Raw genomic sequence first — 57383 nt, 5'->3', positions numbered from 1 at the left:
GAACGCTGGCGTGCCTGTTCAGATTGTGATTGAGGATGGCCTGGGCGACCGGATCGAAGTGCAGTTTCGTGAACTTGAGCGCAACGCGTCGATTGATGAGGCGCGCCTGCGTTTCGAGCCGCCAGAGGGCGTGGATGTGATCGAGGGGTCATGACGGACTGGACCCGTCCGCTGGCTGATCGCATGCGCCCGCAGACCGTCGCGGAATTCGTCGGCCAATCCCATTTGCTCGGCGCCGGGCGCCCGCTCGGTGAAGCCGTTGCCGCTGGACGGCTGCACTCCATGGTGCTCTGGGGCCCGCCAGGTACGGGCAAAACCACCCTGGCGCGAATGATGGCCGCCGCCGCGGATGCCGATTTTCTGACGCTCTCGGCGGTGATGTCCGGCGTGAAAGATATTCGGGAGGCGGCGGCCGCCGGGCGTAATAGCCGGGATCAGGGTCGCCAGACGCTGCTGTTTGTCGACGAGGTGCATCGCTTTAACAAGTCCCAGCAGGATGCCTTTTTGCCGTACATCGAGGACGGCACGCTCTTGTTTATCGGTGCCACCACTGAGAACCCGTCATTCGAGCTCAATAATGCCCTGCTGTCACGGGTTCGGGTGTACGTGCTGCGGGCGTTGGATGCCGAGGCCATTGGCGCGCTGCTCGATCGCGCCATGGCGAATTCGGAAAGGGGGCTCGGCAGTCGGCAACTGACGCTGAATGCCGAGCCCCGTGATGCGATCGCCCGACTGGCCGATGGCGATGCCCGCACGGCCCTCAGCTTGCTTGAGGTTGCTGCCGATCTGGCGGGTGATGCCGGTCTGATTGATCAAGCCGTGATCCGCGAAGCGGCAGCGGGGGGCCGGGCACGTTTTGACAAGGGTGGAGACGCCTTCTACGACCAGATCTCGGCGCTGCACAAATCTGTCCGGGGGTCTGCGCCGGACGCGGCCCTCTACTGGTTTGCCCGTATGCTGGAAGGGGGGTGCGATCCGCTCTACATCGCGCGGCGGGTGGTACGAATGGCCTCGGAGGATATTGGCAATGCCGATCCGCGTGGCCTGCAAGTTGCCATGGATGCCTGGCAGGCGCAGGAGCGCTTGGGCTCGCCCGAGGGGGAGTTGGCCGTTGCCCAGGCGATTGTGTATCTGGCTTCCGTCCCCAAGAGCAATGCCGTCTATCAGGCCTTCAACGCCGCGATGCAGGATGCCCGGGCCCATGGCTCCCTCGAGGTGCCAGTGCATTTGCGCAATGCACCGACAAAGCTCATGAAAGAGCTGGGTTACGGGCATGCGTATCGCTATGCCCACGACGAGCCAGACGGCTATGCCGCGGGTGAGACATATCTGCCGGATGCGCTGGCCGGCCAGCGGTATTACCAGCCCGTCGAGCGTGGTCTTGAGCAGCGAATCGCTGCGCGGCTCCGTGAGCTTGAGGCACGGGATCAAGCAGCGCATGGGAAGCCGTCCACCTGAGCCGGCGGGCGCTTCGATCCCGACCCCGCTTTCGCGTAAACTCACGGCCTTTCGTTAACGAGGTAGGTGGCATGCCGGTTCCGGGTGACTGGGTCGCGGTCGCAAGTGGAGGTGCCCTCGGGGCCACGCTGCGCTATGCAGCCACCCTGTCCGTGAATCGGCTGCTGCCCAGCGCCTTCCCCTGGGGGACGCTGACGGTGAACGTGGCGGGTAGTCTGCTGATGGGCGTGGCCTATGTGCTGCTCATCGAGCGCGGATTGTTGGCACCGGCCTGGCGTCATTTTTTGACGGTCGGTCTGCTGGGTGGGCTGACCACGTTCTCGGCATTCTCGCTGGATGCACTGACCCTGATGAGCCATGGCGCGATCTTGCGCGCCGCGGCCTATGTCCTGGCGAGCGTTGTGATCTGTATAGGGGCAGCGGCAGTGGGTGTGCTGCTGGCCCGCGGTTTTTAGGACGATGAACGGCCATGCTTGATCAAAAAACCCTGAGGCAGGACCCGGCCGCGGTTGCCGAGGCCCTCGCTCAGCGCGGGTACGCCTTTGATGCGCCAGCCTATGCCCGGCTGGAGACGCAGCGGCGTGACTTGCAGTCGCGGGCGGAATCGCTTCAGCACGAGCGCAATGCGCGCTCCCGGGCGATCGGGGAAGCCAAGGGCCGGGGTGAGGATATCGAGCCATTGCGCGCTGAAGTCGCACAGCTGGGCGATGATCTGAAAGCCGCCGAAGCCGAACTGCAAGCACTTCAGGCAACGCTTCGCGACCTGCACCTGGAATTGCCGAACCTGCCGCACCCCTCCGTGCCTGCTGGTGCAGACGAATCCGAGAATGTGGAACTGCGCCGCTGGGGGACCGTGCCGGACTTCGATTTTCGCGCGCGTGACCATGTCGAGCTGGGCGAGCGGTTGGGCGGACTGGATTTTGGTGCCGGCGCGAAGCTCTCCGGGGCGCGTTTTGTTGTCATGCAGGGTTCGATCGCGCGACTACACCGGGCGTTGGCGCAGTTCATGCTGGATGCTCACGTGGCCACGCACGGGTATACCGAGACGTATGTGCCTTACCTGGTGGGTGAGTCGGCGCTGATCGGGACGGGGCAGTTGCCCAAGTTTGCCGAGGACTTGTTCGCGGTCGCACATGACGAGCATCGGCTGCATCTGATCCCGACCGCGGAAGTGCCGCTCACCAACCTCGCGGCGGGAGAGATTCTTGAGCCTGAGCAACTCCCCGTTGGCTATGTCTGTCATAGTCCGTGTTTTCGCTCCGAGGCCGGATCGTATGGACGTGATACACGCGGCATGATTCGTCAGCACCAATTCGATAAGGTTGAGTTGGTGCAGCTTACCCGTCCAGATGATTCCTATGCGGCCCTCGAGCGTCTGACCGGGCATGCCGAGGCGATCCTCCAGCAACTCGATCTGCCCTATCGGGTGGTGACGCTGTGTGGCGGCGACATGGGCTTTGCCGCGGCCAAGACCTATGACATCGAAGTCTGGTTGCCAGGGCAGGACTGCTATCGGGAGATTTCCTCATGCAGCAACACCGAGGCGTTTCAGGCGCGACGAATGCAGGCACGCTGGCGCAACCCGGATACCGGACGCCCGGAGCCGCTGCACACCTTGAACGGCTCGGCACTGGCCGTTGGCCGCTGTCTGGTCGCTGTCCTGGAGAACAATCAGCAGGCCGACGGCAGCATTGCCGTGCCAGAGGTTCTGCAACCCTATATGGCCGGCCAGGCCTGGCTTGCGCCGAGCTGAGGCGGAGTTCTGAATGACAATGACTGGTGTGCACGCTGCTATGCAGGCCTGGCTCGAGCGAACCGTGCCAGACGACAGCGACCCCGAGGCAACGCTGGCCTACCGCTGGTTCGGTCACGTTCGGGCCGTGCTTGAGGCGGAATCGGACTATCTGGTGCTGATGCGCATCGAGACGGAGCCGGCTCAGCGAGCCCAGGGCGAGGCGAGCGCCGTGCTGGCGTGGCTCACGGATTGTTGTGATCGCCATGGGGTGACGCTGTTGGGCCAGGCCAATGCAGACGACGGCAGTGGGCTCAGTCAGCAGGCGCTAATGGCGTGGTACGCCCGCCATGGCTTCCAGGTGGATGATACCCACCAGGGCCAGCCGCTGGTGTGGTATCCGCATCGCCCAGTGAGCTAAGCCGGGCGCAAGGGCAGCGCTATCGCGGCGCTGCCTCGAGTGTGATCCGGCCGTCAGGGCCGAGCAGATGCCGCTGTAACCAGGTCAATGCCAGGCCATAGGCTGGCAGAAACAGCAGCAGCGAGATGATGATCTTCGAGGCGTAGTCCACCAGGGCGATCTCTGGCCAGTTGGCCGCCATAAACGGATCGGGGCTGGCATAAAAGGCCAGGCCAAAGAAAGCCAGCGTATCGGCGGCGTTGCCAAAGACTGTCGAGACCGCCGGTGCGATCCACCAGCGGTTATTACGGCGCAGCCGATCAAAGATATGGATGTCCAGCAGCTGGCCGAGGGCATAGGCCATAAAGCTTGCCATGGCAATTCGGCCAACGAAGGTATTGAAGCCAATCAGGGACTCTAAGCCCTGAAAGCTGCCTTGCTGAAAAAGGCTCCCCAGGCCATAGGAGACCAGCAGTGCAGGCGCCATGGCGAATAAGATAATCCGCCGGGCAGCCACTTTGCCGAAGGTGCGTACCGTGAGGTCGGTCGCCAGAAAAATGAATGGAAACGAGAACGCACCCCAGGTCGTATGCAAGCCCGCAATCGTAATCGGCAGCTGCACCAGATAATTGCTGGCGGCGATGATGCCGATATGCGCGAGCGCCAGAATGAGCAGCGCCTGACGGAATTGATGAGGGGTAACGGTTTTCATGGCGCCAGAGTATAGCAAGCCAGACACCGCTGTTGGCCCCTCAGTGGCCCGTCACCGCATGATGGCGCTGGCCTGGCCGCTGATTCTGTCGAATATCACCGTCCCGTTGCTCGGACTGGTGGATACCGCTGTCGTGGGGCATTTGCCGGATAGTCGTTATCTCGGCGGTGTGACACTCGGGGCGACGTTGTTCAGTTTCCTTTTCTGGGGGTTTGGCTTTCTGCGTATGGGCACCACGGGCTTGACCGCCCAGGCCCATGGTCGGGGCGACGTTAGCGCCGTCCTGCGCCTCCTCGGTCAGAGTTTGCTGCTTGCTTTGGGCATTGGGCTTGCGCTGATTGCGCTCCACCCATGGCTGATTGCCATCGGTCTTACGCTGCTGGATGGCAGCCCAGCGGTCACTGCAGAGGCCGAGATCTATGCCCGAATCCGAATGGCCAGCGCCCCCGCCGTGCTGGCGAACTATGCCCTGATTGGTTGGTTTCTCGGGCGCGGGTACAGCAAGGTCACGCTCGTGCTGATGGTGATCAACAACACCGTCAACATCCTGCTCGATCTGCTGTTTGTTGTGGGTCTCGGCATGGCCACTGACGGCGTCGCGTTGGCCAGTGTCATAGCCGACTATCTGACGCTTGCCACGGGGCTGGGCCTAGCGCTCTGGGCCTGGCGAGATTGGAGATGGCCCCGGGTGCGTGGGGTGTTGAACGATGCCGTCGGTTATCGGCGATTGTTGAGCGTGAACGGCGCGTTGTTTGTTCGCACGCTGTGTCTGCTGTTCGCCTTTGCTTTTTTTCATGCCCAGGGTGCCAGCCTCGGTGATACCACATTGGCTGCCAACGCGGTGTTGCTGCAATTCGTTTTGCTGGCGTCTTATGGTCTGGACGGGTTCGCTCACGCCACGGAGTCACTGGTGGGTCAACGCATCGGTGCCGCGGATGAGCCGGGTTTCAAGGCGGTGGTGCGGGCCGCGACCGAGTGGTCCATGCTGATGGCTGGTCTGGCGAGCCTAGTGTTTTTGCTCATCGGTGACGCGCTGATTGCCGTGTTGACCGACCTCTCGGCAGTCCGGGTGATGGCCGGGAGCTATCTCATCTGGGTGGTGGCCATGCCGCTGTTGGCTGCGGCGAGCTATCTGCTGGATGGCATCTTCATCGGGGCAACAAAACCGCGAGCGATGCGCGACACCATGATTTCCGCGCTTTTCCTGGTGTATCTGCCGGTATGGTGGCTAGCGCAGCCCCTGGGTAATCATGGGCTGTGGCTGGCGTTTATCGCCTTCACTGTGGCGCGTAGCGTGCTACTGGGTACGGTGTTTACCCGGGCCTGGCGTCGGGGCAGCTGGTTTACCGCAGAAGATCGCCGAGCGCGCCCAGCATGAGGTTGTTCTGCGCTTCGGTACCAATGCTGATGCGCAGGCAGTTCTCCAGCCGGGGTGTGGAGAAATGCCGCACCAGAATGCCGCGGTCCTTGAGGCCCTCGTACAGTCCGGCCGCGTCTTTGCGCGCGTCGACCGGCACCTGCGCCAGGCAAAAGTTTGCCTCGGTGTCGGGGATGGTAAACCCGCGGGTACGCAGGGCGGCACACACACGCTGACGTTCTGCGCGAACGGCTTGCCAGGTGCGCTTGGCCGCCGCCTGGTCCGCCAGTGCGGCGGCACCCAGGGTATCTGCCACCGCGTCAACGCTGTAGCTGTCACGGGTTTTGGTCGCGATTGGGGCGATCAGGCCGGGCGCGCCAATGCCGTAGCCAAGACGCAGGCCGGCCAGGGAGTAACCTTTCGACAGCGTCCGCAGGATCAGGAGGTTGTCGTGTCGGTTCACCAGTGAAAGCACGTCATGCCCCGGGTCCGCAAAGTCGACGTAGGCCTCGTCGACCAGCAGCACGCCATCGAGCTCACTGGCGAGCGCATCGATGCGCTCGGCCGATGTGAGGTGACCACTCGGGGCATTCGGGTTAACAAATAGGGTGAGCGGTACGCCGGCCGCGTTCATTCGGGCGCCAAAGTCATCTGGCATCGACCAGTCAGCGCCAAGCGGCTCGGCGTGTACCGGGCTGCCGTGGATGGCGGCGAGCACCGGATAGAGTGAATAGCTCGGCTCCGCAATCCCGATCGGCTGGGCTGGCTCGACAAAGGTCGTGATGGCCAGGCGCAATAGCTCATCGCCACCGTTGGTGGCAACCAGTTGGTCTGTGCTGAGCTTGTGCAGGCGAGCGGCCTCAGACAGAAATGTGGCTGCGCTCGGAGAGGGATAACGGCGCAATGCCTCAGGCTGGAGGGCGCCGAGCGCCACCATGACGGATTCGGCGGGCGGGTAGGGATTCTCGTTGGTATTCAACTTGATGATCCCACTATCCGCTGGCTGCTCGCCTGGCGTATAGCCTGTCATGGCCTGAATCGCGTCGCGTTCGTATTGCATGCTCGGATGATACCCCGCGGATGGCACGCTGTAACACCGCCGCGCATGCGTGGGGCTGAAAAACGGTGTCCGTGGGCGTACTATGTGGACCAATCTGGTCCACTTACTGATTTACGTCTGAGGAGCCCTGCCGTTGGCCGTCACCGCCCGCCGATCTCTGCCCCTCGCCGCACGTCTGGCCCTCGCGGCCCGACGGACCGGGGTCTGGCCAGTCATGATGGCCTTGGTCGCCTTGTTCGTGGCCTTGCCGGTGCTGACGGTACTGGCGCAGATTTTCATGCCGGCACCGGATATCTGGGGTCATCTGGCCAGCACGGTATTGCCGCGCTATCTCATTAACACCGCTGGCCTTGCCATTGGCGTGGGCGTAGGCGTGCTGGTGATTGGTGTTGGAACGGCCTGGCTGGTGGTGATGTGCCGCTTTCCGGGGCAGCGCATTTTTGAATGGGCTCTGCTGTTGCCGCTCGCCGTGCCGACCTACGTGATCGCCTATGCGTATACCGACTTTCTGCAGTTCTCTGGTCCATTGCAGAGCCTGTTGCGCGATTTCTTCGGCTGGGGGAGTGGCGATTACTGGTTTCCACCGGTTCGCTCGCTTGGCGGGGCAATAACGCTGCTCTCGCTTGTCCTTTATCCCTACGTCTATCTGCTCACGCGGGCGGCATTTCTCGAGCAGTCGGTGTGCGTGCTCGAGGTGGGCCGAACCCTCGGCCGCGGGCCCTGGAAGTTGTTCGGGACGATTGCGGTCCCGCTCGCGCGGCCGGCCATCGCTGGCGGCACGGCGTTGGCGCTGATGGAGACGCTCAACGAGTTTGGTGCGGTGCAGTTCTTCGCCGTGGATACCTTCACCACCGGGATTTATCGGACCTGGTTCGGGCTTGGCGAGCGAACCGCGGCCGCTCAGCTGGCGGGCGTACTGCTGCTGTTTGTGCTGCTGTTGCTCCTCCTCGAGCGCTTCTCACGGGGGCGGGCCCAGTTCTTTCATACCTCTAGCCGTTACCGTGAACTGCCGCGGTATGAACTGGGGCCTGGGCGGCGCTGGCTCGCCATGGCGGCGTGTGCGCTGCCGGTCGTGTTGGGTTTTGTGGTGCCGGCGCTGTTGCTACTGCAGATGAGCGTCACCGCAGGTGATCAGAAGCTGGGATGGGCGTTTGTACCCTACATCTTCAATAGCGTGACGCTGGCCGGTCTGGCAGCGCTGCTTGCGGTTGGTCTGGCCGTCCTGCTGTCTTACGGCGTTCGCCTGGCGCCTTCGCCATTGACTCAGGCCGCTGTGCGGGTCTCGGCAATGGGCTACGCGATTCCTGGCGCCGTGATAGCGGTTGGCATTCTGATCCCATTGGGGTGGGCTGATCAGCAGATTTATGGCCTATTAAAAGGCGAGTTTGGGTGGGATGTCGGATTAATCCTGACAGGATCAGGCATCGCTTTGGTGTATGCCTATCTGGTGCGTTTTCTCGCGGTTTCCTATAACGCGGTCCAGGCCAGTCTAACCAAGGTCACGCCGACCATGGATGCGGCCTCGCGCACGCTGGGGCGCACGCCGGGCGGCACGTTGCGCCGGGTGCATGCGCCGATCATGCGCGGCAGTCTCCTGGGTGCGGGCATTCTGGTGTTCGTGGATGTCATGAAGGAACTACCCGCGACCATCATCTTGCGACCATTCGACTTTACAACGCTTGCGGTGCGCTCCTACGAGCTCGCCTCGGACGAGCGGCTGAGTCAGTCCGCAACCGCTTCGCTGGCGATTGTGCTGGTGGGTATCCTTCCTGTGATTTTGCTGAGTCGGGCCATGCGGCGCTCGCGGCCGGGGTCGCAAGCCAGCTGAATCAAGCGGGGAAGACGAAGGCCTGGGTCGGGTCGAGGTGGATATTGATGGGTTCGAGCCGCTCGGGCAGAAAAACCCCGGGCATGTGGGCATGCATGTGGAATTCGTCATTGCCCTGATGGACGCACAGGTGGATGAAGCTGGCGCCTCCGAGCAGCCGCGACATCAGGACATGGCTGGTGCTGTGGTCACGCGCGCCTGAGCGCTTTTCGACCCGCAATGCCTCTGGGCGGATCAGCACCTGGGCGGGCGTGCCGTCCGCCAGGTGGCTTGCGTCGACTGGGCCGACCGGGGTCTCCACCCGGCCATCCGCCACCACGCCGAGCACTTCATTGACGTCGCCGAAAAAGCGCACCACGAAGGGATCTGTCGGGCGGCAGTAAATATCGGTGGGGTTGCCCTGCTGGACGATGCGTCCATCGCGCATGACGGCGATACGATCGGCCATGAAAAGCGCCTCTTCCGGGTCATGGGTTACCAGCAGGGTGGCGGTCCCGTTGCGCTTGAGCAGATGGAGCGTGTCATCTCGAATGCGGTCACGAAGCCGCGCATCAAGGCCTGAGAACGGTTCATCGAGCAGCATGATGCGGGGTGATGGCGCCAGTGCCCGGGCAAGGGCCACGCGCTGTTGCTGACCCCCGGAGAGGACATGCGGGAAGCTTTCAGCGAACGGCGCCAGGCCAAGCTGGGCGAGCAGTGCTCGAGCGCGTTGCTCCCGTTCCCTCGCCGAGAGTTTCGGCAAGCCAAACCCGACGTTATCCATCACGCTCAGATGCGGGAAAAGCACGGCATCCTGAAAGACCAGGCCGACCTGTCGCTGCTCGGGCGGGGTCCAGATGCTGCTCTCGGAATCGGACATGAGCGTATTGCCGATGCGCACGCGCCCGGCTTGCGGGCGCTCAAGGCCGGCGGCGAAGCGCAGCAGGGTGGTTTTGCCGCAGCCCGATGGACCAAGCAGGCAGAGCAGTTCCTCGGGCTCGACGCTGAGGTTGATGTCCTCCGCCGCCGTGACCGTTTCGAAATCGTGGCTAATGTCTTCCAGGCGCAACGCCTCGCCAGCGGGCGAGGGGCACGGTGCCTGGACGGCGGATACGCCGCCTGCCGGAAACCGGGAGACGAGACTGTCCTGATGAGCGCTCATCCTCAGAGTGTCGGCCATGGCCCGGCGTTATTGCAAGCGATTCTCATTGCCGGTTGACCCGTCAGTGGAGGTCAGGTTAAATGCTCCTAGATGCGAATGGTTCGCATCCGCATTAACTAAAACCATTGCAAGGAGACAATCATGTCCAGCAAGACTCGTGGCGCATCGCTAATGCTTGGCGTGGGCCTCATGGCGGGCGCCAGTGTCGCCGGCGCTCAGGCGTTGAATCTCTACACCGCACGCCACTACGACTCGGACGAGGCCCTTTACGAGGCATTCGAGGCGCAGACGGGCATTGAGGTGAATGTCCTGCAGGGCGATTCAGACCAGTTGATCGAACGGATTAGCCGGGAGGGTGAAGCCAGCCCCGCCGATGTTTTCATGACCGTCGATGCCGCCCGACTCCGGCGCGCAGAGGAAGCGGGCATCTTTACCGCCGTTGATTCGCGCACCCTCGAAGACCGTATTCCCGAGGCACTGCGCCATCCAGAACAGCTCTGGTTCGGCTTTAGTGAGCGGGTTCGCGTGATCTACTACGACACCGAGGTATACGACGAGCCACCGCTGTCGCGTTACGAAGACCTGTCAGCCGCGCGTTTTGATAATGAGGTCTGCATTCGCTCCTCGAGTAATGACTACAACCAGTCGCTGGTTGCCTCCTTGATTGCTGCCAATGGCCTGGAGGCTACTGAGATCTGGGCCGAGGGTTTGGTCGAGAACATGGCCCGCTCACCGCAGGGCGGCGACACGGACCAGATTCGGGCCGTCGCCGCCGGTGAATGCAGTCTGGGTGTCGGCAACCATTACTACTGGATCCGCCTGGCGACCTCCGATGATCCGGACGATCAGGCAGTCGCTGATCGCACGGCGATGATCTTCCCGAACCAGGATGGCCGGGGCACCCATCGGAATATCGGCGGTGCCGGTATGGTCTCGGGCGCACCGAACGCGGAGGCAGCGCGGCAATTCCTCGAGTTCCTGGCGTCCGATGAGGCGCAGTCGCTCTTTTCTGCGGGCAATAACGAATTTCCGGCAGTCCAGGGCGTCGAGCCCATCGAGCCGCTCCAGCCCTACGCTGACAGGCATCTTGATGACCTGAATGTCGCGGTGCTTGGTGAGAATAATGCGGATGCGGTTCGCCTAATGGATCGGGTAGGCTGGCGCTAGTCGGCCCGCTCTTTGTCCCGGCCAGGCCGCAGTGGGTCGAACCCCACTGCGGCCTGCTTGTCACAAAGGCAACGCCGTCTTTGTACACAGTGGTCGGGAGGCCATCGAATGACCATACCGGTATTGATTGTCGTCGCTGCCCTGGCAGCCATTGTCATCGCAGCATTCCGGGTATTCCGGGAATATGAGCGAGCCGTAGTGTTTTTGCTCGGGCGTTTCTGGAAAGTTAAAGGGCCTGGGCTCCGGTTAATTATTCCGCTGATCCAGCAGGCCGTTAAGGTCGACTTGCGTCTGGTGACGCTCGATGTCCCCTCGCAGGATGTGATCTCCCGCGATAACGTTACCGTGAAGGTCAATGCGGTGTTGTATTACCGCGTGGTTGACCCGGAGCGCGCCGTTATTCATGTCGAAGACTTCAGCGCGGCGACCAGTCAGCTTGCACAGACGACGCTGCGCTCGGTGCTGGGCAAGCACGATCTCGATGAGATGCTCTCCGAGCGGGACAAGCTCAACTCTGATATCCAGGAGATTCTCGACACCCAGACCGATGCCTGGGGTATCAAGGTGGCCAATGTTGAGATCAAGCACGTCGATCTGGATGAGTCGATGATCCGGGCGATTGCGCGACAGGCCGAGGCAGAGCGTAATCGACGCGCGAAGGTGATTCATGCCGAGGGTGAATACCAGGCCTCACAGCAGCTCTATGAGGCAGCGAACGTGCTCTCGGGCAATCCCCAGGCGATCCAGCTGCGTTATCTGCAAACGCTGAGTGATATTTCGGTGGACAACGCCTCGACCATCGTCTTCCCGGTGCCGATGGATCTTCTGAAGCACCTTAGTCCCCAGGCCCTTCAGACCGGTGGGGCACCCTTCCAGCCCCAGTCCCAGCCGCCGGCGACGGATGGGGACGAGGAGTAATCCGTATGCCGGTTCACGAGCCCAGGGCGACTGAGGTGGCAGAATTGCCCGCCGTCGTGGCGGGTTTTCTGGACGCGCTCTGGATGGAGCGAGGGCTGGCGGAGAATACGCTCGCAGCGTATCGCAGCGACCTGCAGGGCTTTGATGCCTGGCTGAAACGCCGCGGTCGCCACCACCTGCTTGAGGCTGGCCGGGCGGACGTCATGGGGTATCTGGCGGCACGGGTGGCAGGTGGTGCCAGCCGTCGGACCAGCGCCCGGTTGTTGTCGAGCCTCAGGCGTTTCTATCGCTATCAGATTCGTCAGGGCGCCATGACAGAGGATCCGACCGCACGGGTTGATGCGCCGAAACCGGACCGGCCGCTGCCCGGTGCCCTGACCGAATCGGATATTGACCGCCTGCTTGCTGCGCCGGACGAGCACACCCCCATGGGCCGTCGGGATCGCTGTATGCTCGAGGTGTTGTATGCGACCGGACTGCGGGTCTCAGAACTTGTGGACCTGCAACTCGACGAGGTCAATCTACGCCAGGGTGTGGTGCGGGTAACGGGCAAGGGAGGCCGAGAGCGTCTGGTGCCACTGGGAGAGCAGGCGCAGGATGCGCTCGCTGATTATCTGGAGCAGTTTCGCGGTGCGTTGAGTGCGCGCCCGAAGACGCGGGCGGTGTTTATTACGGCGCGTGGCACGGGCATGACACGCCAGGCCTTCTGGTATTTGATTCGGCGGCATGCGGTGTCTGCGGGCATCCAGCAGCCGCTGTCACCGCACACGCTTCGCCATTCGTTCGCTACGCACTTGCTCAACCATGGGGCGGATCTGCGTGTGGTGCAGATGCTGCTTGGCCACAGTGATCTGTCGACCACGCAAATTTACACACACGTCGCTCGGGCGCGGCTACAAACCCTTCACGCCGAGCATCATCCGCGCGGATAGGCGACAGCGGCGTTAGCGCTCAAGGTATTCCAGCTTGCCGGGTGCCCCATCCCACTGTTCGGCATCCGCCGGGGCGTCTTTCATCTCGGTGATGACAGGCCATTTCTGGGCCAGCTCGGCGTTGAGCTCAAGGAAGTGCGCCATCTCGCTTGGTAGGTCGTCCTCGGAGTAAATGGCCTCCGCCGGGCACTCTGGCTCACACAAGGTGCAGTCGATGCACTCATCGGGGTCGATGGCGAGGAAGTTCGGGCCTTCGTGGAAGCAGTCCACGGGGCAGACCTCGACGCAGTCCGTGTACTTGCACTTGATGCAGTTCTCGGTGACAACGTAGGTCATGGGGTCTCCGGCATTCGGTGGAAGATCGAAGTGTGAGATTAGGCGTGACGAGGCCCGTCATCAACCTACCGCTCATGGGGTTTCGCAAGTGCTCGTAGGCGATAGAGCAGTGCGTGCGCGTCTCGGGGCGTTAATGCATCTGGATCGAGGCCCTCAATCTCTTCAAGCACCGCGCGCTCTGGGCCGTCCATCGCTGGCTGGGGAGGTGGCTCGGCCGGCGGGGCCGCGAACAGCGGCAGCTGCGGCGGGCCGCCGTCGCCCTGTTCAAGCTCGGTCAGTTTCTGGCGCGCCGCCGTGAGGACCGCGTCGGGTACGCCAGCGAGTGCCGCCACTTGCAAGCCATAGCTTTGATTGGCAGCTCCTGGCTGGACGCGATGCAGAAAGACGATTCGCTCGCCGTGTTCAACGGCTTGCAGATGCACATTGGCCGCGCTCGGGTACTGCGCCGGCAGGGCGGTCATCTCGAAGTAATGCGTGGCAAAAAGCGTGAACGCACCGATCTGGCCACACAGGGCCTCGGCCGTTGCCCATGCCAGTGCCAGGCCATCAAATGTACTGGTGCCACGGCCGATTTCATCGAGCAAAACCAGGCTTGAAGGCGTGGCGTTGTGGAGGATGTTGGCCGTCTCGGTCATTTCGACCATGAACGTGGATCGACCGCCTGCGAGGTCATCCGAGGCGCCAATGCGGGTAAAGATACGATCGATGGGCCCGAACCGGGCCGCATCCGCTGGCACATGGCTGCCGATATGGGCCATGAGGGTCAGCAGCGCGATCTGGCGCATGTAGGTGGACTTGCCCCCCATGTTCGGGCCCGTGATCACCAGCATGCGCTGTTGCTCATTGAGCGCAATGTCATTGGGGACGAAGGGGGCGTCAAGGCTTTGCTCCACGACCGGGTGGCGCGCGGCGGTGAGTTCGATGCCGGGTTCGCTATCGAGAACCGGTGCGCGGTAACCCAGGGTGGCGGAGCGCTCGGCAAGCGTGGTGAGGGTGTCGAGCTCCGCCAGCGCTTCGGCGAGGGCCAGCCAGTCCTCGAGCGATTCGGCCAGTGCGGTGATCAGCGATTCGTACAGGGCCTTTTCCCGAGCCAGCGCGCGCTCTTTCGCAGAGAGCACCTTGTCTTCAAATTCCTTGAGCTCGGGCGTGATGTAACGCTCGGCCCCCTTTAATGTCTGGCGACGGATATAGCGCTCTGGAGCCTGATCGGCTTGGCCACGGCTAATTTCGATGTAATAGCCATGGACCCGGTTGTAGCTCACCTTGAGCGTGGACAGGCCGGTTGATTCGCGTTCACGTTGCTCAAGATCACGCAAAAAGCCATCCGCGTTACGGGAGAGGCCCCGCAGTTCATCGAGTTCAGCATCGTAGCCCTCCGCGATCACACCGCCATCGCGCAGGATGACTGGAGGCTGCTCGACGATGGCGCGTTGAAGCTGCGCGGCAACGGCTGGCCGGGGTGTCAGGGCGGCCGTCAGGGTTTGCAGCCGGGGATCGGTGAACGCGGCGAGGGCGCCATGGAGGTCGGGCAGGCAGGCCAGCGTATCGCGCAGACCGGTCAGGTCGCGGGGGCGGGCGGTCCGCATGCCGATGCGGGCGGCAATACGCTCGATGTCGGCACATCGCTGCAGGAGGTCGCGGGGCGCGTGAAGGCCGCCGGGCAGAAGCGCCCCAATCGCCGCCTGTCGGGCAAGCAGCTCGCCGTGATCGCGGAGTGGCCGGTTGATCCAGCGCCGGAGCAGTCGGCTGCCCATCCCCGTGACCGTGGTGTCGAGGACGGCTGCGAGGGTGTGCTCGCGGCCACCCGCCAGATTGTTTTCCAGTTCGAGGTTTCGACGACTGGCGGCGTCGATCATGATCGCCTCGTCGCTGCTCTCCACGCCCAGGTGGCGGATATGCGGTAGGGCGGCACGCTGAGTGTCACGGACGTACTGCAATAGCCCGCCCGCTGCCGCGATGGCTCGGGGCATGTCGGCGACGCCAAATCCATTGAGGTCACGGGTGCCGAAATGCTCGGTCAGCGTTCGTGTTGCGGCGTCATGCACGAAGTGCCAGGGCGGTCGGCGAGTGAGGCCGCGCCGAGCCGTCCAGGCAGCCGAATCCGGTAGGTCATCGGGTAGTAACAGTTCAGCGGGCGCCAGGCGCTCCAGTTCGGCAGCCAGCGCGGTTTCACCCGTGCCTTCAGTCACACTGAAACGCCCGGCCGCCAATTCCAGCGTGGCCAGTCCCCATTGTGCTGCCGAGCCGGCGACTGCTGTCAGAAGATTGCTGCGTCGCGCGTCGAGCAGCGCCTCATCCGTGAGCGTGCCGGGCGTGACGATCCGCACCACTTGCCGCTCAACCGGCCCTTTGCTGCTGGCGGGATCGCCGACCTGCTCGCAAATCGCGACGGATTCGCCGCGGGCAAGGAGACGTGCGAGATAGCCCTCATAGGCATGCGCGGGAATGCCGGCCATAGGGATCGGTGCGCCCGCCGATTCACCGCGCTGGGTCAGCGTAATATCGAGAAGCCCGGCTGCCCGGCGGGCATCGTCGTAGAAAAGCTCATAGAAATCACCCATGCGATAAAAAAGCAGAACATCCGGGTGTTCTGCCTTAATGCGCAGGAACTGACGCATCATGGGTGTGTGCGGAGCGTCTTCGGCCATGCGCGCTACTATACGGTGAGTCTCAGTGCGACGTCAGGGGTGAACGCGTCTAGCGGCCTGCGCCGCTGGCAAGCCAGGCTGCTACTTGCTGGGCCTCGGTTGGTCCGTCGCGGTGCCCGAACTGACCGGCCAGCTCGGCGGCCAGGGTCATGGCGTCGGCCGGCTCGCGGGCATCCAGGTAATCATGCTCGGTCAGCCAGTCGGCGAGGGCGTCGATTCGCGTTTTCTGCAGATTCGGGACATCACCCTTGCGCAGCTTGGCAATCAGCTGATCGGCCTGGCCTTCGCAGGTTTGCGCGACGCGGGCGATCCGCTCGGCCATCGCGACACTCTGTGTTTTGCTCTCCACAATGGCCTCTGGCCCAACGGGCCGGCCCAGGCCCTGGCGGGCGAGGGTCGCCCAGGTCCGAGCCATACGGATGCGGGCCGAGAGTGTCTCAGGCCAGGTGGCCTTCTCTCTCAGGTGTTGGGCAGCTGGACTCTGCAGCCACCGTTCAGCCGGCCCGAGCCGATCAATGCCCCAGTTCGCCAGCAAGTCGTACAGCACATCGAGGTGATCCTGAAACAGGTGAAAAAGATGAATCTCACCGGCATCCTGTAACGGGTTGATGGCGGGCACGCCCAGGCGCTCGGCGTATGCCTGGGGCGGTTCATCGCCCGGCTCGGGGATGGCTGGCCGCGCGGGTATCGGCGTGGAGGGTGCCGCGAACGGCTTCCCTTGCAAGTGTTGCTGAAGGTCGATTGTGTGGACGGGCGTCTTTGTCGTGGATTCCCAGAGCAGCGGGTCTTCTGGGCGTGCGGTCAGGTACAGGATCTGTCGGTCTTCCTCTGCCGCCAACTGCGCCAGGCTCTCTGCCGCGGCGCGGAACCGGGCGGGGTCGCTTGCATTGAGGGTCTCATCCAGTGCCAGCGGCAGCGGTGTGGTCTGACGCTCCTGATCTCGGGCCCAGGCAACTCGTGCGGCAAGCAGCAGCTGCATGCGTGTGCCCGAGGAGAGCTCATCGAGGGGGCGTAAGGCGCCGCTTCGCAGATCTCTGGCGGTTAGCTCATGGGCCTCGTTGACGGACAATGACCACTCATGGCGCGTGAATCGCTCGAAGCGCGCGCGGGCATCTTCAATCAGGGCGGGCTCATGTTGCTCACGATAGGCCGTCTCGACATCACTCAGTAACCAGTCGCCCAGGCATTGATACTGGTGGGCCTGTCGAGCATCCGCGAGTGTCTCGGTGAGCTGCTGCTCTCGGGTGATCGCCTCAGCGAGCGCCTCGTCACTGCCGGTTTGTGATAGCCGCGCCTCGATTTGGGCAATTTCTGCGTGTAACGGCTCAACGCGCTCCGCCTCCAGCCTGGCCTCGGCCAGGGCGGACGCGAGCACTTCCGTCTCATGGGCTCTGGCCTGTTCCAGGAGCGCCGGGTGAGCGTGAAGCTGCTGGGCTCGCTCCTGCTCTCGGGCCTCGAGCTCGGCTTGCTGCGCTTTAAGTGCTTGAAACTCGCTGTGCTGTGCCAGCTTGTGCTCGAGGCCCGCGCGATCGCCCGGGTTGAGTGCCAGCGCCTGGTAGAGCTTTGTCTGATAGGTCTGCTGATCTTCCAGCGTCTCCCGCACAGCGGATGCCCGCTCGGTTTCGGTCGCGCGCGTCCGCAGGATCGTCGCGGCTTCGTCAGATCGATTGACCAGATCCTCGAGCGTTGCCTGCAGGGCCTCGAGGTCGTCGCGCTCGACAGGCACCCATGCGCTCAGATGCCCGACAAATTGCTCACGCAGTTGCTCGGCCGCTTCTCTTGATTGCGTTTCTTCTGCCTGGGCGCCGGCTTGATCCGCTTTTGCCTGGTCCAGGCGCTGGCCAATGCGCAGCAGGCGGGGGATACCGCTGTTCTCGAGCGCGTCAGGTTCGATGCCTTGCTCGATTAAGAGTCGCTTGACGCGCTCGCTGGCTTGATCAGCCGCCGTCTTCAGGGCCGCGCCGCCCGCGTTGTCTGCCGCCGGCGATCGCCAGCGCGTCCACATCATGGCCAGCAACCCCCCAAGCAGCGCCAGGCCACCGCCAATGAGTGCGATCGGGCTGGGGCCAATCAGTCCGCCCAGCGTCGCAACACCACCGCCAATTACCGGCAGGACGCCCTGCAGCCAGGGCTTGACCGCATAGGGTGTGTTGGATCGGGTCTCATGGGCAGCGAGGGCCTGCGTGGCGATCTCGCGCTCGCGAATCGCCTCCTCGAGCGTGTCGATAAACCCAGGCGTGACGCGCACGTCGCCTGGTGCATGGGCGCCAAGTTCTGCGTAGGCCTCATCGGCAACCGCCTCGGCCCGCTGGCGGGCAAGGGTGGCCCGCTCGGCAGCCTGCTCCCGGTCACGCAGGTGCTGGAGCGCCAGGCGCAGGCTTTCCAGTTGGGCACGGGTCGGTTGCTGATCCGGGAGACCGGTTGCTTGAAGCGCCTGCTCGGTTTGGCCCAGCGTGCGCTCGGCCTGAGCCAGTGTTTGTTCAGACTCGGCCATCGCGCTCGACAGCGCATCCGCCCGCTCTAGCTCATCCCCTTTCATGGCGAGAATGGCGGTGGGGAATGCCTCGAGCTGGCGATCGATTTCAAGCCGCTGTTGGTGGAGGTCAGCGACAGCTAATGCCTGTTCGAGCCGATCGGCCCTGTCCCCGGCAGCCCGTGCCTGGTCAAGGGCGGCTCGGCGCTCTGGCAACCGGTGTCGCTCAGCCTCCAGCTGCCGGTAGGCGCTTTCCTGGGCGCGTCGCGCGCTTCGAGCTTCGTCCAGCTCACCGTGCAGGCGCTGGGGGAATTGGACGCGTCGAAGACCTGGGGTCTCTCGAACGGCGCCAAGGTCGATGCCGCCGGCCAGGGCCTGACGCAGCCGGCGGGAGAGCTCCTGCTGATCGGCTTCATTAGGCGTGAGGAGGCTTTGCGCGCTCAGCCAGTAACAGTGCAGTGCCTCGGGTGCTGGCAGCGGCGGTGGCTCGGCCGTCTGTCCATTCAGGCTCCAGTCCACCTGGGTGCCGGCGCGATCCGCACGCCAGTGATCATCCCCCTGGTCGAACTCAGCGGCAACGGCGATGGCCGACGCCTGGCGTGCACCAGCGGGTAACAGCACGCTGTGCAGCGCGCGGATGAGACTGCTCTTGCCGATGGCATTGTCACCGACAATAAAATTCACACCAGCCCGAAAATCCTCCACGGTCACCGCTGGCAGTCCGGGCAGCTGGTGGACTTCAAGTCGTGTCAGTTTCATTCCGTGTCGGCCTGCTGGTTGAGCATGGCCCGCAGTGCGTCCTGACCCGCCTGGCAGAGTTGACCGGCCACTTCAGTTGACCCCTCAGGGGGCGTGCCCAAGCGTCGCCACTGGCTGTTATCGGCGAGCGTCCTAACGTGGGTCACGGCGCTGTCGATGAGCGCTTGTCGTTCAGGGTCCTCCGCGGATCGCTCAAGGATCAGTAGACGTCGGGCCAGAAGCCCGGGATGGTCTTCTCTTTCTGCCAGCGTTGCCAGATCGATGCGGGGGCGCAGATCGACGGTTGTCGATTCCACAAAAGCGGCGATGTGCTCAGCCCCTGGCAGACCGGAGACCGCCTCACGACCGAGCGCTGCGGGCAGCTGGTCGGAGACAATGTCGCTGGTTCCGGTGTAGCGCAATCGCAATCCAACCGCTCTGGGTTGTGCAGGCGTCACGGTCAGTTCGCCCGCCAACCGCTCCAGGGCCTCGACCAGGCGACCATCAACGCCCGAGCGCTCGTCGACACCGGTCAAGTCAACGTCTAGCCGCTCCCAGCGGAGTGCGGCCAACAGGCAGTGCCGCCAGTCCGTCAGGCGGCCGTTTGCGATGGTGATCAGCCAGGGGCCACGGGGTCCAGTTTCACTGGCGTCCAGTGGTGAGGCGGTGCCGAGATAGCCGATCGGTTGGTCGAGTCCCAGGGTGTCGGGTTGATGAATGTGGCCCAGTAACCAGGCATCCAGGCCGGTGTCTTTTAAATCTGCTCCGGTCACCGGCGCGTAGCGGCTGCCAGCCTGGTCACGATCACAGTGCAGTAGTCCGAGCGTGAGTCGACTGTCTTGCCGGCCAGGAAAAGCGCTGAGCGGGTTAGCGTCATAGTGGATGGCCGGGAACGACCAGCCCCACAGATCCACCGATTCGCCGCCATCAGTCAATGTGATGGACTGCCAGTTGCCCCCCGCACCGATGAGCTCGAAGGCGGGAAGCTGCTCGGCAAGTGAGGGGAGCACTTCGCCATCGTGGTTGCCGCTAATACCAAGGACGCGGATGCCTGCGTCGCTCAGGCGCTGGATGCCAACTCGCAAGCGGGGCAACGCCTCGAAGAAATCATCATCGGATTCAACAATGTCGCCCGCCAGAAGGACGGCTGAGACGCGTTCCTGCAACGCGCAGTCAACGATTCGATCCCAGACGCCAGCGGGCGCTAGCTCCTGAAGGGGCAAACCGAGTGATTCGGGGAGTCGGGTGGGTAACCGGCCCAGGTGCAGATCACCAACCGCGAGCAATTTCATCGACATGAGGTTAATGCTCGGCTATCCGGGCGCCGTGCACAAGACAACGAAGCCTGTCATTCGACAGGCTTCGTCGCAGTTACGCTGATTGAGCGTTGGGCCTTACTGGCGGGTGTCGCGGGGAGGGCGCGCCCGAGTTGCGTGCTGTTCAGCGGGCTCACCCATGCGGTAGCTCCCCTGTGCCCGGCCGAGCGGCTGCTCGTAGAACGCGCTGAGCTGACGCTCGGTCAGGTCGGCCCGACGCCGCGCCGGCACGCCGATATCTTTCAGCAGGCGCTCGTCAAGGCCGCGCAGGTCTTGGCCGCGGGTATTGCGGCGCCGCGCACGCAACCACCGACTGATCGCCCGATGGAGGCCCATGGGCGGCATGGCCGGCATGTAAATCCCGGGTGCTTTCTGTCCGCGGCGATCAGTTAAATTCATTGTCTCGCCCTGTCGATGATTCTGAGCTGCCATGGCCGAAAGTCCTCCGTGATGGTTAGTGCCTGACATCAAATGACAGCTTAATGACGCTATCTGGTGATTATTATCAATATTTCGGTTTGTTCACACAATCGAAAAAGAATAAACTTTACAATCAATCTTGTTGAACGATATTGGACCAGGAGCCATGGCAAGCACGCATTCGCCGAACTCGCCTCAAGGGCTGCCGTTGCTGGATATTGAGGTCCTGCGGACTTTTGTGGCCATCGCCGAGACCGGGAGTTTTACTCGCGCGGCGCAGCAGGTTTTTCGTACACCTTCAGCGGTAAGCATGCAGATCAAGCGCCTTGAAGAGATGCTGGGGCGAGCCCTGTTTGTTCGCGAACCCCGTCAAGTGCATCTGACACCGGAAGGGGAAACAATGCTCGGTTATGCCCGCCAGCTCCTGGAGCTGAACGACGAGGCAGTCGGTCAGTTTCTCTCGCCCCAGGTCGGCGGTACGGTGCGGCTGGGGGCGCCGGATGATCTGGGTACGCGGGTGCTGCCCGGTGTGCTCTCGCAGTTCAGCCGGAACTATCCTGCGGTTCAGGTTAACGTGCGGGTGGGGCGCAGCCCAGATCTGATGCGTCGGCTCGATATCGGTGAACTGGATGTGGTGTTGATGATTGCCGAGGCCGGCCAGCGACCGCATGCGCGGGCGGAGGCGATTTACCGGGAACCGCTGGTGTGGGCTGGCCGTGAGGGCGGTGTCGCACTGCAACGGACCCCATTGCCTCTGGCCGTGGCCGATCGAGGCTGCGCCTGGCGGCAAATGGCCTTGTCGTCGCTGAACCGTTCGGGGCTGCGTTACCGAATCGCTTACACCTGCGAGCATACCGGTGCCCAGGAGGCCGCTGTGCTGCAGGACATTGCGATTACGCCTTTCCCTCGTAGCCTGGTGAAATCACCGATTCGGATGATTGAGGAAGAGGAAGGCGGGCTCAGCGCGCTCGGTGATTACGAGGTGTTGCTGTTGCGAATGCCCGCGCGCGGTGCCGCGGTTGAAGCGCTGGTGCAGCACATTATTGACCACTTTGCGGGTCAGACGACAGCTGCCGCCGCCGCGCCGGCGGAGAGCACTGCGTGACAGATGCACGGATTTCGGGTATATAAACGTTGATCCTCAATTTGAGTGACCTCACTTGTACGCACGTTCCATCGTTTCCATCGTTCTGCTGTGTTTGGCGATCCCCGTCGGTGCCGTTGATCTGGCGCCTTATGATGTCGTTGCGCCGCCTGCGGATATCCGCGGCGCCAGCCTGCAGATCGGTCATCGCAGTTTTCAGGGCGATGTGACGCTGGATGGTCAGAATACGCTGGGTAGTCGAGTCGATCGGCGCAACGCCAGTGTACGCCTCGGGCGCTCGGCACAGTTCGGTGAAACACCCGCTTATTTTTACGCGTCGCTGCCTTACGTTGCCCTTGAATTGGGCGGAGACCTCGACGACAAATCGGTGACCGGTGTTGATCTTGAGGCAGGCGAGGGCGTGGGTGATCTCGCACTTGCGGCTGCGATTTGGCCGTACGCCGACCGGGAAATTGGCCGTTTTGTCGGTGTGGCCGCTTATGCGGTCGTACCCACTGGCCGCTATGATGCCAGCCGCACCTTTGGCTTTAACCTCAACCCAGGGAACAACCGATTCGCGGGCGTCGTGCAGGCCGCGTTCCATCAGCGGCTCGGCAAGCGCTTCGACTGGAGCCTGGCGGCAGACGCCATGTTTTTTGAAGACAACGATCGGTTCATCGGCGCGCGGTTCGCACCCGGCACTTCGGAACCTGCTGAACCCGCACGGCTCGAGGTGAAACCGTATTTCAGCTATCAGATGGCGCTGGCCTGGCGGGCCCATCCCGCGATTTCTCTGGCCGTCAGCCTCTATGCAGATCGCGGTGGGGCGTCTCGGGTAGGCGGGGGCGACTGGAGTCGATCCATTAATCGCGAGCGCTACGGGCTCTGGGCGCTTGTGGCGCTGTCACCCCGGACCCGGATCAACTTAAGCTACAAAAGCACGGTTGATGACCGGTCAGACCTGCAGCTACAGGATAATGCGCAGGTCAGATTCGTCCGGTTTTTCTAACTCGCAATTCGAGCCTTTGGCCCTTAAGGACAGGGATTGGGCGCCTCGGCGTGGATCGCCTCAATGCCCTCGAGCAGTTCGTCGGTCAGGGTGACCTCGGCGCTGTCGATGTTGGCAGCAAGCTGTTCCATCGTCGTCGCACCGATGATGTTGCTCGTGACGAACGGCTGCGCGGTCACCCAGGCGATGGCCATCTGTGCGGGGTCGAGTCCATGCTCGCGTGCCAGATTGACGTACGCCGCTGTGGCACGAACGCCCGGGTCCTTGGTGTAGCGCGTAAACCGGTCGAACAGGGTAAGCCGCGCATCGGCGGGTTGCTCGCCACCCAGGTATTTCCCACTCAGAACGCCAAAGGCGAGCGGCGAATAAGGCAGCAGGCTGACCTGCTCGCGGTCTGAGACCTCAGCCAGACCAACCTCGTAGCTCCGGTTCAGCAGATTGTAGGGGTTCTGGACACTCACCACCCGCGGTAGACCGTGGCGCTCGGCCAACTCAAGGAACTTCATGGTGCCCCAGGCCGATTCGTTGGACAGACCTACATAGCGAATCTTGCCGGCGTCCACCATGGTCTGCAGTGACTCGAGCACCTCCAGCATGCCTGGGACGGGGTCAGCCTCATCTGCGTTCGGTTGGTAGCCGAGCTTGCCAAAGAAATTGCTGTTTCGCGCTGGCCAGTGAAGCTGATAAACATCAATGACATCGGTTTGCAGGCGCTGCAGGGACTCATTCACCGCGGTCTCGATGTTAGCTCGGCTGTAATCACCCTGACCGCCACGTACCGTGCCCAGACCCGGTCCCGCGATTTTGGTGGCCAGTACGACCTGGTCCCGACAGCCGCGCTCGGCGAGCCAGTTGCCGATCATGATGTCTGTGGCGCCCTGGGTTTCTGTCTCGGGAGGGACGGGGTACATCTCGGCGGTATCGATGAAGTTAATGCCGCGCTCCAGCGCGTAGTCGAGCTGTGCGAATGCCTCGTCCTGCGTGTTCTGTTTGCCCCAGGTCATGGTGCCCAGGCACAGGGCGCTGACATTGAGATCGGTGTTGCCGAGTTTTCGGTACTCCACGGAATGGCTCCTGCGGGCTTGGGCTAATTCAGGTGGGGATGCCCTGACATGTCAGAGGCAAAGACTGGTGGGCGGTGCTGGGATCGAACCAGCGACCCCTGCCGTGTGAAGGCAGTGCTCTCCCGCTGAGCTAACCGCCCAACCGAGGCGCAAGTCTAGAAACTCCCCCGTGGGGTGTCAACGCGGCGTCTGAATGGCGTTTGGCCGGGCGCGGCTGGCCGATCACCCTTGGCACTGGCTACACTAGGGCGTTTTTATTCACCGAAGGCTGTCATGACCGTTACCACTCGCTTTGCGCCTAGTCCCACTGGCTTCCTGCACATTGGTGGTGCCCGCACGGCGCTGTTTTGCTGGCTTTATGCCCGGCGTCACGGTGGACGCTTCGTATTGCGCATCGAGGACACCGATCTGGAGCGCTCTACCCCTGAGGCCATCAACGCCATTCTTGAGGGGTTGAGCTGGCTGGGCCTGGACTATGACGAGGGACCGCTCTATCAGACGCATCGTTTTGAGCGGTATCGGGCGGTTATTGACCGCATGCTCGAGGAGGGTACCGCCTACCGCTGTTACTGCTCGAAGGAGCGACTGGAAGGGCTGCGGGCTGATCAGCAGGCGCGCAAGGAAAAACCCCGCTACGACGGGCGCTGCCGGGAATTGACCGAACCACCAGCGGATGCTGAGGGCCAGCCGGTTATCCGTTTTCGCCAGCCCCATGAGGGGCATACGGTGGTCAATGATCGCGTCAAAGGGAAAGTGATTTTTGACAACGCCGAGCTGGATGACCTGATCATTGCCCGCGGGGATGGCACACCCACTTATAACTTCGTCGTGGTCGTGGATGATATGGACATGGAGATCACCCACGTGATCCGCGGGGATGATCATCTCAATAACAGCGCCCGGCAGAGCAATATCTTAAAAGCCTTGGCCGTCGAGCCGCCGGTCTATGCGCACGTGCCAATGATTCTGGACGAGGCGGGCAAGAAGCTGTCGAAGCGCACGGGTGCGGCCAGCGTGACGGACTACCGCGATGCCGGCTATCTACCGGAGGCCGTCATTAACTACTTGGTGCGCCTTGGCTGGGCCCATGGCGATCAGGAGGTCTTTACCCTTGATGAGATGATCGAGTACTTCGATATTGCGGATATTAACCACTCGGCCTCCAGTCTGAACCCCTCCAAGCTGGACTGGTTGAATCAGCACTACATGAAGACGCTGCCACCGGCGCACGTAGCCCGTCACCTTGCGGGGCATCTCGGCGCGCTGGGAATTGACCCCGGTGCTGAGGGTGCACCGGATATCGAGGCCATCGTCGAGGCCCAGGCAGAGCGGAGCAAGACCCTCGTGGAGATGGCCGAGAACAGCCGTTTTTTCTATGAGATGCCGGCGCGCTATGACGAAAAGGCCGCGCGGAAGCATCTCGCCGGGGCCGGTCCCATTCTCGAAGCCCTGGTCGGCGCGCTGGAGGCCCTGGAGCACTGGCGGGCCGAGGATATTCACCAGGCGGTGGTGGGCGTAGCCGAGGAGCACGAGCTCAAGATGGGTAAAGTGGCGCAACCCCTGCGTGTGGCCGTGTCGGGCGGGCCGGTGTCACCGCCCATCGATGCCACGCTGGTCCTGCTCGGGCGCCAGACGACGCTTGCGCGCATCAACCGCGCCGCGGAATGGGCGGCGGCTCAGGACGGCGCTTGACAGGGCAGGGTGCGGTTTCTAGACTGCGCCTCTTGCCGAAAAGGGGCCATAGCTCAGCTGGGAGAGCGCCTGCATGGCATGCAGGAGGTCGGCGGTTCGATCCCGCCTGGCTCCACCATCTGCTTATTGACGATAACCGGCGAACTGCCTATTATCCGGCGTCTGCCTAGCCAACGTCCCCATCGTCTAGCCGGCCTAGGACACCACCCTTTCAAGGTGGCGACACGGGTTCGAATCCCGTTGGGGACGCCATTTTCTCGCCTGCTTCACATTCCTGTCACATGCGCCGGGCAACAATCCGCTAAACGCATACAGGAGAACCATCATGGGCGCGGAAGCATCTGCACTGGCCGTTACGCTGCGCGGGGCCGAATTCCATCGCATAATCAGCGATGAGGGGCGCCTGAAAATGCTTACCAGCCTGCATGAGGCCGGTGAGCTGGATGCCGAAGAGCTGGCGGCCGCCCTAGCCCTGGAAATTACCGAGACGCGACGGTCCTTGGGAGAGCTTACGGCCTCCGGCCTGCTCGCTGAGCGCCGTGAGCGGTTTCGCATCCACTATCGATTGGCGGATGGCCTGCCGGCCTGGGTGACCATCGCCCTCGGCGCCGCGCGGCACTAAACCCCGGGCAACCCGGCAAGCGCCATGGACTGCTCTGCGGCGCTCGTCTCTTCTTCCTTCAGATGGCCGGCGAGGTAGTCGGTGTAGGCTTGCATGTCAAAGTGGCCGTGGCCGCAGAGATTGAACAGCAGCGCCTTTGACTCACCGGATTCCCGGCAGGCAATGGCCTCATCCATTGTCGCCTTAACGGCATGGTTCGCCTCGGGCGCTGGGATAATTCCCTCTGCCCGGGCAAATGCCAGTCCGGCGGCAAAGCACTCGAGCTGCCCGTAGGATCGCGGCTGAATATAGCCCAAGTCGGTCAGGTGGCTGATCTGCGGCGCCATGCCGTGATAGCGCAGCCCGCCTGCATGAAAGCCGGGCGGCACGAAGCCAGATCCGAGCGTGTGCATCTTGGTCAGCGGCGTGAGATGCCCGGTATCGCCCCAGTCATATGCGAATTTGCCTTTGGTGAGCGTGGGGCAGGAGGCCGGTTCGACAGCAATGAAGTCCGTCTCCGGGCCGCCGCGCAGACGCTCGCCGAGGAACGGGAAGGCAATACCGGCAAAGTTAGAGCCACCCCCGGTGCAGCCGATGACCTTGTCCGGGTAGTCATCGAGCATGTCGAGCTGACGCATCGCCTCCAGACCCGAGACAGTCTGATGCAGCAGAACATGATTCAATACGCTCCCGAGCGCGTACTTGGTGTCATCCCGCTGCACGGCGAGTTCGACCGCTTCGCTGATGGCAATCCCCAGACTGCCTGTTGAATCCGGATGCTCGGCGAGGACCGCTCGACCGGCCGCCGTCAGTGTGCTGGGGCTGGCAATGCACTGCGCCCCGAAGCTTTCCATGAATGCGCGGCGGTACGGCTTTTGATGGAAGCTGACATTGACCATGAACACTTCAATGTCCAGACCAAACATGGCCCCAGCCAGGGCAAGCGATGATCCCCACTGCCCGGCGCCTGTCTCGGTGGTGATGCGCTTGACGCCTTCAGCCTGGTTATAGAATGCCTGGGCAACCGCCGTATTCGGCTTGTGACTGCCAGCAGGGCTGATGCCCTCGTATTTATAGTAGATCCGGGCGGGCGTATTCAGGGCTTTTTCCAGGCGACGGGCCCGATACAGCGGTGATGGGCGCCATTGGCGATAGACATCACGCACAGGCTCGGGGATGTCCACGTCGCGCTCGGTGCTCATCTCCTGTTCAATGACCGCCCTCGGAAACAGCGGCGCAAGGTCGTCCGGGCCCACCGGCTCATGGGTCACCGGATGGAGTACCGGGGCCAGCGGAACAGGCAGATCGGCGTTGATGTTGTACCAATGCCGAGGCAGTTCAGACTCTGGCAGGACGGTTTTTACGCTCTCACTCATGTTCGGGGCGCCTCACAAAAAAACAGAATACGTCCAGAATATCACCCCCCGGCTACGGACGGACCAGGGCATGGGCGATGGTGTTGTGCCGGGCGATCAGTGCCCCGAGGTCATGACCGAGTAATTCACCCGCCTGGACGCGCACCTCGCCGCCAATGACGACCAGGTCGGCTCGTGCCGGGGGGCAAAATACCAGGGCGGCCAGGGGGTCATGGACGGCACCCCCGGCCATCTCAAGGGCATCGAGTCGATAGCCGGCAATGTCAGCGGCCATGCCGGGTGCGAGCTCACCGATGTCGTGGCGGCCGAGCAGGCTGGCCCCACCACGGGTTGCCAGCGTCAAGGCCTGCTCGGCGCTCATGGCCGCCGCCCCTTGATTGACCCGCTGGAGCAGCATGGCCTGACGGGTCTCCGCGAGGAGATGTCCGCCATCATTGGAGGCCGCGCCATCCACCCCGATGCCAACTGGCACGTCGCGGGCCAGCATGGCCCGAATGGGTGCAATGCCGTTGCCCAGTCGCATGTTTGAGCACGGGCAGTGAGCAACGCCGCAGCCGCTCATGCCCAGTCGCACGATCTCTGGCTCCGAAAGGGTGATCATGTGCGCAAACCAGGCATCCTCGGCAAGCCAGCCAAGTGCCTCGATATGCGCCAGGGGTGTCTTGCCCAACTGTTCGAGGCAAAACGCGTGTTCATCCTGGCCCTCGGCGAGGTGGGTGTGGAGTCTGACGCCATGGAATCGCGCCAATGCCGCTGTCTCCCGCATGAGCGTTTCACTGACCGAATAGGGTGAGCAGGGGGCGAGCACCACTTGCAGGAAACTCCCGGCTGAGGAGTCATGGTAGCGCTGAATGACGCGCTCGCTGTCTTTGAGCACCTGCTGCTCATCCTCGGCAACGGCGTCCGGCGTGAGGCCACCATTGGAAGCTCCAATCGTGGTCGACCCCCGGGCTACATGAAAACGCAGGCCCATTGCCTGCATCGCCTCAACCTGGTCATCGACCGCGCAGCCATTCGGCCACAGGTAATTGTGATCCGCGGTGGTGGTGCAACCGCTGAGCAATAGCTCGGCCGCGCGGATCTGCGTGGCGATTTGCAGTGCCTCGGGCGTAGCCGTCGACCAAATCGGGTTGTGGGTCTTCAGCCAGTCCATCAGTCCGGCATTCTGCGCGCCGGGTAACGCCCGGGTGAGACATTCCAGGAAATGGTCATGGGTGTTAACGAGCCCGGGTATCAGGACCAGACCACGCGCATCAAGGCACTCGAGGCCGTCGGTGTTGATTTCAGAGGCCGGGCCCATCTCCGCGATGAATCCGTCCCGGACGATCATGCTCGCGTCGGGTAGGGCGGGTGCCGCGCCGCCCGGGTTGATGATCCAGCTGGCGTTGACGATGGCTCGGTCTGTCATGGGTCGCTACCTTGCCGATGCACTCGCTTCAGCATCGTACATCTCCGGGTCGGTGCGTGTGCCTTGAATCCCCGCCAGGCCGCCTCCATTTCTGCTGTATTCGCACCGGGATTTCCCCGTTGGCATGGAGGTTTTGATGAATACGGTTGATACCGAGACGGAAAACCACGACGGCGCACAAAGCGAGGCCACCCTTTCCCCATCTCGCAGCCTGGTGATCCCCAAGCTGCCGGACGATGCGCTGATTCTGCTGCCCGTGCGCAACATGGTCTTGTTCCCGAACATGGTGGTGCCCGTGGGCATCGGGCGATCGCAGTCGGTGCTCGCGGCCCGCCAGGCGGTGCAGCATGACCAGCCCATTGGTGTGCTCTTGCAGCGCGATTCAAGTGTGGAAGAGCCCGGTCCGGATGATCTCTACGACGTGGGGTGCGTCGGTGGTGTCATGCGATTCGTCAGCGGCCGCGAAGGTCATCATCACCTGGTACTTCAGGGGGTCGAGCGCTTCCGGGTCAAAGAGTTTCTGGAGGACTATCCCTTCCCGGTTGGCCGGGTCGAGCGCATTGAGGAAGTCCAGCCCGCGGGCCCGGAGATTGATGCCAGCATGCTGGCGCTTCGCGAAAAGGCGCTTGAGGCGCTCGAGCTGTTGCCGCAGGCGCCCCAGGAGCTGGCTGGCGCGCTGAGCAGTATCGAGCAGCCCGGGGTGCTGGCCGATTCCGTCGCCGGGTATCTTGACCTGGGAAGCGCTGAGCGCCAGGAGTTGCTGGAGACACTGGACATCGAGACGCGACTCGAGCGGGTGCTGTCGCTGCTGGATTATCGCGTTGAGGTGCTCAAGCTCTCGCAGAAAATCAGCGAACGAACGCACGAGACGATGTCGGAGCGCCAGCGTGAGGCGCTGCTGAGAGAACAGCTGCGCTCCATCCAGGAAGAGCTGGGTGAGAGTGATGAAAAGGGCGAGGAGATTCGCGAGCTCGAGCGTCGGATCGACGCGGCCCAGATGCCCGAAGAGGTCGATCAACAGGCTCGAAAGGAGTTGCGGCGTCTCGAGCGGATGCCCGAGGGCGCGGGCGAGTACTCGATGCTGCGCACGTATATTGACTGGCTGCTTGAGCTGCCATGGTCGACCGAGCGGACTGAAGATATCGATATTGCGCGGGCTCGGGAGATTCTGGATGCGGATCATTACGGCCTGGAGCCGGTGAAGCGTCGGATTCTCGAGCATCTGGCCGTTCGCAAGCTCAACCCACAGGGTCGCAGCCCGATTCTGTGCTTCGTTGGCCCGCCGGGTGTCGGCAAGACATCGCTGGGGCAGAGTATTGCTCGGGCCACTGGCCGTGATTTCATGCGCTCAAGCCTGGGCGGTGTCCATGACGAGGCCGAAATTCGGGGCCATCGTCGGACCTATCTTGGCGCGTTGCCGGGCAAGGTCATCCAGAGCATTCACAAGGCCGGCTCTCGTAACCCGGTGCTGATGCTTGATGAGATGGACAAGCTCGGTGGCGGCATTCAGGGGGATCCGTCCGCCGCTCTTCTTGAGGTGCTTGACCCGGCACAGAATGGCACCTTCCAGGACAACTATCTGGGCATGCCCTTTGACCTGAGTGGTGTGTTTTTTATCGCCACAGCCAACGTGCCAGATCAGATCCCCGGGCCACTGCGCGATCGCATGGAAATGATCGAAATCCCCGGCTACACCCAAGAGGAGAAGGTGGAGATTGCCCGGCGCTATTTGCTGGATCGCCAGCGGGACAATGCCGGGCTGACAGCGGAGCAGCTGGCTGTTACCGACGCAGCGCTCGAGCGCATCGTGTCAAGCTATACCCGCGAGGCGGGTTGCCGTCAGCTCGAGCGTCAGCTCGGTGCGGTAACCCGTCATATCGCGGTGCGTATCGCTGAGGGTCAGATCGAGCAGGCGCGGGTGGATGCCGATGATCTCCACGAGGTGCTCGGTGCACCACAGCACGAGAGTGAGGTCGCCATGCGCACCAGCGTGCCCGGTGTAGCAACTGGACTGGCCTGGACACCCGTCGGCGGAGATATCCTGTTTATCGAGGCCAATCGCTCCCGCGGTACCGGCCGCCTTGTGCTGACCGGTCAGCTGGGCGATGTGATGAAGGAAAGCGCGCAGACCGCCCTGAGCCTGATCAAGGCGCGGGCAGGAGAACTCGGTATCGACGCGGAAGCGTTGCAGTCGGATGATGTGCATGTGCATGTCCCGGCGGGCGCTATCCCGAAGGATGGGCCCAGTGCGGGTGTGGCGATGTACAACGCTCTGGTCTCGCTGATGTCTGGCCGCTGTATTCGAGAAGATGTGGCCATGACCGGTGAGATCACCCTGCGTGGCCTCGTGCTCCCGGTCGGCGGCATCAAGGAAAAGGTGCTGGCCGCCCGCCGGGCTGGAATCTCTACGGTGCTGCTACCCGCCCGTAACCGAAAGGACTTCGAGGACATCCCTGCCTCGGCCCGTGACGCCCTTGAGTTTCACTGGATCGAGCACGTCGAGGAGGCAACGGCCATTGCCCTGCGCGGGCACGACGAGGCGCCGGATGGCCCCCTTGACGCGCCGTCCGTCGCTCAGCCGGAGAGCGGCTGAAGCGGCATCGGCTGAAAGCACTCCGCGGGGACAACGGGCTTTGATGACGCTTCCGTGCCGGCCCGGCGCTGATCCGGGTGGATGCGGCGGTTCATCGGTACCCCCCCGGCATGTTCTTCCGGCGTTGAAGGCAGCCAGGACGCGGGGGCATTCAGGCTGGTCCAGTACAGCAGGCCAGGATAGAGAAGCGGGCCCAGCAGAACGGGGATTAGCCAGGGCAGGAAAGCGGGAGCCGCCGTGATGATGAGCGCGGCAGTCAGCAGCGCACTACAGGCCATTGGCAGGCCGAGTTGAATGGCAAGGTGTGGCGGAATCGTGCGTTGGGTGCGCAGTTGTGGGCTCCAGCCAGCCGGGCGTCCACTGATAATTCGAACAACATACAGGGCATAAAGCACCATCATCACGGGGGCCCTTAGAAGCGCGAACACCATCTCCACGCCAGAGGCGACAAGCAGATGCCGCCGGTAGGCACCTCTTGGTTCACGATAGGCCGCCAGTGCAATGCTGAGTAATTTGGGCAGAAACAGCAGAGCCACGGTCAGGCCGACCAGGGGGAGGACGGCGCCGCCCTGAACACCGGCGGCGGCGAGCCACACGCTCTCGGTACCAATGATCGCATCGCCAACGCCCAGGCCGACCAGCGCCAACCATAGCGGCGCATTAACATACGCCAGCGCTCCCACCAGGAAGTTCAGCCGACTGATGAGCCGCCAGCCGGGGCGAAACAGTAACCGCAGGTGCTGGAGATTGCCCTGACACCAGCGTCGCTCACGCTTGAGGTCATCCACCAGGTTACCTGGCATCCCCTCGTAGCTACCCTCGATTTCCGAGAGGACATAGACGCCGCGGTCATGCCGCCGCATCAAAGCGGCTTCAACGTAGTCATGGCTCATGATGTCACCGCCCAGTGGCGCTTCACCCGGCAGAGGCGGCAGACCGCAGCAGTCGAGAAAGTCGCTCAAGCGCACAATCGCGTTGTGGCCCCAATAGTTGGTGCTATTGCCTTGCCAGAATGCGAGTCCGGCGGCCAGATTGCGGGCATGCAGGCTTGCGGCCAGCTGTTGTAGGCGGCCCAGGACGGTGCGCTGTCCTACGGGTAGCGGCACAGTCTGGAGTATCCCGGCCTGGGGGTTCGCTTCCATGCGCCGCACCAGGGTGAGGAGCGACGTGCCGGTCATGCGGCTGTCGGCATCCAGCACGATCATGTAACGGTAGTGCCCGCCCCAGCGCTCACAGAAATCCCGGATATTGCCCGGTTTGCGCCCGTGGTTCGCTGATCGTGCGCGATAGTACAGTCGAATACCGGTACCCAGCCTGGCCCGTAAGCTGGAGACGGTGCGCGCTTCGGTGGCCTGGCGCTCGGGATCGCTGCTGTCGCTCAACAGGAAAAAATCAAAAGGCTCGGTCTCGCCGGTGGCTTCCAGTGACCGCCACGTCGCCGTGATGCAGTGTGCGACCGCTTCCATGTCTTCGTTAAAGGCCGGCATGACAATCGCCGTTGGCGCCAGACCGGGCGCATCCTCGGCATCCGGGTGTTCAGGGCCGAGTGTGACGGGATGGAGTTGGGCACTGCGAAGCACAATGCCGATGATTGCGGTCCAGAACCACAGACAGGTTGTTGTGAAAGTGATGAAAAACAAACTCAGCACCACCCAATCGATGGCGCTCAGTCCGTCGGGACCCAGAACGGTTAACATGCCGCTTATGCCGACCGCGGCTGTTAGGGAGACCAGTAACACCATGAGCAGACGACGCATTGCCAAACCTGGCTCGTGCAGGCGCCAGGAAGTGTGTCCGTGCTCCGTCATTACGTCTCCGTTCACCGTTGCCACCGCTAGGGATCGACAGCACGGCTGCGGCAGAAGTTGCAATAAAGCCATGGTGCCCCGCCGGTGATCCCGGTGCGCGCGCTCAGTACCGCTGCCTGGCTACGCCGATTGGTTATTGGCGTGGTCGTGATGAACGCTTTGCTGGTGCTGCCGGAATGGTTGATGCCGTACGGCGGCATGGCCGAGCCTGCCCTCGCGACCGAGTCTCTGGTGCTTGCCGGTGCCTTGCTGCTGGTGCCGGGCCGTCTGGGTCGCTGGCTTGCGCCTGCCGTGGTCGTGCTGCTGCTGGTGACACTCGCGCTGGCCTTGTCCGATCTGGGGACTTATTGGGCCCTGGGCCGACCGCTCAACCTCTACATTGACCTGCCGCTGGCGGCCTCTGTGGAGCACCTCCTGCGCGGTGCGATCGGCAAGCCGCTGGCCTGGTTGGTGCTGGGCCTGGCGGCCGCCATGGTCGTTTTGATCGCCTGGCAGCTCAGCCGCTGGCTGACGGGGCTGGTGGCGATGCGTTGGCACGCCGGGATCCAGGGTCTGGGGCTCTGCCTGGTGCTCGTCGGGCTCACGCTGGGACATTGGCGCGAGGTGCCCGCCATTGATCGATTCATCGACGCGCCGCTGTCCATCCGATTGACTGACCAGGTCGCGCGCACGGCGGCGACCGCCTGGGAACATCGTCGCTTTCCCGAGCGCCTGGCCGACTTGCCACCGTCTCGGGTCTCGCTCGATCGGCTGGCGGGCCGTGACGTCATCATGGGCTTTGTCGAGTCCTATGGTGTCGTCATGACCACCGATGCGCGTTATCAGGCGATCGGTACCGCAGCGCTTGAGGCGCTCGATGACGAGTTGCAGGCGGCCGGGCTTGATGTGGTGACGGGTCATTTCGACTCACCCGTGCAGGGCGGGCAGTCGTGGCTTGCCCACGGGACGGCACTTAGTGGCCTGTGGCTCGACAGTCAAATCCGCTATGACCTTTTCCTTGCCGAGGGGCGCTCGTCGCTGATCGATGATTTTGAGCGCGAGGGCTATCGCAGCGTGGCGGTGATGCCCGCGATCACCAAGCCATGGCCAGCGGGTAAGCAATGGGGATATGACCAGATTCATGATGATGCCCGGATCGACTACGCGGGACCGGCGCTGAACTGGGTGACCATGCCGGATCAATACACCTGGCATTACTTCGAAAATCAGGTGCGCCATTCATCCGATGAACCGGTGTTTGCAGAACTCGCCCTCATTAGCAGTCATGCGCCCTGGACACCCATTCTGGAGCGATTGGACTGGGATACCCTGGGTGATGGCGAGGTTTTCCAGCGCTACGCCGAGGCAGGCCCCTCACCGGCAGCGGTTTGGGGCGACCGTGATCGCATCCGCCGGCACTATGCCGAGGCCGTCGACTATGCGCTGCGGACCGCCGGTGAATGGGCGGCCCGCTATTTGGATGACGGTGTCCTTGTCCTGCTCGGTGATCATCAGCCGGCGCCTTTGATCACGGGTGACGCCGGGTCCCGGTCGGTGCCGGTGCACATCATTGCGAGTGATGCATCGCTGCTGGCGGATTTTGAGGCGCAGGGGTTCTCCCCGGGTCCGCAGGGCGCGGCGGCCCCGTTGGGCTCGCTGGCGGATCTCAGAGGGGTTTTATTAACGGTGTTAGAGCAGGGGGCTGACGCCCCTTAAACCGCTGCGGCCGGGGCCGCGATGTGGCATCCTGTCAGTGAATCGATAGGAGCCATCGCATGGAATCCAACGGCGTACTGGTGGTAGGCGGAGGCATGGTTGGCGCGGCCCTGGCTGTCGATCTGGGCCGCCGCGGCATTCCGGTGCGCGTACTCGAGGCCCATCCACCGAAACCCCTCACAGGCGATGAGCCACTTCGGCTCCGGGTGTCGGCACTGAATCGACGCTCAATCAGTTATCTCGAAGAGATCGGCGCCTGGTCGGCGCTACAGCCCGGGCGGTTGGCAGACTTTGACGAGGTGCTGACCTGGGATGTCAGCGGATCCGGCCGGCTGCATTTCAGTGCGGAAGAGCTGGGGCTTGAGCGCCTGGGTGTGTTCATCGAAAACGAACATCTTCAGACGACCCTGCTCGATGTCGCGCGGTCGCAGAGCGCCGTGCAACTGGATGCGCCAGCGCCGACGCTGGACATCGAGCCGGGTGACTCAGGCCCGCGCTTAGAGCTGGCTGGTGAGGGCACACTTGATCCTGGCCTGGTCGTGGCTGCGGATGGCGCGGCCTCGCCCCTGCGCGATGCAGCGGGTATCCGGGTTTGGGAGGGCGATTACGGCCAGCATGCGGTCGTCGCCACTGTCGATCCTGAACCCGCTGCAGCGCGTCGAACCTGGCAGCGGTTCACCCCCGAAGGCCCCCAGGCCCTGCTGCCGCTCGCCGGTGGCGCCGCCTCTCTGGTCTGGTATGTCCGGCCTGCCAAGGCCCGCGAGCTTCTGGCGCTGCCCGAAGCGGACTTTGTTCGCGCCCTTGAAGATGCGATGCCGGTTGAGCTGGGTCGGATTGCGCATTTGTATGGACGGGCCAGCTTCCCGATCCGTCGGCTGCATGCCCGGCGCTACTGGCGGGGTAATCTTGCGCTGGTGGGTGATGCCGCGCATGTCATCCATCCATTGGCTGGACAGGGCGTGAACCTCGGCCTGCGCGATGCCCGGGCGCTGGCCGAGCAGATTGCCGAGGCGCATCGTCTGGGCCTGCCCCTGGCGCATCCACCGCTGCTCAGTGCCTATGAGCGGGCTCGGCGCCCTGACAATCAGCTGATGCAGTCCACTATGACCGCCTTCCACGTGGGCTTTACTGCACCGATCGGTCCGTTGGCACCACTGCGGGGCTGGGGGATCGGGCTTGCCGATCGAGGGGGCTGGCTGAAGCGTCGCGTTCTGCGTTACGCCCTGGACGGTCAGTAGTCAGCCGCTCGGCAGATAGGTCAATAGTTGAGCGAGCGCGGCGCAGGCGGCGACGACCAGATAGGCGGGTACTCGCCCCAGCGATAGCGCCGCTAGCGCGGCCCCGGCAATGCCGGCATCACTCAGCTGCCGAATGCCACCGGTCAGCAGCGGATCCCATAACACCGCCGCCAGAAGGCCTACGACCGCCGCATTGATGCCCAGAAGGGCCTGCTGTGCTCGCGCATAGCGACTGACGTGGCCCCAAAATGGCAACAGACCCGCCATGAGCAAAAGGCCGGGTGCGAAGAGCGTGACCACGCCAAGCAGCCCGGCCCAGATCGGCATGTCAGGCAGTGCCTGAGTGCCCAGGTAGCCACCGAAGGTAAACACCGGCCCGGGTACGGCCTGCGCCATCCCATAGCCGGCGAGGAAGCGGTCACCCTCAATGAGCCCGGGGTTAACCAAACCGGATTCCAGCAACGGCAGAACCACATGTCCTCCACCAAACACCAGGGCACCGCTGCGGTAGAGGGCGGCCCAGGCCGGTGCGATGTCCAGGACAGGCAGCCCGACCAACATCACGCCGATACCAAAGAGCGCGAGGGCGACGATGCCGATACGCGGGGAAAGGGGAGTGGGTCCGTCGACGTCGTTTACGCTGGGTGGGGGCATGATCAGCAGCGCAACGAGCCCGCCCGCCACAATAACGCTCACCTGGCCTGCGATACCCGGCATGAACGAGACACCCATCGCGGCACCGAGGGCAATCAACGCGCGCGGGCGATCCGGGCATAGTTGCCGGGCCATGCCGTAGAGGGCGTTGGCGACGACGGCGATAGCCGCCAGTTTAAGGCCTTGTAGCCAGCCGGCATTCCCCAGCTCAGCGAAGGCCATCGTCCCGACGCCAAAGGCGATCATGATCACGGCAGAGGGCAGGGTAAAGCCAACCCATGCCGCGAGGCCGCCCGCGAGTCCACCGCGATGCAGGCCAATGGCGAAGCCGGTCTGACTACTCGAGGGGCCGGGCAGCATGTGGCTGAGGGCCATGAGCTGGGCATAGGCTGCGTCTGTCAGCCACTGGCGGTCGTCGACAAACCAGCGTCGGTAATAGCCGAGGTGGGCGACAGGCCCGCCGAAGGCAATACAACCCAGGCGCAGGAATACCCAGAAAATCTCAGCGCTGCGCTGCATGGTTTCTCCCAGTGAATGCTCGCCCGTCTGCCTGCAAACTGCTAGCATCGTCGATGCGGTGGCGCTGGTCCCCTCGCGACGATAAACCGCAAACCCCGTCAGGCCCGGAAGGGAGCAGCGGTAGCGGTGGACTCGGGCGCCGGGGTGTGGCTGGCGCCCCGCCTTTTCCCTTACCGCCTCGTCCCCTGCCCGATGATATACTCCAGAACATGACGTATCAGGTGCTTGCCCGCAAATGGCGGCCGCGCAGTTTCGCGGAAATGGTCGGCCAGAGCCATGTGCTGCGTGCGCTTGGCAATGGCCTCGCCAATGGCCGCCTGCACCATGCGTATCTGTTCACGGGCACGCGTGGTGTTGGCAAGACCACCGTGGCGCGGATTCTGGCGAAGTGCCTGAACTGCGAGGCCAACGGCGTCACGGATGTCCCTTGTGGCACGTGCTCCGCCTGCCTTGAGATCGATGAAGGCCGCTTCGTTGATTTGATTGAGGTAGACGCCGCCTCCCGAACCAAGGTCGAGGACACGCGCGACCTGCTCGATAATGTTCAATACGCCCCAAGTCGCGGTCGCTTCAAGATCTACCTCATTGACGAGGTCCACATGCTCTCGGCGCACAGTTTCAATGCGCTGCTGAAAACGCTTGAAGAACCGCCGGCGCATGTCAAATTTCTGCTGGCGACCACCGACCCGCAGAAACTGCCGGTGACAGTGCTTTCGCGCTGCCTTCAGTTCAATCTCAAGCCGCTGTTGCCGCAGATGATCACCGGTCAGCTCGAGCGAATTGCCGAGGCTGAGGGGATCAACGTGGAGCCGGCCGCTCTGCAACGGCTCGCGACCGCAGCGGATGGCAGCATGCGCGATGCGCTGAGCCTGACCGATCAGGCGCTGGCCTTTGGTGGCGGCGCACTGGCTGACGCCGAGGTTCGGGAGATGCTGGGGACGTTGCCTCAGGAGCATCTGTGCGACCTGCTGGATTGCCTGGCTGCTGGCGACGGCGTGGCGCTGCTTGCGGCGATCGAGCGCCTTGCCGAGACCTCGCCGGATTTTGATGAGGCGCTGGCCGAGCTCCTGGTGATGCTCCATCAGCTCACCCTTGCGCAGACGGTGCCAGATGTCCTTGATGGCGAAGGGCTCGCGGATGAACGGTTAAGAACAATCGTGCAGCAGTTTGACGCCCCTGGCGTGCAGCTGCTCTATCAGATCGCGCTGATAGGCCGCCGCGATCTGCCGCTGGCCCCGGATCCGCGCACGGGCTTTGAAATGACCCTGTTGCGAATGCTGGCCTTTCAACCCGACGTCGTGCCGTCCGCCACAGATGCAGCGCCCAGGGCGGCGCCGGAGCGCACGCCCGCACCCGCACCTCGAGCCGAGCCAGAGCTTGGGCCTGAGCCTGAGCCTGAGCCTGAGCCTGAGCCTGAGCCCACGTCGCCGTCTACGGCGGGCGCGGTTGACTGGCATGCGCTGGTGGCGAGTCTTCCCCTGAGTGGCATGGCGCGTGCGCTGGCGGATCATTGTGACTGGGCTGGCGAGGAGAGGGGTCGGGTGACCCTGCGCATGGACGCTGGCCACAGCCATCTGCTAAACGAAACCGTTAAGACACGCCTCGCTGAAGCCCTCTCCACACATTTTGGCCGGCCGCTGAGCGTTGAAGTTCGTACCGGTGCAGTGCAAAGCGAGACGCCGGCCGCGGCCGCGGAGCGAACTGAGGCAGAACGCCAGGCCGCCGCGCGTGAGGCCATTGAAACCGATCCAAATATTGCGGCACTTCGGGAAACCTTCGGTGCCGAAGTGATGAGTGACTCCATCAGGCCACGGGATTAGGAGAGAGACATGAAAGGTGGAATCGGCAACATGATGAAACAGGCCCAGCGCATGCAGGAAGAGATGCAGAAAGCGCAGGCCGAACTCGCTGAAATGGAAGTGACCGGTCAGGCCGGTGGCGGCATGGTCAGTGTCGTGATGACCGGCCGTCATGAGGTGCGGCGCGTCACGATTGACGAGAGTGTCTATGACGACCGCGAGATGGTTGAAGATCTGGTGGCGGCGGCCTGCAATGACGCCGTCCAGAAGCTCGAGCAGGTGACCCAGGAGCGAATGTCCAATGTCACCGAGGGCATGAATCTGCCTGCGGGCATGAAGATGCCGTTCTGATTCATGGTGCAATCGCCGCTCGTTCGCGAACTCATCGAAGCGTTTCGCTGCCTGCCCGGCGTGGGGCCCAAATCTGCGCAGCGGATGACCTACGCGTTGTTGCAGCGTGATCGGGGTGGGGCGCAGCAGCTAGCCCGTGCCCTTGATGCGGCGGTTGAAGGCGTCGGCGAGTGTGAACAATGCCGTACGCTCAGTGAGACGGCCGTCTGTGGCCTATGTGCCAGCGATCGGCGAGATGCTGGGGTGTTGTGCATCGTGGAAAATCCGGCCGACATCCAGGCGCTGGAAGATGCCACGGACTATCGGGGCCGGTACTTCGTGCTCAAAGGCCGCCTGTCGCCGCTGGACGGGATTGGCCCAGCGGAGCTTGGCCTCGAGGTGCTTGAGGCCCGCTTCAACCGGGGCGAGGTGCGTGAAATCATACTGGCGACCAATCCCACGGTCGAAGGTGAGGCAACCGCGCAGTACGTTGCGGAAATGGCACGGGGCGCCGATATCCGTGTCTCGCGCATCGCCCATGGCGTGCCGCTGGGGGGTGATCTCGAGTACGTGGACAGCGGCACGCTGTCCCATGCCTTTGCTGGTCGCTCGAATTACGAATGACCCAACCCCGGGTTGACCGAGCGGGTCTTGTACCTCAGCCTGCCGTTGTACTGTCACAACAATTTGGCAATGAAGTCGGCTGATTTACGCACGGTCATTGCGGTTACAAACACTGAGCTCACCGTTTTCCATCCCGTTCCCGATCACCGCTTCTCCTGTCCAGTCGACGCTTGTCAACGCAAGGAGTTATGCGCATGTTCAAGAAGATCCTGGTCCCGGTGGACCTTGCCCACCTTGAGGCACTGCAGCGTTCATTGACTGTGTGTGCCGATTTGGCGCGGCACCATGGCGCCGAAGTTTGCTACCTGGGGGTGACGGCGACCACACCCGGCACCGTGGCCCGCAGTCCCGAGGAGTACGAGCAGAAGCTGCGAGACTTCGCGGCAGAACAGGGCAAAGTGCACGGCCAGCCGACCTCGGCCCGGTGTATCAGCTCACCCGATCCGGTCGCTGATCTGGAAGACCACATCATTGAAGCCATTCGCACGGAGGGTGCCGATCTGGTGCTGATGGCCACGCATTTGCCGCGCCATCTCGATGCGGTCGTGCCTGCGCACGGCGGGAAGGTGGCCAGCCATACGGACGTATCCGTCTTTCTTGTGCGCCCGGCCTAAAGGGCACGGGCTTGCCCAATGAACCAGGGAGAAACACCGTGAGCAGCGAAAACTCTAACGAAACGAACGAATCCGTGGGGGTTCCCGCGCCGGAGGGACCGGCCAATCTCATTGATACCGACTATGTCATCGGTCAGGACAACGTCGCCGCCAGTCCGCTCGGGATGGATGTCGATCTGCATGGCAAGGTCTTTACCGTCTCGTCTCTGGTCATCCTCCTCTTCGTGATTCTGACGCTCGCCCTGCAAAACCAGGTCGAGCCGGTTTTTGAGGGTATGCGGGCCTGGCTGACCAGTAATCTCAGCTGGGTCTTTTTGAGCGGCGCCAACGTGTTTCTGGTCCTCACCGTTGGCCTGATTTTTACGCCACTCGCCAAGGTCCGCCTGGGTGGACAGCACGCCACACCCGATTTCAGCTATGCCGGCTGGTTTGCCATGCTGTTTGCCGCCGGTATGGGCATTGGGCTGATGTATTTCGGTGTTTCCGAGCCACTAAGCCATTACGGAACCGCCCTGGGCGGGACCGCTGCTGAGGGCGGTGTGCGGACCGACTGGGCTCCGCTAGGGGCCGCGGCAGGTGACGAGCAGGCCGCCGTCACGCTCGGAATGGCCGCCACGATCTTCCACTGGGGTATTCACCCGTGGGCGATTTACGCCGTGGTGGCCCTGGCGCTGGCGCTGTTCTCTTTTAACAAGGGTCTGCCGCTGACCATGCGCTCGGTTTTCTATCCCATCCTGGGTGAGCGGGTATGGGGCTGGCCGGGTCACGCCATCGATATTCTGGCGGTCTTTGCCACGCTGTTCGGGCTTGCGACATCGCTTGGGCTGGGTGCGAAGCAGGCGACGACCGGGCTTTCGCACCTTTTTGGTGTGCCCAATAACGAGCTCACCATGGTGCTACTCATCATGGGGATCACCGTCATCGCGCTCGGCTCCGTGATGCTGGGCGTGGATAAAGGGGTCCAGCGCCTCTCTCAGATCAATATGGCCATGGCCGGGCTGTTACTGGCCTTTGTCATTATTGCGGGGCCAACGCTGCTGATTGCGACGGGTTTTTTCGAGTACATGCTGGCTTATCTCAAAAACCTGCCGGCGCTCAGCAATCCGTTCGGTCGCGAAGACGCCAACTTCAGCCAGGGCTGGACTGCGTTCTACTGGGCATGGTGGATTTCGTGGTCACCGTTTGTGGGCATGTTCATCGCCCGGGTCAGTCGGGGGCGCACAGTCCGTGAGTTCCTGATCGCGGTGCTGATTATTCCCACGGTCATTTCCGTGCTCTGGATGACGTCACTCGGCGGTACGGGCATCCACCAGGTCGTGAATCTCGGCATGGAGAACGTCGCGTCGGCCAGTGGTGATCTGCAGCTTTTCGAGATGCTGGGCAATCTGCCGTTGGGCCTGATCACCTCGACCATCGCGATTTTCCTGGTCATCGTGTTCTTCGTGACCTCGTCGGACTCGGGTTCGCTGGTGATTGATGCGATTACCGCGGGTGGCAAGGTGGATGCGCCGAAGCCTCAGCGGATGTTCTGGGCCATCATCGAAGGCGCCATTGCCATTGCGCTGCTGCTTGGCGGCGGTCTGACCGCCCTGCAGGCGATGGCGGTCTCTGCCGGCTTTCCGTTCACGATCCTGCTGCTGTTTGCTTGCTACTCGATTGTCCGGGGTCTCATGGACGAGCCTCGAGGGGCGTAGCGGGTCAAATCCAGAGCTGGCCAATGGCCGTCGAGGGACTGTAGTGGTGCTGGATCTGCGCCTGCAGTAACTCGGCGGTGGCTAGCGCGTCCAGCGCGGCTTGATGGCCCTCGTAGAGCGGCAAGTGGTAGCGCGACCGGCTGTCTCCCAGCCGGATTGAAACGGGGGTCTGGCCAAAGATCGCTCGCATGCGGGTTCGCCAGCCGCGACGATAGCGTCGGGCTTCCAGATCCATGGTGTCGATAAGCGGAAAGCGCAGCGGCTCCTTGAAGCGCTGCTGAACGGCGCGCCCCAGAAATGCTCGCTCGATCGGGTGGTAATGCACCACCGCCAAGTGACCGGCGAGGCAATCCAGCAGCTCGGGAAGCACATCGGCAAAATCCGGCGCCTCTTGGGTGTCGGAATGCGTGATGTGGTGATACGGAATGCTCTCCCCGGAAAACCCGGATGGCGGACGTAGCACCCAGGCGCGTCGCTCACCCAGGTGAATGCGCTGCAGATCAAACGGGATCAGGCCGATGCTGAGGATCGCGCTGCGGGCGGGGTCAAGCCCGCTCGTTTCCAGGTCCAGCGCGACGAGGGGTGTCTCGCTGATCGGCTGCTCAGCCGTCAGGCTGAATGTTTGATAAAACGCCTGGAGTTGGGGTTGATGCGCGCGCTGCGCTTGTCCCCGCATCCACGACGGCCAGTCACCGCCGCCGGCCCTCATCCGGCGCGTCGGCTTGTGCTGCGGCGAGCGGTTGGCATCGGGTAGCGGAAGCGCAGGAATTTTTGTGCGTGGCTGAGGGCACGGAAAGCCTCCTTAAGCTCGGCACGCTGCTTATCGGGTACGTTCTCCGGCTCGATATTATTATCCGGCTCGCGTTCCTGCTCGATGTCGATCGCCTGGTGCTCGAGTCGGGTGAAGCTGAGGACTTCAAGGGCAAAGCGCAGATTCTCGGGCACGCCGGGGCCAAGCAGCTGGGTCTCGGCGATGTCATTGAGACGCTCGAATGAGTTCTGTGCCCGGGAGCCGCATGCCAGGGCGTGGATGCGAATTAGGTCGGTCAGTGGCGCAGTGCCTCGGCGTTTGACGTTAATTGAGTTGTTGTGCCGGCCATCCTTTTCCATCACGAAATCCCGAAAAAACCCAATGGGCGGCGTCCGATTCAATGCATTGCGGGCCATCGCCGCAAGGAAGGCCGGGCTTTTACCCGCTTGCGTGGCCACGCGCTCCTGGAGCTGCTCAACCAACCGCTCCTCGCCATAGACGTTATCCAGATCAAAGAAAATATTGGAATGCAGCAGACGCTCGGGATTCGGCGCCTCGATCCAGCTCTGGAAGGTCTGTTTCCAGACGCCGAGCGGCTGACGCCACTGCGGGTTTGTCGCCATGATGTCGCCTTTGCAGTGGGCGTAACCGCAGGCATCCAGCCCATCGCTGACGCGTTGGGCGAGGGCGAGGAAATATTCATCGTGTGCTGATGGATCAAAGCGGTCGTCGAGCACCAGCGCGTTATCCTGGTCCGTGACCAGGGTCTGCTCGTTGCGCGCCATGGAGCCCATCGCCATAAAGGCATACGGCACTGGTGGTGGCCCCAGGTCTGCCTCGGCGAGTTCGATCAGTCGGCGTGTGAAGCTTCGCCCGACGGCCGATAGCGCGGTGCTCATGGTCTTCGAGTCAGCGCCTTCGCGAATCATGCGCACCGCCGATGCACGCACGTCCGGCAGCAGCGTTGCCAGGCCGCGCACGCTGTCCTGGCTGAAAATACTGTCCATCAGATACAAGCTACTTTGGGTCTCGTAGCGCACGACATCCTCTAGGCGGATGACGCCGATCGGCCGGCGGCGGTGGATGACGGCCAGATGATGGATATTGTGGCGCAGCATGATGAGCATGGCTTCCTGGACCGTTTCATCTGACTGCACGGCGACCAGGTGGTCAGTAACGATTTCGCCGACCGGGGTTTGGCTGTCTCGGCCTTCGGCCACGACCCGACTCCGGAAGTCCGCATCGGTCAGGATGCCGCGAACCTGCCAAAGCGCACCGTCGGTGTCGGCATAGGTGTAGCGGGGATCATCACCCTCGGCCTCTACCACCAGCACGGCGGCGAGTGGTTCACCCGCAATGCGCTGGGCCACGGCCTGGGCCGTCTCGGTGGCCTCCGCGATCAGGGGTGGCCGCGCGACCAGTCGGCGCACACGCGTTGTGAGCATGTCCTGACTGCGTTGGGAGACTGGCTGGGAGGCCTCGGGGCGCGTGCGTCCGAGCTCCACGAAATCGGCGAAGTCTGTGTCTTCCTCGCAGAGTTGATCAAACAGGTCCGCCGGGATCAGATAAAGCAGCGTGTCTTCCAGGGCGATCGCGGGGTATTGAGTCCGTCGCCCGCGCAGCAGGCCGTATTGGCCAAAGATGCCGCCCTCGCTGAGTCGGTCGTAAAGATCGCCGCTTCGCCGGTAGATCTCCACAGCGCCGCTACGCACGTAGTACAGCGCGTCAATCGAATCGCCAGCCGCGAGGATGTGGCTGCCAGCCCGGTAATACGACACCTCGATCTGCTCGGTAATCGCGTCGAGATGCTCATCGGATAAGCCATCGAAGGGCGGAAAATCGCTGAGGTGGCGGCGGATGCCCAGCAGTTCCGGATCCATGGGCTTAACCTGTTACGGGAAAGGGGGAATATGTCTATTGTCCGCCTATGGCCCGGCCCGGTCCAGGGCAGGGCCCAGGCGCTCGTAGAGGGCTTCCCGGGCCGCCGGTGTGCGGGCCTCTCGCCCCTGCTCGACGGTGTCCGGGGTGAGGTGGGCCGCGAAGGTCTCGATAAACGCCAGCATGTACCCGCGCAGGTACGCACCCCGGCGGAAGGCGATGCTGGTGACACTCGGCGCGAACAGGTGCCCCGCATCAAGGGCAACGAGACCCGTATCGCGATCCGGATCGAAGGCCATGCTGGCCATGATCCCCACCCCCAGACCCAGTTGGACGTAGGTCTTGATGACCTCAGAGTCGGTGGCGGTGAAGACGACATCCGGTGCAAGGCCACGGTGCGCAAAGGCATCATCTAATCGGGAGCGGCCCGTAAAGCCGAACACGTAAGTCACCAGCGGGTGTTCGGCCACCGCCTCGAGCGTCAGGGGTTTGACCGTGCATAGCGGATGACCCTCAGGGACGATGATGCTGCGGTTCCAGCGATAGCAGGGCAGGATCGCCAAGTCCTCGTAGAGCTCGAGCGCCTCGGTGGCGATCGCAAAGTCGACGTTACCGTCCATGACCATTTCGGCGATCTGAAGCGGCGTGCCCTGATGGAAATGTAGGCTGACCCCCGGATAGGCATCGCGAAATCGACTGACGGCTGGGGGGAGTGCATGGCGGGCCTGCGTGTGGGTGGTGGCGATACTGAGACTGCCGGTCTGCTCGTCGCCATACTCCTCGGCAATGGCCCCGATGTTCCGGGTCTCCGCCAGCACACGCTCAGCGACCTGCATGATCTCTTTGCCCGCTGGGGTAAGCTGGGTAAAGTGTTTGCCGCTTCGCTCGAAGATCTGTACGCCGAGCTCTTCCTCCAGCAGGCGAATTTGCTTGCTGACACCGGGTTGAGAGGTATACAGCGCCTCGGCCGCCGCTGAAACGTTCAGACCGCGGCGATTGACCTCAGCGATGTAGCGAAGCTGGCTGAGTTTCATGGAATTCCTTAATTACATTTTGCTCTATTTTCGGCCTTATCAATGCCATTTGTAAATAATTGGAACGCGCTGGGAGTTGCCGCGCCGGTCATTGCCCTCCTGCTGATACTGTCGGTTGTCGCGCTGGCTATCGTCCTGGCCAAAGTATGGCAATTGCGGTCTGCGCCATTGCGGGTCTCCGGGGCGATGCGCGAGGCCTTGGCGCTGGCCCAGGCGGGGCACTACGACCCGGCAGTCAATCGACTGAGCCGTCACCGGGGCCCGGTTGCGCAACTATTGGCAGGCGCTGTCGAGGGGCTGGCCGCTGAGCGGGATGCCGTGGCGATCCGCGAGGCATTCGAGCGACAGGGGACGGTTGTGCTCATGGAGCAACGCGATGGTCTGCGCACGCTTGAGATGATTGGGCATCTGGCGCCACTGCTGGGGCTGTTTGGTACCGTGCTGGGCATGATCGAGGCGTTTCAGGCGCTTGAGGCCGCAGCCGGTCCCGTCGATCCCGCGATGCTCTCCGGCGGTATCTGGGCCGCCTTGTCCACCACCGCCCTTGGCCTTGCCGTCGCGGTACCCAGCGTCATTGCGTTTAACCTGCTGGATCAGCGCAGCTTACGCTTTGCCCAGGTCCTGGACGGACTCATTAGTGAGCTGTTGGTGCCCGATGTTGCGAAGCCCACCGCGGCGCCACAGCCATGAGCGTGGAGGCAGCCGTTGGATCTCGCCATCGCAGGGCGATCGTTGCGCTCACGCCATTGATCGATGTGGTCTTTATCCTGCTGGTGTTTTTTATGCTGGCAGCGAATCTGCAGCGACCGGAGACCCGTTTGCTGATACCTGGTGGCGCAAGCACTGGCGATAGCGTGGAGGACGCGCTGGCTTATCAGGTCACGTCTCGAGGCCTCGTGCCCGTCGATGCGGCGGCGACAGCCGGATCGCCACGCGCCGAGACGGAAACGGCGGCGAGCATTGCGGCGAAATGGGAGGCGCTCCCGCCTGCAGCTGAGGGGCAGCCGCCGGCGTTGACCCTGCAGGCTGGCGAGGGCGTTGGCCTGCAGGCCCTGATGGATGCCATCGAACGTCTGGAGGCCGCCGGTGTAGACGAGATCCAGCTCATGGAACCCGTGGAATGATCAGGCGCGGGTTGCTGGCCAATCTCAGCGCCACAGGACGGCGGACCCAGGGTGATCCGCTTCTGGCGTTAATCAACGTCGTTTTCCTGGTCCTGATTTTCCTGATGATGAGCTCGGCGCTCATTACACCGCCGCCGTTCGCGCTCGATCCTGTGCGAGGCGAGGGCGAGTCGGCCGACTTCGAGGAACCCGCCAGAGTTGCCGTTTCCTCGGCTGGTTCGCTCGCCTGGGGCGGCAAGCGACTGTCTGAGAACGCCCTAATCAAGCGGCTCGAAGGCGAGGATGCGATGGGGGGCGTTCTAATTACCGCCGATGGCGCCGTGGAGGCGAACACGGTGATGGGTCTGGTTCGGCGCTTGGAGGATGCCGGGCTGGGCCCCGTCCACCTGCATTTGCCTGAACGGGAGGAGTAGTTGATCGGCTTTCGTCACCCGATGCGATTCCCCTTGGCTCTTTCCCTGGGCGTGCATATCGCAGCGCTTGGCGGGTGGGCAATGCTTCAGAATGCATCACCGGATCAAACAGCGCCGGCGGGGGGCGAACCTGCCCGCCTTTCCGTTGTTGCGCCTGCTCAGCATTCGGCGCTGGCCACAACCACCACCACCGACTCATCGGTTGTCGAGCCCCGTTCACCGTTGCCCGAGTTGCCGTCAGAAGCGCCGGCTCCGGCGCAGTCGACGCCTGAACCGGAAGCAGAACCCGAGCCCGAGCCCGAATTGACGGAGCAGCCAGCGCCAACCCCGCTGGAGCCGTCGGCTGGGGAAGGGGTAAGCGGAAAAGCAGAAGAAGCGGATTGGAAAGCCGAGTTACAGGCGCATCTTGCGCAGTATCGCCGTTATCCCCGGCGCGCCCTGTTGCGGGCGCTGGAGGGCGACGTTCGACTGGCGCTGGATATCGATGCAGCGGGCCGCATTCTGGATCACCGCCTGGCGTCGCCTAGTCGGCATGACTTATTGAATGAAGCGGTTCACGAGATGGTATCTCGTGCGAACCCCGTTCCGGCCCCCCCGGCCTCTGCGTTGGCCGGGGGGCGTCTGAGGATAACGGTGCCGGTCCGGTTTACGGTTAACGAATAACCGTTACCGCTCGCCAGCGAAGGCCGCGAGCAGCTGCAACAGGCTCAGGAACAGGTTGTAGATCGTCACGTACAGCGTAATGGTGGCCATGATGTAGTTGGTCTCACCGCCGTGAATGATCTCGCTCGTCTGGTAGAGAATCAGCGCACTCATCAGCACGACAAAGGCTGCGCTGACCGCAAGCGAGAGTGCCGGCACCGAAAAGATGATGGCAATGATCGCGCCGGCAAAGGCCACCAGGACACCGGCGAAAATGAATCCGCGCATGAAGCTGAAATCGCGCTGGCTGGTCAGGGCATAAGCCGACAGCCCCAGGAAGGTAACGCCCGTGCCGCCCAGCGCCATCATGACCAGCTCAGCGCCGTTGCTGAAGGCTGAGAGATACAGACTGACGATGGGCCCGAGTGTGAAGCCCATAAAGCCGGTGAGCGCAAAGACGCTCGCAAGGCCCCAGATGCTGTTGCGCAGTGAGGTCGTTAAAAACAGCAGCCCGAAATAGCCCCCGAGGACGAGTAGCCAGTGCATGGGCGGGGCATTGGTTGCCATGGCGACACCCGCCATGGAGGCGCTGAACAACAGCGTCATGGCCAGCAGCGCATAGGTGTTGCGCAAAACCTTGTTGGTCGAGAGAACCGAGCCAGCTGCCGAGCCCTGGCCAACCGTTGCGGTGCGGAAATCCTGAGCCATTGAAAGCCCTCCAGTCGTATTCATTAAACCTGTATCAACATGCCATTAGATGGGGTCATTGTCACGTTGGTTCAACCCCGTGAAGCCTTCATGACAGCAACGCCGTCGCGCTTGCAGCCCCGCCGGAAAACCCTTAGTGTCCGCCACGCTGCAACCGAGTACCTATCACGTGAATATCATCTGTCTTGACCTAGAGGGCGTACTCGTTCCGGAGATCTGGATCGATTTCGCTGAGCGCACGGGCATCGAGGCCCTGCGGGCGACCACGCGCGACATCGCCGATTACGACGAGCTGATGCGCATGCGTCTTGCCGAGCTTGAGCGCCAGGGGCTCGGGCTGCCGGACATTGAAGCGGTGATCGCCGGAATGGCGCCATTGCCAGGGGCGGCGTCTTTTCTCGCCAACCTGCGAAGCCATTACCAGGTGGTGATCCTCTCGGATACCTTCTATGAGTTCGCACGGCCGCTTATGCGCCAGCTCGCCTGGCCAACGCTGTTCTGCCATACCCTGCAAACGCAAGGCGACGGTCGGATTACGGGTTATCAGTTGCGGATGGGTGATCACAAGCGCGCGGCTGTCGAGGCATTTCGCCAGTTGCGATTCCGCACGGTTGCAGCGGGAGACTCCTACAACGACACGGCCATGCTGGCAGCGGCCGACCACGGGATTTTGTTTAATGCCCCCGACCAGGTGGTGACGGATTTTCCGCATTTCCCGGTGGTGAGAGACTACGAAGCCCTGAGTTCGTCCATTGCCAGTGCCCTGGAGTCGGTATGACTGAGCGCACCCTACGGGTGGCGCTGCTGGCTGATACCCATGGGTTTCTCGACGCCCGGGTTGCCGAGGCAGTGGCGCGGTGCGACGTTGCGGTGCATGTGGGTGATGTCGGTGGTGCCGATGTCCTGTTTGCGCTTCATCCGACTGAGGAGGTGATCGCCATCCGCGGGAACAACGATGACCACCGTCATTGGCCAGAAGCGGAGAGTGACATGCTGGCGACGCTGCCGGCGGAGGCCAGCGTTGATTTGCCGGGCGGGCGGCTGAAAGTCGTCCACGGTGATGACGGGGGCACGGTCGCGCAGCGCCACCGGCGCTATCGTCGCCATTACGCGGATTATCGGGCGGTTGTGTACGGCCATAGCCATCGACAGTTGCTCGAGCAAACGGCACAGCCCTGGTTGCTCAATCCCGGTGCGGCAGGCCGGACAAGGACTTACGGTGGCCCAGGCTGCATGATCCTGACCTGCGCCAGGGCAGCTTGGCAGGTCGAGTCATTGCAGTTCGAACCGCGCAACTATCGAACCCATCGCGCCCGGGGTGACTGACCGGCGGCGCAAGCCGGCTGAGCAGCGGGAGCAGGCCAAAGCGGCTCGGCAGGCCACTTCACTCAATCCGGGGTTTGGCCAGGATCTCCCGGTCCTTGAGCACGCAGAAGAGATTGCGGAGGCGGTCCGGCAGCACCCGGTCGTGGTGATCTGCGGCGAGACGGGGTCAGGCAAGAGCACTCAACTGCCCAAATTGATGCTTGAGCTTGGTCGCGGCGTCGACGGGGCAATCGCGCATACGCAGCCACGACGGATAGCGGCACGGAGTCTCGCAACGCGGGTCGCCGAGGAATGCGATACCCGCGTTGGCGAAGGGGTGGGCTACCGAGTGCGCTTCAGCGACCGAACAAGCCCTGGTACCCGGGTTAAGCTATTAACGGACGGTATGCTGCTTGCCGAAACGCAGAGTGATGCCGATCTTGCCGATTACGACACCATTATTATCGACGAGGCCCATGAGCGAAGTCTGAATATCGACTTCCTGCTCGGATACCTGAAGCGTTTACTGCCGCGGCGTCCCGAGCTGCGCGTGATCATTACCTCCGCCACGATCGACCCCCAGCGATTTGCCCACCACTTCGACGATGCCCCCGTGATCGAGGTTTCAGGCCGGACCTACCCCGTCGAGACCCGCTATCGCCCGTTGGCGGCTCAGAGCGAGGACGAGCGCGAACGCAGCTTACGCCAGGGCGTGCTGGATGCCGTGGATGAGCTCGCCCGCGAAGGCCGTGGTGACGTGCTGGTCTTCCTGCCGGGTGAGCGTGAAATTCGTCAGTGCGCGGAGGCGCTGCGTAAACACCACAGCGCCTGGACTGAGGTGCTGCCCTTGTTCGGGCGTCTGTCCGCGGCCGAACAGCAGCGGGTGTTCGCGCCCCATGCGGGACGGCGCATTGTGTTGGCGACCAATGTCGCGGAGACGTCACTGACCGTACCCGGTATTCGCTATGTGGTTGACAGTGGCCTGGCGCGAATCAGCCGCTACAGCTATCGGACCAAGGTCCAGCGCCTGCCCGTGGAGCCCATTGCTCAGTCCAGTGCCGATCAGCGAGCGGGACGCTGTGGCCGAGAAGGCCCCGGCGTCTGTATCCGGCTCTACGAGCAAGACGACTACGAGGCAAGGCCGCGGTTCACTGACCCGGAGATTCTTCGCACGAACCTGGCCTCAGTGATTCTGCAGATGAAACATCTGCGCCTGGGCGCCATCGAGCAGTTCCCGTTTGTTGAGCCGCCGGATCCACGTTACGTCCGCGACGGGCTCAAGCTGCTTGACGAGCTGGGTGCGCTTGACCGTCGGCAGAACCTCTCGCGGCTCGGGCGGCAGTTGGCGCGGCTGCCGATTGACCCGCGCCTTGCCCGCATTCTGCTGGCCGGGAATCGGGAAGGGGCGCTTACTGAGATGCTGGTCCTGGCCGCAGCGCTGTCGATTCAGGACCCGCGCGAACGCCCAATGGACAGCCGTGAGGCGGCAGATGCCGCCCAGTCGACCTGGCAGGATCGCCAGTCTGACTTTGCGGGGCTCTTGCGTCTGTGGCGCGATTATCGAGAGCAGGCGCAGCATTTGAGCCGGCGTAAGCTCCAGGCCTGGTGCCACACCCATTTCCTTTCCCATGTGCGCATGCGCGAATGGGCCGATGTCCATGGTCAACTGCATGGCCTGGTGCGGGGCATGGGCCTTGCCGAGAACGCTGAGCCCGCCAAGGCGGTGGCGATCCATCGCGCCCTGTTAACCGGTTTTCTGTCCAACATCGCCCGCCGGGAAGACGGTAGTGAGTACCGCGGCGCGCGGGATCTGAAACTCGCCATTCATCCCGGGTCCGGAGTCGTCAAAAAGCGCCCGCGCTGGATTGTGGCTGCGGAGCTTGTCGAGACGCGGCGCGTGTTCGCGCGCACGGTCGCTGAGGTGCGGCCTGAGTGGATTGAGCCACTGGCCCGCCACCTGCTCAAGCGCCGGGTCCACAGCCCGTGGTGGCAAGCGGATAAGGGCAAAGTCATGGGTCGTGAAGAGCTCACGCTCTACGGCCTGCCGATTGTGAGTGGGCGCAAGATCGACTACGCCCAGGTTGCGCCCGCTGAGGCGCGCGAGGTCTTTATTCGAGACGGGCTCCTGGGCGAACCGCCGCCGCAGCCCCCCGAGTTCCTGAGCGCCAACCAGGCGCTTGTCGCCGAGCTGGAGACACTGGAGGCCAAGACCCGTCGCCGCGATGTCGTTGCGGACCTGGATGCGCTGTATGCCTTCTACGATGAGGCGCTGCCGGCGGAAGTCGTCGACGGTCCCAGTCTGCAGCGCTGGTTAGACGCGGGCGGGGATGACCGATCGCTGCGCCTGTCTCGTGAGCAGCTCATGGCGCGCGGGGTGGAGAGTACCGGGGTCGCCTATCCCGATCATCTGGCCATCAGTGGCGTGCAACTGCCGCTGCGATATCACTTCGAGCCGACGGCCAGCGATGACGGCGTCAGCGTCTGCATTCCGATTGCTGCGCTGAATGCCCTCGATCCGGAGCCGTTCGAATGGCTTGTCCCGGGCCTGTTAGAGGAAAAGGTCATTACCTTGATCCGGGCCTTACCGAAGTCCTTGAGACGGCATTTCGTGCCGGTCCCTGATTTTGCCCAGGCCGTGCTTGAGGCCCTGCCAGATCGTGAGGGGTCGCTTGAGTCAGCGGTGCGCGGCGAGCTCCGGCGGATGACCGGCATTGATCTGCCGGGGGATATCTGGGAGGCGGTGAGCCTGCCGGCGCATCTGAGCATGCATTTTATTGTGCTGGATGAGGAAGGGCAGACGATCGCGAGCGGCCGCGACCTGCCGGCGCTTCAGCGGGATCTGGCCGGGCGCGCGACGGCGCAGTTTGCAGCACGTACCGAGCCGGGTTTCGAGCGCACCGGGATCACGGATTGGGACTTTGGTGATCTGCCCGATCAGGTCGCGTTCGATCAGGGCGGCATCACCTTGCAGGGGTATCCCGCACTGCAGGTCGAATCGGAGGGCCTGGCTTTGCGACTACTCGACAGTCCTGAACGGGCCGAAACGATCCATCGGGCCGGTGTGCGTCAATTGCTCATGAAGCGCTTTGCCCAGCAGGCCCGACAGCTGCGGCGTGGCCTCGAGGGGCTGGATCGCATGGCGTTGCTTTATCGGGATGTGGATGGCCCGGACGGTCTTAGACGCGATCTGACGGCCGCGGTTTTTGACCAGGTCTTTCTGCAGCAGGGCGTGCCCCGCGACCGGGCCGGTTGGCTGACCTGTTGCGAAGCGGGTCGCGAGGGCCTGATTGAGGCGGGTGAGCAACTGCGGGATCGCGTCTCTGATATCCTCTCGCGCCAGGAGCAGGTCCGCCGGGCGCTGAAAGGCAATGTCTCGCTGGGGCTGATTGACAGCTACCAGGATATTCGTCATCAGCTCGATGGCTTGATTTACCCCGGTTTCCTGCTTGAGACGCCGCCTGAGCGGCTTGCGGACCTGCCGCGCTACCTTGAAGGGTTGCGACGGCGAGTCGAGCGGCTTCAGCGCGATCCGAGTCGGGACCAGGCCGGGTTAGCGGTGATTCAGCCCCATCAGCAGCGGCTGGATGAAACGCGTGAACGGCATGCCCGCCGCGCTATCCGTGACCCAGCGCTGGAGCAGGTCCGATGGCTGATTGAAGAGTATCGGATCTCGCTGTTTGCACAGGAGCTCGGAACCCGTGAGCGCGTCTCGGAAAAGCGCCTGGCGCTGGCATGGGAAGATGTGCGCTAGGCAACGACGAGCAAAAAAGGAGTAACGGTCTGGATACCAACCCGATTGCGACCCGCATTGATGACCTGAAGGGACGGACCGAGTCCCTGAGGGGGTACCTTTGACCTCGCTGAGCAGCAGGAGCGCTTTGAAGAGGTTACTCGGGAGCTTGAACAGCCTGATGTCTGGAACGACCCGGAGCGCGCCCAGACGCTGAACCGCGAGCGGGCCAAGCTAGAGAAGCTCGTGACCCGGATGCAGACGCTCATTAATGGCCTGCAGGACGCCGAAGAACTGTTCGCCATGGCGCGAGAAGAGGGCGACGACGACACCCTTGAGTCGGTGGTCGATGACCTGGCGGGCTACGAGCGCACCATCGAGGGCCTCGAGTTTCGCCGCATGTTCTCGGGCGAGATGGATTCGGCGAATGCCTTTGTCGACATTCAGGCCGGTTCGGGCGGCACGGAGGCGCAGGACTGGGCGGAGATGCTGTTGCGCATGTATCTGCGCTGGATCGAGCGGCGTGGGTTTACCAGCGAGCTCATCGAGGTCTCGGAGGGTGAACAGGCCGGCATCAAGAGCGCCACGATTCGCGTGGAGGGCGATCACGCGTTCGGCTGGCTGCGCACGGAAACCGGCGTTCATCGCCTGGTTCGCAAGTCGCCATTCGACTCGGGTAACCGGCGTCATACCTCGTTTGCGTCGGTCTATGTCAGCCCGGAGCTGGATGAGGATATCGAGATTGATGTGGATCCGTCGGATCTTCGTGTCGATGTCTATCGGGCCAGCGGTGCCGGTGGCCAGCACGTCAACCGCACGGAGTCCGCTGTGCGCATCACCCACCAGCCGACCGGTATTGTCGTTCAGTGCCAGAACGATCGGTCGCAGCACAAGAATCGGGCCACCGCCATGAACCAGCTGCGCGCCAAACTCTGGGAGCGGGAGATGGAAGCGCAGCGTGCCCAGGCTGCGGAGGTTGAGGAGTCAAAGGCGGATATTGGCTGGGGCAGCCAGATCCGCTCCTACGTACTCGATCAAAGTCGGATCAAGGATCTACGCACGGGGGTGGAGGTTGGCAACACCCAGGCCGTGCTGGATGGCGATCTCGATGGCTTTATCGAAGCCAGTCTCAAAGCCGGCCTTTAATCGGCGCCGGTCGCAGAATTAAAACGAGGGATAACGCTGCCATGGCCGAAGAAAATGACGAACATCGACTGATTGCCGAGCGTCGGCGCAAGCTTGCCGATTGGCGCGAGACCGGCACGGCATTTCCCAACGATTTCGCGCGCAAGGATCTGGCTGGTGATCTTCAAGCCCATCATGCCAACGACGATGCCGACGCGCTCCAGACCGCTGGTGTTGAGGCGGCCGTGGCCGGTCGCATGGTCCTCAAGCGGGTTATGGGCAAGGCGAGCTTTGCCACGATTCGCGACATGAGCGGTGACATTCAGCTCTTCATTCGCCGGGATGATTTGCCCGAAGGGGTCTATCAGGCGTTCAAGAGCTGGGACGTGGGGGATATCGTCGGCGCGGCGGGCACGCTGATGCGCACGCAAACCGGCGAGCTGTCGGTGCACTGTCACACCCTGCGGCTGTTGACCAAATCTCTGCGGCCGTTGCCCGACAAATATCATGGTTTGGGCGACACGGAGGCGCGTTACCGGCAGCGGTATCTGGATCTGATGACCAATCCAGAGGCGCGGCGGATTTTTAATACCCGCAGTCGCATCGTGCGTTTCATCCGGGATGTGTTCCACGAGCGGGGCTTTCTTGAGGTGGAAACCCCGATGATGCAGCCCATTCCAGGGGGTGCGGCGGCGCGCCCGTTTGTGACCCACCACAACGCCCTGGAGCTTGATTTGTATCTGCGGGTGGCCCCGGAGCTGTATCTGAAGCGGCTGGTGGTCGGTGGCTTCGAGCGGGTTTACGAGATTAATCGCAACTTCCGCAACGAGGGCGTTTCGACTCGGCACAATCCCGAATTCACGATGCTTGAGTTCTACGAGGCGTATGCCGATTACACCAACGCCATGGACCTGACCGAGGCCTTGTTGCGCGGACTCGCGCGCGAAGTTTGCGGGGGTGAGCAGCTAACCTGGCAGGGTGAGACGATTGACCTGGCGCCGGCTTTTGCCCGCATCAGTGTGGCCGATGCCGTGCTCGCCCAGAATCCTGCCTTGACCGGTCAGCTGGATGATCGCGAGGCCCTCGCGCATTACGCAGAAGGCCTCGGAATCAGCCCTCAAGCGCACTGGGGGGCCGGTAAGCTGCTGCTGGAGATCTTCGAGAAAACCGCTGAGGCCGCGTTTCGCCAGCCGACGTTTGTGGTGGATTACCCGGTCGAGGTCTCGCCGCTGGCCCGCCCGAAAGACGATGACCCGTCCGTCACGGAGCGCTTCGAGCTGATCATCGCTGGCCGGGAAATCGCCAATGGGTTCTCCGAGCTCAACGATGCGGAAGACCAGGCGCGGCGCTTTCGCCGCCAGGCCGACGAAAAGGCGGCGGGTGATGACGAGGCAATGCACTACGACGAGGACTACGTACAGGCGCTCGAGTACGGCATGCCGCCCGCCGTGGGTGAGGGGATCGGAATCGACCGGCTGGTCATGCTGTTGACCGACAGCGCGTCGATCCGGGATGTGCTGCTGTTCCCGGCGATGCGTCCGCGCAACAGTCAGGCCGGCGGGGCGTAGGGCAACTCGAGCAGGGCGAGCGGCCAGTCGTCGACGGCGAGTGCCGCGTCGCTGGCCGCCTCGATCCGCAGGACGGCGAGCAGTTCGCTGCCGCCCGCTGGTGCTTGGGCGGCGCTCACTACGGTACCGGCCTCACTGCCGTCCGCCCGAGTGATCGGGGTGCCAGGCGCCGGTGGATCCGCCGGTAGAGCGGCCCGGTATAGACGACGCTTCAGGCTGCCAAGGTAGTGCATTCGTGCGACGACCTCTTGGCCGGGATAACAGCCCTTTTCATAGCTGATTCCACCAAGGGGCTCGAGATTCAGCATGGTGGGCACGAACGCTTCTTGCGTCGCCGGTGTGATGTCAGGCACGCCGGCCTGAATATCCATCCACTGCCAGAACCGCTCATCGCCCTGCGTCAGCGCCTCGGTGTAACGAACCCACAGCGCCTGCATCTGCCCGGCCGGCGCCAGGAGCATGTAGCGCAGTCCCTCGGCAGCGGGCACCGCGATCACGTGCAAATCGCCGGCGCGAATCAGCCCACCAGCCACCCGCGGCAGCGTCCCGACCGCCTCGCTCAGCAGCGTCTCTGCGGTCGGGCCAGCCACCCCCAGAAGGGCCTCTGATTCGGACAGGTCTGTCAGCGCAACCTGTGCCCGCAGAACGAACATCTGCAGTTTTGGTC

General features: G+C 63.0%; 49 protein-coding genes, 3 tRNA genes and 1 other RNA gene (2 of these 53 only partly in view). 34 read left to right on the top strand and 19 right to left on the bottom strand.

Translation table 11 applies throughout. The annotated features are described in order from the left end of the window. The 5 genes from lolA to SPISAL_RS05880 form a co-directional block, all read left to right on the top strand. On the top strand, positions 1–154 hold the 3' portion of the coding sequence (gene lolA / locus SPISAL_RS05900) for an outer membrane lipoprotein periplasmic chaperone LolA (protein WP_016353561.1). It extends 449 nt beyond the left edge of the window; 154 of the gene's 603 nt are visible here — the last part of the coding sequence; its start codon lies off the left edge, out of view; the stop codon is at positions 152–154. Next, positions 151–1458, top strand: a complete 1308-nt coding sequence (locus SPISAL_RS05895) for a replication-associated recombination protein A (RefSeq protein WP_016353560.1) — start codon at positions 151–153, stop codon at positions 1456–1458. Before lolA ends, SPISAL_RS05895 begins: the two co-directional genes overlap by 4 nt. A 71-nt stretch (positions 1459–1529) precedes the next feature. Continuing rightward, entirely contained in the window at positions 1530–1913 is a 384-nt protein-coding gene (crcB, locus tag SPISAL_RS05890; protein WP_016353559.1) for a fluoride efflux transporter CrcB, read from the top strand. 14 nt (positions 1914–1927) lie between these two features. Beyond that, on the top strand, positions 1928–3211 hold the full coding sequence (gene serS, locus SPISAL_RS05885) for a serine--tRNA ligase (RefSeq protein ID WP_016353558.1): 1284 nt from the start codon (positions 1928–1930) through the stop codon (positions 3209–3211). A gap of 13 nt (positions 3212–3224) precedes the next feature. After that, on the top strand, positions 3225–3611 hold the full coding sequence (locus tag SPISAL_RS05880; RefSeq protein WP_041389254.1) for an N-acetyltransferase: 387 nt from the start codon (positions 3225–3227) through the stop codon (positions 3609–3611). 19 nt (positions 3612–3630) lie between these two features. On the opposite strand, the gene SPISAL_RS05875 is transcribed toward SPISAL_RS05880, so the two are convergent. After that, positions 3631–4302 (bottom strand): 7-cyano-7-deazaguanine/7-aminomethyl-7-deazaguanine transporter, encoded by a 672-nt coding sequence (locus SPISAL_RS05875; RefSeq protein WP_016353556.1) that lies wholly within the window; start codon positions 4300–4302, stop codon positions 3631–3633. Between SPISAL_RS05875 and SPISAL_RS05870 the strand changes: the two genes are divergently transcribed. After that, complete coding sequence (locus SPISAL_RS05870; protein WP_016353555.1) at positions 4301–5680, top strand: MATE family efflux transporter; 1380 nt, start codon at positions 4301–4303, stop codon at positions 5678–5680. The two genes, SPISAL_RS05875 and SPISAL_RS05870, sit on opposite strands and share 2 nt — an antisense overlap. Here the strand turns inward: SPISAL_RS05870 and hisC are convergent. Next, positions 5646–6719 (bottom strand): histidinol-phosphate transaminase, encoded by a 1074-nt coding sequence (hisC, locus tag SPISAL_RS05865; protein WP_016353554.1) that lies wholly within the window; start codon positions 6717–6719, stop codon positions 5646–5648. The two genes, SPISAL_RS05870 and hisC, sit on opposite strands and share 35 nt — an antisense overlap. A 214-nt stretch (positions 6720–6933) precedes the next feature. On the opposite strand from hisC, the gene SPISAL_RS05860 reads away from it, so the two are divergent. Continuing rightward, positions 6934–8547, top strand: coding sequence for an ABC transporter permease (locus SPISAL_RS05860; protein WP_144060443.1), 1614 nt, complete (start codon positions 6934–6936; stop codon positions 8545–8547). A gap of 1 nt (position 8548) precedes the next feature. On the opposite strand, the gene SPISAL_RS05855 is transcribed toward SPISAL_RS05860, so the two are convergent. After that, positions 8549–9688, bottom strand: a complete 1140-nt coding sequence (locus tag SPISAL_RS05855) for an ABC transporter ATP-binding protein (protein ID WP_081633251.1) — start codon at positions 9686–9688, stop codon at positions 8549–8551. A gap of 141 nt (positions 9689–9829) precedes the next feature. Here SPISAL_RS05855 and SPISAL_RS05850 point away from each other — a divergent pair, with 141 nt between their 5' ends. The 3 genes from SPISAL_RS05850 to xerD all read left to right on the top strand — a co-directional run bounded on the left by SPISAL_RS05850 (position 9830) and on the right by xerD (position 12705). Beyond that, complete coding sequence (locus tag SPISAL_RS05850) at positions 9830–10855, top strand: extracellular solute-binding protein (protein ID WP_016353551.1); 1026 nt, start codon at positions 9830–9832, stop codon at positions 10853–10855. A 108-nt stretch (positions 10856–10963) separates the two neighbouring features. Further along, positions 10964–11773 carry a slipin family protein gene (locus SPISAL_RS05845; protein WP_016353550.1) on the top strand — a complete coding sequence of 270 codons (810 nt, stop codon included), beginning with the start codon at positions 10964–10966 and terminating at the stop codon, positions 11771–11773. Between the two features lie 5 nt (positions 11774–11778). After that, the gene (xerD, locus tag SPISAL_RS05840; protein WP_016353549.1) at positions 11779–12705 is read left to right on the top strand and encodes a site-specific tyrosine recombinase XerD; all 927 of its coding nucleotides are present in this window, start codon (positions 11779–11781) and stop codon (positions 12703–12705) included. A gap of 12 nt (positions 12706–12717) precedes the next feature. On the opposite strand, the gene fdxA is transcribed toward xerD, so the two are convergent. From fdxA to SPISAL_RS05815, 5 genes are all read right to left on the bottom strand, one after another. Continuing rightward, positions 12718–13041 carry a ferredoxin FdxA gene (gene fdxA, locus SPISAL_RS05835; RefSeq protein ID WP_016353548.1) on the bottom strand — a complete coding sequence of 108 codons (324 nt, stop codon included), beginning with the start codon at positions 13039–13041 and terminating at the stop codon, positions 12718–12720. Between the two features lie 65 nt (positions 13042–13106). After that, on the bottom strand, positions 13107–15689 hold the full coding sequence (mutS, locus tag SPISAL_RS05830; protein WP_016353547.1) for a DNA mismatch repair protein MutS: 2583 nt from the start codon (positions 15687–15689) through the stop codon (positions 13107–13109). 49 nt (positions 15690–15738) lie between these two features. Beyond that, a complete protein-coding gene (locus SPISAL_RS05825; protein WP_016353546.1) occupies positions 15739–18921 on the bottom strand; it encodes an ATP-binding protein in 3183 nt (1060 codons plus the stop codon). Next, complete coding sequence (locus SPISAL_RS05820) at positions 18918–20198, bottom strand: metallophosphoesterase family protein (protein WP_016353545.1); 1281 nt, start codon at positions 20196–20198, stop codon at positions 18918–18920. The genes SPISAL_RS05825 and SPISAL_RS05820 overlap by 4 nt, the downstream gene beginning before the upstream one ends. Positions 20199–20294: 96 nt before the next feature. Then, the gene (locus tag SPISAL_RS05815; RefSeq protein ID WP_016353544.1) at positions 20295–20648 is read right to left on the bottom strand and encodes a hypothetical protein; all 354 of its coding nucleotides are present in this window, start codon (positions 20646–20648) and stop codon (positions 20295–20297) included. A gap of 154 nt (positions 20649–20802) precedes the next feature. On the opposite strand from SPISAL_RS05815, the gene SPISAL_RS05810 reads away from it, so the two are divergent. Then, complete coding sequence (locus SPISAL_RS05810; RefSeq protein ID WP_016353543.1) at positions 20803–21741, top strand: LysR substrate-binding domain-containing protein; 939 nt, start codon at positions 20803–20805, stop codon at positions 21739–21741. A gap of 55 nt (positions 21742–21796) precedes the next feature. Further along, positions 21797–22729 carry a transporter gene (locus SPISAL_RS05805; protein WP_016353542.1) on the top strand — a complete coding sequence of 311 codons (933 nt, stop codon included), beginning with the start codon at positions 21797–21799 and terminating at the stop codon, positions 22727–22729. A 23-nt stretch (positions 22730–22752) separates the two neighbouring features. On the opposite strand, the gene SPISAL_RS05800 is transcribed toward SPISAL_RS05805, so the two are convergent. Both SPISAL_RS05800 and SPISAL_RS05795 read right to left on the bottom strand, forming a co-directional pair. Then, a complete protein-coding gene (locus SPISAL_RS05800; protein WP_016353541.1) occupies positions 22753–23793 on the bottom strand; it encodes an NADP(H)-dependent aldo-keto reductase in 1041 nt (346 codons plus the stop codon). 65 nt (positions 23794–23858) lie between these two features. Next, positions 23859–23933 (bottom strand) — tRNA-Val (locus SPISAL_RS05795). 133 nt (positions 23934–24066) lie between these two features. Between SPISAL_RS05795 and gltX the strand changes: the two genes are divergently transcribed. From gltX to SPISAL_RS05775, 4 genes are all read left to right on the top strand, one after another. Further along, positions 24067–25485, top strand: coding sequence for a glutamate--tRNA ligase (gltX, locus tag SPISAL_RS05790; protein WP_016353540.1), 1419 nt, complete (start codon positions 24067–24069; stop codon positions 25483–25485). Positions 25486–25527: 42 nt separating this feature from the next. Beyond that, a tRNA-Ala gene (locus tag SPISAL_RS05785) sits at positions 25528–25603 on the top strand. 57 nt (positions 25604–25660) lie between these two features. Beyond that, a tRNA-Glu gene (locus tag SPISAL_RS05780) sits at positions 25661–25737 on the top strand. 73 nt (positions 25738–25810) lie between these two features. Then, positions 25811–26107, top strand: coding sequence for a helix-turn-helix domain-containing protein (locus SPISAL_RS05775; protein ID WP_016353539.1), 297 nt, complete (start codon positions 25811–25813; stop codon positions 26105–26107). Here SPISAL_RS05775 and SPISAL_RS05770 read toward each other — a convergent pair. Next, entirely contained in the window at positions 26104–27462 is a 1359-nt protein-coding gene (locus SPISAL_RS05770; RefSeq protein WP_016353538.1) for a TrpB-like pyridoxal phosphate-dependent enzyme, read from the bottom strand. The two genes, SPISAL_RS05775 and SPISAL_RS05770, sit on opposite strands and share 4 nt — an antisense overlap. Positions 27463–27514: 52 nt before the next feature. Next, entirely contained in the window at positions 27515–28870 is a 1356-nt protein-coding gene (locus SPISAL_RS05765; RefSeq protein WP_016353537.1) for an 8-oxoguanine deaminase, read from the bottom strand. A 136-nt stretch (positions 28871–29006) separates the two neighbouring features. Between SPISAL_RS05765 and lon the strand changes: the two genes are divergently transcribed. Further along, positions 29007–31463, top strand: coding sequence for an endopeptidase La (lon, locus tag SPISAL_RS05760; protein ID WP_144060394.1), 2457 nt, complete (start codon positions 29007–29009; stop codon positions 31461–31463). Here lon and mdoH read toward each other — a convergent pair. Beyond that, complete coding sequence (mdoH, locus tag SPISAL_RS05755) at positions 31445–33271, bottom strand: glucans biosynthesis glucosyltransferase MdoH (protein ID WP_016353535.1); 1827 nt, start codon at positions 33269–33271, stop codon at positions 31445–31447. The two genes, lon and mdoH, sit on opposite strands and share 19 nt — an antisense overlap. Before the next feature lie 93 nt (positions 33272–33364). Here mdoH and SPISAL_RS05750 point away from each other — a divergent pair, with 93 nt between their 5' ends. Further along, positions 33365–34966, top strand: a complete 1602-nt coding sequence (locus SPISAL_RS05750; protein ID WP_144060393.1) for an alkaline phosphatase family protein — start codon at positions 33365–33367, stop codon at positions 34964–34966. A gap of 59 nt (positions 34967–35025) precedes the next feature. Further along, positions 35026–36204 (top strand): FAD-dependent monooxygenase, encoded by a 1179-nt coding sequence (locus tag SPISAL_RS05745; RefSeq protein ID WP_016353533.1) that lies wholly within the window; start codon positions 35026–35028, stop codon positions 36202–36204. On the opposite strand, the gene chrA is transcribed toward SPISAL_RS05745, so the two are convergent. Continuing rightward, on the bottom strand, positions 36205–37377 hold the full coding sequence (gene chrA / locus SPISAL_RS05740) for a chromate efflux transporter (RefSeq protein WP_016353532.1): 1173 nt from the start codon (positions 37375–37377) through the stop codon (positions 36205–36207). It lies immediately after the preceding gene. Between the two features lie 62 nt (positions 37378–37439). On the opposite strand from chrA, the gene ffs reads away from it, so the two are divergent. From ffs to SPISAL_RS05715, 6 genes are all read left to right on the top strand, one after another. Beyond that, positions 37440–37536, top strand: an RNA gene (gene ffs, locus SPISAL_RS08845) — signal recognition particle sRNA small type. A gap of 50 nt (positions 37537–37586) precedes the next feature. Further along, positions 37587–39197: a DNA polymerase III subunit gamma/tau gene (gene dnaX / locus SPISAL_RS05735; RefSeq protein ID WP_016353531.1), complete on the top strand. Its 1611-nt coding sequence runs from the start codon at positions 37587–37589 to the stop codon at positions 39195–39197. Positions 39198–39206: 9 nt separating this feature from the next. Next, positions 39207–39527: a YbaB/EbfC family nucleoid-associated protein gene (locus SPISAL_RS08900; protein WP_016353530.1), complete on the top strand. Its 321-nt coding sequence runs from the start codon at positions 39207–39209 to the stop codon at positions 39525–39527. A 3-nt stretch (positions 39528–39530) separates the two neighbouring features. Continuing rightward, positions 39531–40130 carry a recombination mediator RecR gene (recR, locus tag SPISAL_RS05725; protein WP_016353529.1) on the top strand — a complete coding sequence of 200 codons (600 nt, stop codon included), beginning with the start codon at positions 39531–39533 and terminating at the stop codon, positions 40128–40130. Between the two features lie 194 nt (positions 40131–40324). Beyond that, the gene (locus SPISAL_RS05720; RefSeq protein WP_016353528.1) at positions 40325–40744 is read left to right on the top strand and encodes a universal stress protein; all 420 of its coding nucleotides are present in this window, start codon (positions 40325–40327) and stop codon (positions 40742–40744) included. Between the two features lie 38 nt (positions 40745–40782). Next, entirely contained in the window at positions 40783–42438 is a 1656-nt protein-coding gene (locus SPISAL_RS05715; protein ID WP_016353527.1) for a BCCT family transporter, read from the top strand. 4 nt (positions 42439–42442) lie between these two features. Here the strand turns inward: SPISAL_RS05715 and SPISAL_RS05710 are convergent, their stop codons facing one another. The 3 genes from SPISAL_RS05710 to cysB are packed head-to-tail and all read right to left on the bottom strand — an operon-like array spanning position 42443 to position 46101. Further along, a complete protein-coding gene (locus SPISAL_RS05710) occupies positions 42443–43147 on the bottom strand; it encodes a 3'-5' exonuclease (RefSeq protein WP_016353526.1) in 705 nt (234 codons plus the stop codon). Beyond that, complete coding sequence (locus tag SPISAL_RS05705; protein WP_016353525.1) at positions 43144–45069, bottom strand: DUF294 nucleotidyltransferase-like domain-containing protein; 1926 nt, start codon at positions 45067–45069, stop codon at positions 43144–43146. Before SPISAL_RS05705 ends, SPISAL_RS05710 begins: the two co-directional genes overlap by 4 nt. A gap of 45 nt (positions 45070–45114) precedes the next feature. Further along, a complete protein-coding gene (gene cysB / locus SPISAL_RS05700; protein WP_016353524.1) occupies positions 45115–46101 on the bottom strand; it encodes an HTH-type transcriptional regulator CysB in 987 nt (328 codons plus the stop codon). A gap of 42 nt (positions 46102–46143) precedes the next feature. On the opposite strand from cysB, the gene SPISAL_RS05695 reads away from it, so the two are divergent. The 4 genes from SPISAL_RS05695 to SPISAL_RS08690 all read left to right on the top strand — a co-directional run bounded on the left by SPISAL_RS05695 (position 46144) and on the right by SPISAL_RS08690 (position 48301). Then, the gene (locus tag SPISAL_RS05695) at positions 46144–46791 is read left to right on the top strand and encodes a MotA/TolQ/ExbB proton channel family protein (RefSeq protein ID WP_016353523.1); all 648 of its coding nucleotides are present in this window, start codon (positions 46144–46146) and stop codon (positions 46789–46791) included. Continuing rightward, positions 46788–47225, top strand: a complete 438-nt coding sequence (locus SPISAL_RS05690) for an ExbD/TolR family protein (protein WP_016353522.1) — start codon at positions 46788–46790, stop codon at positions 47223–47225. Before SPISAL_RS05695 ends, SPISAL_RS05690 begins: the two co-directional genes overlap by 4 nt. Continuing rightward, complete coding sequence (locus tag SPISAL_RS05685; RefSeq protein WP_016353521.1) at positions 47222–47638, top strand: ExbD/TolR family protein; 417 nt, start codon at positions 47222–47224, stop codon at positions 47636–47638. Before SPISAL_RS05690 ends, SPISAL_RS05685 begins: the two co-directional genes overlap by 4 nt. Before the next feature lie 81 nt (positions 47639–47719). Next, on the top strand, positions 47720–48301 hold the full coding sequence (locus tag SPISAL_RS08690) for an energy transducer TonB (protein WP_144060392.1): 582 nt from the start codon (positions 47720–47722) through the stop codon (positions 48299–48301). A 3-nt stretch (positions 48302–48304) separates the two neighbouring features. Here the strand turns inward: SPISAL_RS08690 and SPISAL_RS05675 are convergent, their stop codons facing one another. Further along, positions 48305–48988 carry a Bax inhibitor-1/YccA family protein gene (locus SPISAL_RS05675; RefSeq protein WP_016353519.1) on the bottom strand — a complete coding sequence of 228 codons (684 nt, stop codon included), beginning with the start codon at positions 48986–48988 and terminating at the stop codon, positions 48305–48307. Between the two features lie 136 nt (positions 48989–49124). Between SPISAL_RS05675 and thrH the strand changes: the two genes are divergently transcribed. The 5 genes from thrH to lysS all read left to right on the top strand — a co-directional run bounded on the left by thrH (position 49125) and on the right by lysS (position 56716). After that, complete coding sequence (gene thrH / locus SPISAL_RS05670) at positions 49125–49766, top strand: bifunctional phosphoserine phosphatase/homoserine phosphotransferase ThrH (RefSeq protein ID WP_016353518.1); 642 nt, start codon at positions 49125–49127, stop codon at positions 49764–49766. Beyond that, a complete protein-coding gene (locus SPISAL_RS05665) occupies positions 49763–50314 on the top strand; it encodes a metallophosphoesterase family protein (RefSeq protein WP_016353517.1) in 552 nt (183 codons plus the stop codon). The genes thrH and SPISAL_RS05665 overlap by 4 nt, the downstream gene beginning before the upstream one ends. Continuing rightward, complete coding sequence (gene hrpA / locus SPISAL_RS05660) at positions 50307–54044, top strand: ATP-dependent RNA helicase HrpA (RefSeq protein ID WP_016353516.1); 3738 nt, start codon at positions 50307–50309, stop codon at positions 54042–54044. The genes SPISAL_RS05665 and hrpA overlap by 8 nt, the downstream gene beginning before the upstream one ends. Continuing rightward, positions 54026–55169, top strand: a protein-coding gene (gene prfB / locus SPISAL_RS05655; RefSeq protein WP_144060390.1) for a peptide chain release factor 2 whose coding sequence is annotated in 2 segments (ribosomal slippage) — positions 54026–54145 and positions 54147–55169 — 1143 coding nt in all. Because the reading frame shifts where the segments join, the coding sequence is not laid out codon by codon here. The genes hrpA and prfB overlap by 19 nt, the downstream gene beginning before the upstream one ends. A gap of 41 nt (positions 55170–55210) precedes the next feature. Continuing rightward, positions 55211–56716 carry a lysine--tRNA ligase gene (gene lysS, locus SPISAL_RS05650; RefSeq protein ID WP_016353514.1) on the top strand — a complete coding sequence of 502 codons (1506 nt, stop codon included), beginning with the start codon at positions 55211–55213 and terminating at the stop codon, positions 56714–56716. Here lysS and ygfZ read toward each other — a convergent pair. Next, positions 56698–57383, bottom strand: partial view of a CAF17-like 4Fe-4S cluster assembly/insertion protein YgfZ gene (ygfZ, locus tag SPISAL_RS05645; protein ID WP_016353513.1) — the 3' portion only. The gene runs 325 nt beyond the window's last position; the window shows 686 of its 1011 coding nt (coding positions 326–1011); the start codon falls outside the window, past its right edge; the stop codon is at positions 56698–56700. The genes lysS and ygfZ overlap by 19 nt on opposite strands.

Origin of the sequence: Spiribacter salinus M19-40 (assembly GCF_000319575.2) — a bacterium.
GTDB lineage: Bacteria > Pseudomonadota > Gammaproteobacteria > Nitrococcales > Nitrococcaceae > Spiribacter > Spiribacter salinus.
The sequence above is the reverse complement of the archived record's forward strand: the minus strand, read 5'-3'. Positions and strand labels throughout refer to the sequence as shown.

Bases quoted from the DNA above. Each gene is read 5' to 3' on its own strand.
- SPISAL_RS05895 (WP_016353560.1), top strand. From the start codon at position 151: ATGACGGACTGGACCCGTCCGCTGGCTGATCGCATGCGCCCGCAGACC.
- crcB (WP_016353559.1), top strand. From the start codon at position 1,530: ATGCCGGTTCCGGGTGACTGGGTCGCGGTCGCAAGTGGAGGTGCCCTC.
- serS (WP_016353558.1), top strand. From the start codon at position 1,928: ATGCTTGATCAAAAAACCCTGAGGCAGGACCCGGCCGCGGTTGCCGAG.
- SPISAL_RS05880 (WP_041389254.1), top strand. From the start codon at position 3,225: ATGACAATGACTGGTGTGCACGCTGCTATGCAGGCCTGGCTCGAGCGA.
- SPISAL_RS05870 (WP_016353555.1), top strand. From the start codon at position 4,301: ATGGCGCCAGAGTATAGCAAGCCAGACACCGCTGTTGGCCCCTCAGTG.
- SPISAL_RS05875 (WP_016353556.1), bottom strand. From the start codon at position 4,302: ATGAAAACCGTTACCCCTCATCAATTCCGTCAGGCGCTGCTCATTCTG.
- hisC (WP_016353554.1), bottom strand. From the start codon at position 6,719: ATGCAATACGAACGCGACGCGATTCAGGCCATGACAGGCTATACGCCA.
- SPISAL_RS05860 (WP_144060443.1), top strand. From the start codon at position 6,934: ATGATGGCCTTGGTCGCCTTGTTCGTGGCCTTGCCGGTGCTGACGGTA.
- SPISAL_RS05855 (WP_081633251.1), bottom strand. From the start codon at position 9,688: ATGAGCGCTCATCAGGACAGTCTCGTCTCCCGGTTTCCGGCAGGCGGC.
- SPISAL_RS05850 (WP_016353551.1), top strand. From the start codon at position 9,830: ATGTCCAGCAAGACTCGTGGCGCATCGCTAATGCTTGGCGTGGGCCTC.
- SPISAL_RS05845 (WP_016353550.1), top strand. From the start codon at position 10,964: ATGACCATACCGGTATTGATTGTCGTCGCTGCCCTGGCAGCCATTGTC.
- xerD (WP_016353549.1), top strand. From the start codon at position 11,779: ATGCCGGTTCACGAGCCCAGGGCGACTGAGGTGGCAGAATTGCCCGCC.
- fdxA (WP_016353548.1), bottom strand. From the start codon at position 13,041: ATGACCTACGTTGTCACCGAGAACTGCATCAAGTGCAAGTACACGGAC.
- mutS (WP_016353547.1), bottom strand. From the start codon at position 15,689: ATGGCCGAAGACGCTCCGCACACACCCATGATGCGTCAGTTCCTGCGC.
- SPISAL_RS05825 (WP_016353546.1), bottom strand. From the start codon at position 18,921: ATGAAACTGACACGACTTGAAGTCCACCAGCTGCCCGGACTGCCAGCG.
- SPISAL_RS05820 (WP_016353545.1), bottom strand. From the start codon at position 20,198: ATGTCGATGAAATTGCTCGCGGTTGGTGATCTGCACCTGGGCCGGTTA.
- SPISAL_RS05815 (WP_016353544.1), bottom strand. From the start codon at position 20,648: ATGGCAGCTCAGAATCATCGACAGGGCGAGACAATGAATTTAACTGAT.
- SPISAL_RS05810 (WP_016353543.1), top strand. From the start codon at position 20,803: ATGGCAAGCACGCATTCGCCGAACTCGCCTCAAGGGCTGCCGTTGCTG.
- gltX (WP_016353540.1), top strand. From the start codon at position 24,067: ATGACCGTTACCACTCGCTTTGCGCCTAGTCCCACTGGCTTCCTGCAC.
- SPISAL_RS05775 (WP_016353539.1), top strand. From the start codon at position 25,811: ATGGGCGCGGAAGCATCTGCACTGGCCGTTACGCTGCGCGGGGCCGAA.
- SPISAL_RS05770 (WP_016353538.1), bottom strand. From the start codon at position 27,462: ATGAGTGAGAGCGTAAAAACCGTCCTGCCAGAGTCTGAACTGCCTCGG.
- SPISAL_RS05765 (WP_016353537.1), bottom strand. From the start codon at position 28,870: ATGACAGACCGAGCCATCGTCAACGCCAGCTGGATCATCAACCCGGGC.
- lon (WP_144060394.1), top strand. From the start codon at position 29,007: ATGAATACGGTTGATACCGAGACGGAAAACCACGACGGCGCACAAAGC.
- mdoH (WP_016353535.1), bottom strand. From the start codon at position 33,271: ATGACGGAGCACGGACACACTTCCTGGCGCCTGCACGAGCCAGGTTTG.
- SPISAL_RS05745 (WP_016353533.1), top strand. From the start codon at position 35,026: ATGGAATCCAACGGCGTACTGGTGGTAGGCGGAGGCATGGTTGGCGCG.
- chrA (WP_016353532.1), bottom strand. From the start codon at position 37,377: ATGCAGCGCAGCGCTGAGATTTTCTGGGTATTCCTGCGCCTGGGTTGT.
- dnaX (WP_016353531.1), top strand. From the start codon at position 37,587: ATGACGTATCAGGTGCTTGCCCGCAAATGGCGGCCGCGCAGTTTCGCG.
- SPISAL_RS08900 (WP_016353530.1), top strand. From the start codon at position 39,207: ATGAAAGGTGGAATCGGCAACATGATGAAACAGGCCCAGCGCATGCAG.
- recR (WP_016353529.1), top strand. From the start codon at position 39,531: ATGGTGCAATCGCCGCTCGTTCGCGAACTCATCGAAGCGTTTCGCTGC.
- SPISAL_RS05720 (WP_016353528.1), top strand. From the start codon at position 40,325: ATGTTCAAGAAGATCCTGGTCCCGGTGGACCTTGCCCACCTTGAGGCA.
- SPISAL_RS05710 (WP_016353526.1), bottom strand. From the start codon at position 43,147: ATGAGGGCCGGCGGCGGTGACTGGCCGTCGTGGATGCGGGGACAAGCG.
- SPISAL_RS05705 (WP_016353525.1), bottom strand. From the start codon at position 45,069: ATGGATCCGGAACTGCTGGGCATCCGCCGCCACCTCAGCGATTTTCCG.
- cysB (WP_016353524.1), bottom strand. From the start codon at position 46,101: ATGAAACTCAGCCAGCTTCGCTACATCGCTGAGGTCAATCGCCGCGGT.
- SPISAL_RS05695 (WP_016353523.1), top strand. From the start codon at position 46,144: ATGCCATTTGTAAATAATTGGAACGCGCTGGGAGTTGCCGCGCCGGTC.
- SPISAL_RS05690 (WP_016353522.1), top strand. From the start codon at position 46,788: ATGAGCGTGGAGGCAGCCGTTGGATCTCGCCATCGCAGGGCGATCGTT.
- SPISAL_RS05685 (WP_016353521.1), top strand. From the start codon at position 47,222: ATGATCAGGCGCGGGTTGCTGGCCAATCTCAGCGCCACAGGACGGCGG.
- SPISAL_RS08690 (WP_144060392.1), top strand. From the start codon at position 47,720: ATGCTTCAGAATGCATCACCGGATCAAACAGCGCCGGCGGGGGGCGAA.
- SPISAL_RS05675 (WP_016353519.1), bottom strand. From the start codon at position 48,988: ATGGCTCAGGATTTCCGCACCGCAACGGTTGGCCAGGGCTCGGCAGCT.
- SPISAL_RS05665 (WP_016353517.1), top strand. From the start codon at position 49,763: ATGACTGAGCGCACCCTACGGGTGGCGCTGCTGGCTGATACCCATGGG.
- lysS (WP_016353514.1), top strand. From the start codon at position 55,211: ATGGCCGAAGAAAATGACGAACATCGACTGATTGCCGAGCGTCGGCGC.